Origin of the sequence: Marinobacter alexandrii (genome assembly GCA_039984955.1) — a bacterium.
In the GTDB taxonomy this organism is placed as follows: domain Bacteria; phylum Bacteroidota; class Bacteroidia; order Cytophagales; family Cyclobacteriaceae; genus Ekhidna.
This window is the reverse complement of record JBDWTN010000005.1, coordinates 288358-346028: the sequence shown is the minus strand read 5'-3', so window position 1 is coordinate 346028 and position 57671 is coordinate 288358. Positions and strand designations below refer to the sequence as shown.

Sequence of the window (57671 nt, the reverse complement as noted above, 5' to 3'; positions counted from 1 at the left end):
CCACTGTTTTTGTGATGATCTTATTGCTAGTAGTCATCCCTGGTTTAAGTAAGGGGTCAGTGCCATAAACTTCAATTTCTACCTCAAATACTTTTGCATCCGAATTGGGTCGTTGTTCACCAACATTAGCTACACGCGAAACTTTACCTTTTAAGTTCTTATCAGGGAAAGCATCAAAACCTATTTCTACAGCTTGTCCTGGCTTAACCTTTCGAATGTCTACTTCATTTACATACGTTTTAGAAACCATCTTTGATAGATCTGGAAGAGTAGCTACAATTGGATCCCAGCCACTGATTTGAGAACCTTCTTTTACAGGTTTCCCATCCCAACTCCGCTTGTAGATAAGCATTCCATCTTCAGGGGCAGTGACTATAAATTCTCTTGAGAGTCCTGTTAGTCCGTCTAATTCGTTTCTCACTTTAGATAATTCGGCACCTGCTTGCCTCATTTTGGCAACATTCTGCTGCTCTCTGATTTCATAATTTTCCGTTGCTTGAGAGAAAGATCTCTTTGCTTTCTCTAATTCAATTTCTGCTTTTTGAATAGTTGCTGGAGGCTCGAATTGTGATTGGTCAAGTGTCAATTGCTTCTCACGCACAGCATATTCGAGGTTGATAAGTTCATCTCTTGCCTGACGCATGGTTAAGGCAGTATCAAGCTTTGTTTGAGTATACTGAGATTGTTGCTGATCTAATTCGATTTGAGCATCTTTTAATTTACCAGTTAGTTCCGATGGGTCGAGTCTTGCCACATATTGTCCTTTTTGCACTACTGTACCTTCATCAATAATATCTTGAATGGTCACATTCCAGATACGATAATTCCGAAGACCACCTGGACCTTTTATAGGGACAGAATTCTTAGCCTCTAAACCTCCTGAAGTCATGATATCTACCACAAAATCACCTTGTTCCACTTCAACAACAACATCGGCAGCTGAGTCAGTTGAGTTTCCAGAAAACACTAGGATTAATATTGCGACAATAGCAACACCTCCGATAATAAATAGTTTGTTGTTTCTCTTCATGGTTAGAAATGTAAGTTTCCTATATTTTACTATAATCAGACCGAATGGTTACTCACTCAGCCATAATGATTTAATTTTTTGTTGGTCAACGGATGGATTATCTATTACTACTAACGAATGTTTTTGAGAAGATTCTACTTTCTGTGCTTTTGCTTTCAGTTTCACTTCTTTTGTTTTGCCTTTTACTTCTCTTTTAACGATGACAGTGACTTTATCGCCTTCTTCTGCCTCACTATAGTATGATTGTATTACATCCGAGAAAGTTTCAATAGTAACCGCTGATCCATTCCATTCTACAAAAACGTCTCCTTGTTGCAAGTCTAAATCTTTCCCGAAATCATTCATTCCATCAATGGAGGCCACATAAATTTCTTGATTTTCGTTGAGAGCTGGAGAGAATTTCCCAGCTGTGATAACCATTTCGTTACTCTCAGGGGAGTAGTCTATTCCAGCCCAACCAAGAATTTCTTGATAGGGTAGGGATTCTGTACCTCCAATATATTTTCTTAAAAACATTCCAACTGCGGGAGTGGTGATTTTTTCAATTTCGGCAAACAATTGTTCATCTTTAAAAGCTTTCTTGGGCCCATATTGTTTTGAAAGTTCCCGCAAAACAAATTGAAGATCTTTTTGTCCATTTGTAGACTTAATGATTGTTAGATCTAAACACCATGCAATGAGTGCTCCACCCGCATATACATCTCCATATCGTCGCTCATTCGCAGGATCTAATATGTTTTCACTGAACTCTGTGTATGGAATGTCTACAGCGTATTGATCTTGTTGATTCATTTTATTTCGCATTTCAGAAAGGAAGTCTTCTAGATCGAATAGTCCATACTTTGCTTGAACATGTTGAGATGCATATTCGGTCACTCCTTCATATAACCATAGATGCTGACTCATCTTGGGTTCTATGTAATTGAAATCGTGAATCTCTTCTGAATGAATATTTAGAGGTGTGACAATATGGAAAAATTCATGAGCTGCTACATCTTTTACCGTTTGGCTTATTCTTTCAGGATCCATTTCAGGAAGTGTGTACAAGGAGGAATAAGAATGCTCCAAAGCCCCCATGGCCCCAGAAATGGTAGGGCCATCGAATAAATAAATTAAATAGGCATATCTATCTACCGGAAGCTGACCACCTAGGTATTTTGATTGAGCCTCCATCAACTCAGAGATGTTGTCCATGACATCCGTCGCTGAGAGAACATTATTTGGTGAATAAACTGATACTAAAATTTCAGCACCTGCAATCTGTCTACTTACGATATCAGGCTTACTGTACATAATGGGCGCATCTGCCAGAAAGTTGAAGTTATCAGCTACATATGTATCAGAGGTATCAGTGAAAGTGCTTTTCTTTAGAGAAGTAGCTCCTGCAATTTCGGAATCATGGATAATTGTGAGCTCAAAAGGATTGAATTTGTAACCATCTACATAGCCAACAAATCCAAAAGTGTTTATTACAAATACGCCTTTGTCGGCTTCAATGCTCATTCCTCCTGGTTCAAAAATGGGATTTCCACCATACCCATCAAATTCGTCGAAGGAGTCTTCTACCCAGTAGGAAATCTTGCTAAGCCTCTTAGCTTCTGAGATAACCCACCTGTTTGTACTTAATTTTTCAAAAGCGATCTCATTTCCATCTATATCCATTGCTTTGAAATCATCTACAAAGCGTCCAAAGTCTGAAATACTATAAGTTCCAGGCACAATCTTCGCCATGTGATACTCTATAGTGTCATGAGTAATTGTTGGTAACGTGATTTCAACTGGGATACGATCGTTTTCTGCTTTGGTTAGATCTATGCTAATCTGGTATTTTTCTTGAGCTACGATGTGTAGGCTGATTACAGCAAGCAGAATAAAGAGAATTTTTTTCATGGGTTCTATTTCTAATATTTTGGATGATCTTAATGGTTATGATAACGTCATATCTCAAAAATCATGCGAGTTTAAGCACAAAAAAACCGCTATTGTTTGTTAATAGCGGTTAATTTATATGAATGGTTAGCTAGGTATTTGAATAGATAATTACCCGGCTTTGCATTATCGACTATTTCTTCATTTCAATTTTATTGTCATTGATGATATCGCCTTTTTCATTCACATCCACTATCTCGTATCCAAGCTTTTCTAGTTTAGACCTATTGGTGGCTCCATCACCTACCACGAGAATGTAAAGATTTTCGTCTTGTAAATATTTTTTCGCTAGCCCGTTGATTTCCTCTTTACTGATTGTAGCTATGATCTTATTTTGTTTTTCTACAAAGTTCTTGTCAAGATTGTAATGATTGATTCTTCTCAAAAAGTTTGCCTTCTGGCCTGGAGTTTCATAACTCCTCGCATCTCTTTGACCAATAGCACTTCTCATGAAAGATAATTCTGCATCGGTAATTCCACCCGTTCTGAATCCTTCTATCTCTTTCATAAATTCCACTACTGAACTATCTGTAGCAGCAGCCTTTACGCCAGCAGAAGCGGTATACGGACCAGGATCGTCACCACCTCTGAAGAAAGATCGAGCTCCATAGGTCCAGCCTTTATCTTCTCTAAGGTTTAGATTAATTCGACTATTAAAGGCTCCTCCCAATGGGAAGTTCATCAATGTAGATTTGTAATAATCTCCAGTGGCATCATATTCCATATCTGTGATGTATCCAATTCTAATCTGAGATTGAGGTGCATCTACTTTATCAACCAGGTAGATCTTTGTGTTTTCTGCCGGCTTTGCAGTTGGAAGTTCTGGGATTTGAGTGTTTTTATTCTTCCAACTTTTCAAAAAGTCTAGATATGCATCTATTTCTTTTTTTGAAATGTCACCTACGACAACAAGTTCTGAGACATTAGGTGAATAATATTTATCATAGAAATTGGTAACATCGGCCAGCGAGATATTCTCAACCGTTTCTTCTATCCCTTGAGAAGACACAGAGTAGATATGCTCATCTCCATACATCAACCTATTGAATACTTGGGTTGCGATACTTCCAGGATTCTTCTGAGAGGCTTTTATGCCTTCCATTTGTTGATTCTTTAAGCGATCAAAATCTTCTTGATTGAATGCTGGATTTTTAAGTATTTCATCAGCTATCTCAAGTGTTTTAGCGAGATTTTTCTTCAGTGAAGAAATGGTCATCGTTGTTGATGAATTACCGCCAAAAATGTTGATGCTACTTCCAATTTTTCTAAGCTCTTCTTGAATCTCTTCTGAGGAGTAATTTTTGGTAGCTTCATTCATCATACTAGCAGTCAATGATGCTAACCCAGACTTTTTGGGAGCATAGGCATCCATTTTATGCCCCCCATTGATGGTGAGCTGAAGAGCAACAACAGGAATTTCGTTTGATTCTGTACCAATTACTTTAATACCGTTGGCATATGTTTCTTTCCAAAAATCAGGAACCTTTATGGATGGGTTCGCACCCAATGGAGGTGTGCCACTTCTGTCAAATGAATCACCAGTTGGCCTGGTGTAGCTTAGTCCTTCGTAATCTGTTGAGGGAAATGGATTATTTCCTTCTCTCGGAATTTCGAAATTATCTGGTCTAGCTGTTGCTGTTTCTTCATTTGGAACTACACTTTGAACAACTCCAGGCTTGCCTTTTATGTATTGATTAAATACTCTCATTACATCCTCCTTTGTGATGCTCATGTAACGATCCAGGTCGAATTTGATACCGTTAGGGTTTTCATAAAATGTCTGATAGGAAGCAAGCTGACTAACTTTTCCAGCGACACTTGCTAAACCATTGATCATGCTTTGCTCTTGGTTGGCTTTGAACTTGATGATATCATCATCAGTCACGCCATTTTTTTCAAACTCTACAAGAATTTCTCTGATTTGCGTTTCAAAGTCAGCCAGTGTCCCACCAGGGAAAGGAAGGGCAAATAATGTGAATTCTCCAGCATGCTCACTGGTCGGGTGAAAAGTAGAAGCTTGAATAGCTTTTTTAGGCAATACAAACTTTTTATAGAAGTAAGAACTTTTTCCTGTACCTAAGATTTCTGCAAGACAATCAAGTGCAGCTTCATCTTTATGAAATCTTGGAACAGTAGGGAAGGTAAGAAGCAATGCTGGGAAGCGAATATTGGAATCCACATAGGAAACATAACGATCACTTTCAATCTCCGGAAGTGCTAGCTTGAGAGGCTGTACTTTAGGTCCACTTGGAATAACTCCGAAGTACTTTTCAACTTTTTTGATTACATCTTTTGGATCGATATCTCCTCCAATAGTTAATGTGGCATTGTTTGGACCATACCAGCGGAGGAAAAACTTCTTGAGATCATTTACACCTACACGATCTAAGTCTTCCAGACGTCCGATTGTCAACCAAGAGTAGGGATGCCCAAATGGGTACAATGTGCCAGCATTTACTTCTCTCCATCTTCCATATGGAGAGTTATCATAATTTTGACCTTTTTCATTTTTTACAGTAGCTCGCTGAACTTCAAATTTTTCTTGCGTAACTGCATCTAAGAAAAACCCCATTCGGTCAGCTTCTAACCATAACATCGTTTCGAGTTGGTTGCTGGGGACTGTTTCGAAATAGTTTGTTCGATCTCTGTTAGTTGTTCCGTTCAGTGTTCCACCTGCTTCGGTTACAATTTTGAAATGTTCTTCATCTGCTACATTCTCAGATCCTTGAAACATCATGTGTTCAAAAAAGTGAGCAAATCCAGATTTGTTTAATTCCTCACGTGCGGATCCTACATGATAGGTGACATCTACGTGAACCAATGGGTCTGAATGATCTTCATGGATGATCAATGTTAGTCCATTATCCAATACATGTTTTTCGTATGGAATAACAATTTCGTCTCCTTTTTTGGTGACTTTTTCAATAAGTTTTGTTTGTGCAAACGACACAGAACTTATGACAAATGCTAATAAAAGCGATATGTGTTTCATAATTGTGAGTTTTGAGTTGATTGAATTCTTTACGGAAAAGATAGGTAAAATGTGCCATGATTTGAGATACATCTTACAAGAAATGTAAAGACAAAAAAAAGCCTGCGTTATAGCAGGCTTTTAATAGTAAGTCTTTTTAGAGCTTATGCACTCTCTGCATTTGCCATTCTTTTTCGTTGATTTTCATCCAGATAGATCTTCCTCATCCGTATCGATTTAGGTGTTACTTCAACATACTCATCCTTCTGAATGTATTCTAAGGCTTCTTCCAGACTAAACTTTTTAGCTGGAATAATTTTAGCATTGTTATCTGTACCAGAGGTTCTCATGTTTGTCAACTTCTTTCCTTTCTGAATGTTGATTACAAGGTCATTTCCTCTAGAATGCTCGCCAATTACCTGCCCTACGTATAAATCTACTCCTGGATCAACGAAGAATGATCCTCTGTCCTGCAGCTTATCGATCGAATATGCAGTACCAGGGCCATTTTCAATTGAGATCAGTGAACCATTGATTCTTCCGGCAATCTCTCCTTTAAATGGCTGATATTCTTTTAATCTATGTGTCATTACTGCTTCACCAGCTGTTGAAGTAAGCATGTTATTCCTTAGACCAATCAATCCACGAGAGGGAATCTCAAATTCCAGATGTTGAATGTTGCCCTTAGGTTCCATTACTTTCAATTCACCTTTTCGTTGAGTGACCAATTCAATCGCCTTTCCAGAGTATTCTTCGGGAACATCAATGACCATGTGCTCAATAGGCTCAAGTTTTTGACCATTTTCGTCTTCTTTGAAAAGTACTTGAGGCTGACCTACTTGCAATTCATATCCTTCACGGCGCATCGTTTCAATCAATACTGACAAGTGAAGTACCCCCCGTCCAAACACTAGGAATTTATCCTCTTTATCGGTTTCCTGTACTTTCAGTGCCAGGTTTTTCTCCAACTCTTTCATCAAACGATCACGCAAGTGACGTGATGTGACGAATTTCCCTTCTTTGCCAAAGAATGGTGAATCGTTGATGGTGAAAAGCATACTCATAGTAGGCTCATCAATGGCAATTCGAGGCAGTACCATTGGATTCTCAAAATCGGTGATTGTATCACCAATTTCGAAATCTTCAATTCCTGTAATTGCGCAAATATCTCCAGCTCGTGCGGATTCTACCTTTCTCTTACCAAGCCCTTCAAATATGTGTACTTCCTTAACCTTCACTTTTTTGAGTGAACCGTCTCTTTTGCTGATGCCTAGATTCGCTCCTTCTTTGATGTCGCCTTGAACGATACGCCCAATGGCTATTCTTCCTGTGAATGAAGAAAAATCTAGTGAAGTAATCTGCATAGCAGGAACACCCTCTTTATATGGAGCAGGAGGGATTACCTCAACAATTTTATCCAAGAGAGGAAGAATGTTGTCAGTTGGTTTCTGCCAATCATCATTAAACCACCCCTGCTTACTAGATCCATAAAGTGTATGAAAATCAAGTTGTTCTTCAGTTGCATCTAAAGAGAACATCAAATCAAATACTTGCTCGTGCACTTCGTCTGGACGACAATTCTCCTTATCTACTTTATTTACAACTACGATTGGTGAAAGACCAAGTCCAAGAGCTTTCCCTAATACGAATCGTGTTTGAGGCATAGGCCCTTCGAAAGCATCCACTAAAAGGATAACGCCATCGGCCATTTTTAGCACTCGCTCAACTTCACCACCAAAATCTGCGTGACCTGGAGTATCAATGATGTTGATTTTTACACCTTTATATTCAGCTGAAACATTTTTGGAAAGAATGGTAATTCCTCTTTCTCTTTCAAGGTCATTGTTGTCAAGGATTAATTCACCTTTCTCTTGGTTCTCTCTGAACTCTTGAGTAGCGTAGATGATTTTATCAACGAGTGTGGTTTTGCCATGGTCAACGTGTGCGATGATGGCAATATTTCTAATTTCTTGCATACAGCTTAAAGCGCAATTTTTGTATTCGGGCGCAAAATTAGAAAGAATGATTGGTGAATGCACTATATCAGCTAATTACAAAACCTATATTTGCGGTTTCTTATCGAATTTATGGCAAAACAATACAAAAGACACACCATCACAGCAGCATTGCCTTATGCAAATGGACCTGTTCATATTGGTCATTTAGCAGGAGTGTATGTGCCTTCTGACATTTATGTACGATACCTTAGAAGTAAAGGAGAAGATGTAGCTTTCGTTTGTGGATCTGACGAGCATGGAGTAGCCATTGAACTGAGAGCACGAAAAGAAGGAAAATCGCCTCAAGAAGTGGTAGATTTTTATCACAACCAGATCAAAAATTCATTCGAGCAGTTTGGGATCAGTTTTGATATCTATCACCGTACTTCTTCTGAATTGCATCATGAGACAGCTTCCGCATTTTTCAAGAAGATGGAATCGGATGAGAAGTTTACAGTGGAGACTTCTGAACAATTTTTTGATGAGAAGGAGCAGCAATTTCTTGCAGATCGATATATCAAAGGCACATGTCCTACATGTAGTTTTTTTGAAGCATACGGTGATCAGTGCGAAAACTGTGGATCTACTCTAAGCCCAGCGGAGCTAAAGAATCCTAAATCAATGCTGAGTGGGGAATCTCCAATAATGAAAGAAACGAAGCATTGGTATCTACCCTTGGATCAATATGAATCATGGCTCAAAGAATGGCTGATTGAAGGGCATAAGGAATGGAAACCTAATGTCTATGGACAATGCAAAAGTTGGATAGACAATGGCCTGCGTCCACGTCCAATGACTCGAGATTTGAAGTGGGGAATACCTGTGCCTGTAGAAGGTGGAGAAGGAAAGGTATTGTATGTTTGGTTTGATGCACCGATTGGATACATATCTGCTACGAAGCAATGGGCACAAGACAATGGAAAGAACTGGGAGGACTATTGGAAATCGGACGATACCCGGCTATTGCACTTTATAGGAAAAGATAATATTGTGTTTCATTGTATTATTTTCCCAACGCTTCTAAAAGCTGAAGGCTCGTATATCCTGCCAGAGAATGTGCCAGCAAATGAGTTTTTAAATCTGGAGAATAATAAAATATCTACTTCCCGGAATTGGGCAGTTTGGTTACACGAGTATTTGGAGGAATTTCCGGAAAAGCAGGATGTACTTCGATACACACTTACAGCAAATGCTCCAGAAACCAAAGACAATGACTTTACATGGAAAGATTTTCAAACTCGGAATAACAGTGAGTTAGTGGCCATCTTTGGTAACTTTGTGAATCGAGCGGTTGTGCTAACACACAAATATTTTGATGGAAAAATTCCTGGTAGAAATGAATTACAATCAATTGATGAAGAGGTAATCAAAGCAGTAGGAGAAGTGCCTGCAAAAATTGAAGAAGCGCTTGATCAGTTTAAATTCAGAGAAGCATTGATTCAAATGATGGATCTGGCAAGAATTGGCAATAAATACCTGGCAGATACTGAGCCATGGAAATTGATCAAGGAGAATAAGGAAAGAGTAGAAACAATTCTGAATCTGGCATTACAGATCAGTGCCAATCTTGCAATAGTCTGTGAGCCATTCTTACCTTTTACTGCAAAGAAACTGACACAAATTCTCAATACAGAGAAAAGAATATGGGTAGAAGCAGGAGAGGTTAACTTCCTATCAGACAATCATCAATTGAATAAGGCCACACTGCTGTTTGAAAAGATTGAAGATACGGATGTGGAGAAACAAGTGAACAAACTTCTCGAAACAAAAAAAATGAACGAACAAGAAAATAAAACACCGGATGTATCGGCTCTAAAAGATGAGATCGTATTTGATGATTTCATGAAGATGGATTTACGAGTGGGGGAGATCAAGACAGCAGAGAAGGTAGAGAAGTCGAATAAGTTGCTGCAGTTCACTGTAGATATGGGGCTGGAAACTCGTACCATTCTGAGCGGTGTGGCAAAACACTTTACTCCAGAGGAAATGATAGGAAAGAAAGTAACAGTGATGGCAAACCTAGCACCTCGTAAAATTATGGGAGTTGAATCGCAAGGAATGTTGCTATTTGCAGAAAACTCAGATGGAAAATTGGTGGCCGTCAATCCTGGATCAGATGCTGAAAATGGGGCTACCATTGCATAACAATTCATATCTTTTCATGAATAGAACTCTCCTATTAATATTAATTCTAATAATTCCAATCCTGTTACATGGGCAGGATGTTCAAAACTTGAATGCGCCCGAGAGTCAGAATGTTGTTTCATGTGGTGCTGGTTTTCTCACACTTGCTGCTACGAGTAGTATAAACGATAATGATCTTCAGTTTGAGTGGTATGAGTCAACCGAAAGTAATGGACTTCAATTTCTTGGATCGCTTGATGGGTCAACAGGCAGGTCACAGTTTATTACTCCTTTTTTAATAGCTGATAAAAGATTTGCCGTTCGTGTTAGGGTAGGAAATTCAATTAGTCCATACACATTTGTTTTGGCAGAAATTCTAAATGAGGCCTCTATTCTTCAGCAACCGGAGATAGAAATTTGTGGAGAAGCCTACTTGGATATAGTGACTGAAATGGATTCGATTGAAAATTACCAATGGCAAATTCTTGTGCCCAATGAACTTGGTGAATCAACCTTCGAGAACCTCAACACTGTTTCAAGTGATTCGATCACATTAATAGCATTGGAAGCTGGTTTTTATCGCGTTATTGCGACAGATTCAACTGGATGTCGTGCTATTTCTAGTGAAGTAGAAGTTTCGAATACCAGCATCGTTGAGTTTATCGAATCTGTGGCCCATTGTTATGATCCTGGTATAGTTGGGGACGATCAAGTTACCCTTACAAGTACCTATGGTCGGTCTTTTACGACTTTTCGATGGGAAGAATCTTTGGATAGTGTAATCTTCACAGAAATCAGTACTGCACAAAGTATAACTGTAGACAAGCCTACTGTTCAGTCTTACGACACAGCCTACTACAGGTTGACAATTACTGAACAAAATTGTTCGAATGACACCACCATTGCGGTTTACTGGCGAGCTATACCGAACGGCACTATAAGTCACATCGATCCTTTAATCAATCAGAATGATTTCTTTTATTGTGGTGATGATCTTGTATCTGAGAGGACGCTTCAGTTTTCAACTAGTTCTTTAGGAATAGAAGTGGTTTGGGCTAGTATCAATCACTCTAGTTTTCTTTCACAAGACAGTCTAAAATCATATGCTGGAGTTGGGGGACCAGAACGATTGATTATTGACTTCCCGCAAATATTGCTTACATCTATTGGCGGTGGAGATGAAACTATCCTAACGCAAGATGAAGGAAATTTGCTTCCTCAAAACGGCGGAATTCCTGACGAGGGCGGGCTTATTTTTGCAATAGTAACTGATACAATTGCGGGTGAAGCCTGTCAAAGTCTAACTAATGGAATATTTGCAGATACTGCCTTTCCACTTCCTCTGCTTGGAAATGCCTTAGCATATAGTGATCCATTTATACCTGCATGTCTAGGAGAGGAACTGGAATTCACTTCTTATGACAAGACTGCAGATGCCTATTCTTGGAAGCAACTGGATGAAGCAACTGATTTACTCATTGAAGTCAGTACAGACGATACCTTGAACATCAATGTTGACGAGGGTTACAATGGTGGCACATATTTCTTAGAAGTAACCAAAAATGGATGTACGGATTTATCTCAACCCTTCAATGTAATTGCTTTCGACCTTCCTACAGTGGAGATTACCAACATAGAAGATGGAGAAGCAATTGCTTGTGATGATATTCCAAGTATTTTACTGTTTGGAGAGGGAAGTGAATCAGTATCTAGTTATCAATGGTTGTATAGTATTGACGATGAGAATTTTGTGAATGCGCCAGGAGATAGTGCTAATCATTTTTATATAGCAACGCTAAATGGTTACTACAAACTTGTTGCTTCCTCGCTATTTTGTTCTGCAGAAACATCCTCTGTATATGTTGAAATACCCGATCCAGTAGATCCTGAATTTGTTTTGGTGGCAATAGAAGGGGAAGAACAATATTGCGAAGGAGATGAGGTTTTGTTGCAATGTAATTATGAGAGCAACACAGCTTCATATTTTTGGTTTTACTCTTTCTTTCAAATTGATGGAGATGAAGTATCCATCGAACTCGTTGAATTGGGGGAAACAACCAATCCAGAAATCACTTTGGACACCCGCTCTTTTGGCTCTGAACTGGCAGAAACATTGACCTTATACTTTTATATTCTGGTTATTGATGGTGAATGCATCGTTGGTAGTACAGAAATCCCACATGTTGTTGAGATAAACCCAAGCCCTAATATTGAAATAGTGTTTTCGGAATCACCTATGGTCAGCGAACTATTGTTTTGTAGCAATGAAGTTGTCAGTCAAGAGGTAAGTGTTAATAATCTATCTACGGTATTCTTACCAGATATTACCTACCTATGGAGAAAGTATAACCCTGTTTTGGATGATTATGATACTTTAATTGATGCATCAGGTACTACATACACCATTTCAGAACCTGGTAGATATCAATGCTTAGCGGTGGACTCAGACGGATTCTGTTTTTCTGCTAGCAACGATCTTGATGTGCTTATTCTACCTTCAAAAGTCAATGGAGATACACTTTTTTGTCAGGGAAATGATATAAACATAAGAGCCGTTCAAGGGAGTTTACCTGATCTAAACTCCTTCGGATATGAATGGTTTTACAGTGCTGATGGGGTGGAATTCAGCACAGTTGAAGGTGAGAGTGATCCTAATCTGATGATTGGGGCGAATGATGTGTTGTATGGGAATGGCTTCTTTTACTATGAAGTGCAATATGATGGCTGCTTAGGTATTTCAGATACACTCGAGGTTCGACAGAATATCAATTCGTTTAATTCTAACTTGACAGTTCTTGCAAATCAAGAGAAGGGAGTGCCATTCGAAGCGGTTGTAGACATAGATTCAGAATCTGATTTTGTTTACAATTGGGAACCATTTGATTTTCTGAGTTTTACGAATGGAAGGATGGCAGTGTTTAATTTTCCTGAATCATATCCACTCGATAGTGTAAGCATCCGGCTTGTGGTGTCTAACCCAGAAGGATGTGAGGTGAGTTATGAAGAGTTGATCAGGTTCGAAGAGACAACTGATATTTCCTTTTCTAAATTTGTATCCCCGAATGGGGATGGCCTGAACGATCGATTCCAGATTAATGGTTTGGACAATCAAGTACCAAATGAATTACGTATAGTAGATTCATGGGGCACCACGATATTCTCATATTCAAATTATTACAACAATACCCAAGAATCTGATCGGTTGATTAATAGCCTAAAAAGTGAAGGAGTATATTATTATCTCTTTTCTATTGATGGTAATGCAATGAAAGGAAGCTTTTATTTTAGGAAATAGTGAAAAAACGACTATATATTCTTGCTGTAGTTACGAGTATGCTATCTCTTAGATCTGCAGACGCACAGCAAACGACTTTACTTGGACATCAGGAGTTGATTGGTTATTTCAATCCTTCACTTATCGGAGGTTCCAATGGGCAGGTTAGCTACCTATATCGTTATCAATGGGAAGGTTTTGGCCCATCTTCAAATACCTTATTTTTCAAATACCCTTTAAAAAGTAGTGGGAAGTTTTACTCCCCACACGCTATTGGTTCCTTTTTTCAATATGAAGATTTTGACCTAGTTGATAGAACCAAGCTTGAATTCTTCATGGCGAATACACTTTTTGAGTCAGATAAGTTGAGGATTGGATTTGGTATCAATGCTGGACTTAGTTACAGTGGAATCAATACAGATGATTTTAACTTGGAAGAATTGGTAGATCCAGAACTTGCCAATGTAGATAGAAGACTTTCCGTGACCAACAAAGTTGGGTTTTCTGTATATCACAAGTTTGTAGACGTAGGATTAGCCGCAAGAACTTTTAATGTTCAATCTATTTCTGATTATCATTCATCATTGTCGTTTAAGGTGCCTCTTAAGAATCCAAAATTTAGATTGAATCCAATCGTAATTTTCAGGATGACAGAGGACTTTCAGCATCAATTGGAAGGGCAATTAAAGACAACATATGATCAAAAGATAAGTTTGACTGCTGGATACAGAGAGAATTTTGGAGCAATATTTCAATTGGGCATACGCATCAACAATTCAGCTAAAGTTTCTTATGGTGTAGAGACACCACAGAATAACGGATCATCTCTGGGACTAACTCATGAGCTGTTTGGTTCTTATTATTTTGAATCTCCTGCTTTGGTTCAACATAGAAAGGATAGCGTAATTAAGGCTAGGAGGGATTCTTTAAATAGAGCAAGAATAGAAAAATATAGAACTCAGAAAGCAGAGGAGGCAGCTAATGATGATTCTCTTTCAATTTTAGGCACTCCTGAAAAAGAACAGCCTGAAGAACAAGATTCAGATTCTTTGAATATAGAATCTGAGGCTATGAAAAAAGAAGATTCTGAGAATAATGAAGGCGAAATCTATACATCTCTGGATGATGTAGTTGGAAATATTTCCGATAATACCCACGTTATTCTGGATCATATAGGATTTGAGCCAGGCCTTTATTTATTGACTCCTGACTCATATCAAGAGCTGGACAAACTCTTCAATTACATCAGGCATCATAAGTCCCTGCATATTGAAATTCAAGGTCATACAGACAATTCTGGGTCTCCTGACACTAATCTTTCACTGTCCAGGTATCGTGCATTAGCCGTATACAATTACCTGGTAAGTAGAGGTATTGATCCTGCTAAAATGAACGTCATTGGTTATGGAGAAAATCAACCTTTGTATCCAAACGATACCAAAGAGAACAGAGAGCTAAATAGAAGGATAGAAATTGTGTTTATCAGAAAATAGTGTTTGTATTTAACGTCTTAGCTAAAGTGCGTACGTCCCGAAACCTAGGTCTACGCGACTCGCTGTGAAAAACTAAGCTAGGAGCACTTAGCTTTACTGTGGCTTTTTCATTGGATCTTGTCTGCTATCAAAGAATGTAAGTAAGCTTATATGATCTTTGTTGATGCGATAGAAGATTCGTGTTTACTTTGAAATATGAAAGCCCCTAATGTTCTTTTCTGCAACTTCTAGAGTTCCTAGTTCAGGAAACCGTTGCAATAGTTCAAGAAAGTCAAAAACTTTATTTCTGAATTTTGAAGATGATTTCTCTCCAAATTCAGTTGAAATGTATGTGTTGATTTCTTGGAATCTGAATTGGAACTTCTTAGTCCAGAATATTCTCATTTGAATTTTCGAAGAACTTCAGAGTGAGGAGTTAGGTTATTTGGATCTTCAGATTCTTTATAAGCCTCTAAAACCTCTTGTTTTTGGGAGTCAGTTAAAGAGTTCCAAAGATGTCCTTCTTTGGAGTTCTTTCGTTCGGAAAGAATATCATGAAGAGATTCAAGGAGATTTGAGTTCTGGATTCCATCAATAAGTTGATGAAGATTCGCTTTAAGTTCAACTGCTCTCATAATGTAAATTTACGAAGAATATTGCTGGAAAGTTGATCTGGTGAAAATGCTCATCGCTCAGATATGGTGCTGTGGCCTCCGAGCTTTATTAATACCGATAAAAGTAGCTTATCTGCCGGTGCATTCAAAGTATCAGACGCGCACTGCGGCATACAGATAATCCCGATAGCTATCGGGACTCCCACAAGCAGGAGCAAGTAGAAAGCACATCAGGTTCTTGGCGGTAGATAAGCGGGATGTTGAGCAGACTTTTGGCTTAGTGCTAAGTAAGACCAAGCGCCATCATCGTTTGTTAGCAGTTTTCACAAATTGTCATTGGTAAGTTTTAAAAACTCATAAAGCGAGTCTTTCTTGAAGTTCAATTTCTTTCTTTCAAATTCTATAAAATCAACTTGCTCAAGATCAAAAAAATCACATTTAAGAATCTTTTGAAATTCTTGTTCAATTAAGAATTGGTCTAACGATCCATTGGTATAGTTGTAGTTGTTCTCAAGTTTAAGACGGTTGTATTTGTTATCTCTTGTCATTAAATAGGCCTTCTTCTTCTCAGATTCGTTGTATTGAGAGTAAAGGTTTTCAAGATGTTCAAAGACACTTGTATTACTTCTTAAAGATTTCATGTATTCATCATAGAGTTCAATCTCCTTTGAAAATATTTCCCCATAGTCCAAGAACCTCTCCCCCCTTACAACTGCCTTAGTTCTAATTTTTTTACCATCTTCGATTAGACTAAATCCACTGAAATCAGCAGTGTCGTTAATGACTATGATGAGTATTCTTGAATTTGGAAATAACGAGTTTAGATCTTTCTCTAAATCGGTGAGTTCTTCCTCTTCGCTGATGTTCTTATAGAATATCATGTCAAGCAAGATGATAGAACAATTGTTTTTGAAACTAATTGACAGTTTAGAAGGACTAAGACTATCAAGTTTCCTCTTGAGAAATTTCGTTTTGAGCCTTTTGGGATCAGCGTCCTTGGTGCCGTCAAAATCAGGTAGTTTGTCAACTACAATACCACAAAAAGTTAATCCCATGTAATGATTTTTGAAATGCGAAAATTACTGCTAACGCCCCTAAAATCCGTAGGCTGACCGCTTGTTAGTTTCTCTAAAATTATCTGATTCAAATGCTCTTTGCAAGTAGCTCATAAGCCTATGGATTTTTAGCGATTGTGTGTACTCAGCATGGGCAACTGGTATCGAAGATACCAAATTATTCCAGAGGGTGAAAGTCCCTTACAGGCAAGTTGGTGAAGCCTGTTAGCAAGTGGCAAGCTGGTTCATCGTGAGGTTATCAGTGAAGGAAGCCAGACTGCAAAATCCGGTACCGACGAACAGGAAGGGTAGCTGATCTGCGCCACGCCTACAAAAGTCTCAGAAAACTGCTGCGTTCTGAAAGTGAAGTCCAGAACCACTTTGGCATATGCATCTTTAGCGACTGTTGGAGAGCGTAGTTACCCTATTTTTAAAATATTAAAGTTGAATAAATGATTACTGATAGCAGTAGAAGGACGAGTTGGAGTTTATGACTTGTCCATGCAAGTTCTCCAAGCAATTTGCTTTGCATTCTTAAGCTTTCGAATTTAGTATTGACCGTTTGGATATTTGAAATATCGTTTCCAGTCACAAAATCTATTTTGTTCAACGATCTGAAGAAATTACCAATTTTACTTTGGTTAGAAATATCAGTATGCTTATCCGTTAAGTACATTGCATGCTTTTTCATCACCCTCTTTCTTGTTAGCACAAGATGTCTAGTTATCCTAATATCATAAAGTCGTGAGGTTATGGATATTAAGCCAAATACCACCGTTAAAAGAGTTAAGCAGACAGAAATTACAAACAGTAATAGGCTCCAATTCACCGATTGTTCGAAATCGATTGTGATAGCCGGAAATTTTTTTCTTTCATTTATCAAGTAGGCTAAAAATCCAATACCGATTGTGGTGAATAGGTTTGTGGAATAGCCAAATTGAGTGAGAGCTTGGTTAGACCATTGCTGATGTCTTTCGGAATACTCTTTTACCTTATCCTTTTGCTCTTGTTCAGTCATGGCATGCTCTCCAACGCCCCAGATATGGCGCTGTGGCCTCCGAGCTTAATTAATTACGATAAAAGTAGCTTATCTGCCGGTGCATTCAAAGTATCAGATACGCACTGCGCCATACAGATAATCCCGATAGCTATCGGGACTCCCACGAGCTGAAGATTGTAGAAAGCACTTCAGTTTCTTGGCGGCAGATAAGTGGGGTGTTTTGCAGGCACTGTGCAGATGGCTAAGTAAGGCCATGCGCTATATCGCATGTTTACTCGTATACGTTAGAAAATACGGCAGTTAAAGCTATAGTTAAGCTAAATCCCACTTCTAACCATGTCATGTTGCGATTTTCTTCTTCCTCCCACATTGTCATACGGAACAGTCTAATTGAGATTATCAGTTCTTGGTTATGAGTTCGAATAAAAACTATTCGAAGAAGTTGAAATACCAACAGCGTTGGTAGTAGGGATCTCAAACCATCAAATGCTGAACCTCTGTAAAATTGAAACCCAGTTAGGTCATGTAACTCTGGATATGTTAGCAGTTGAATCAACCCAATGGTTAGCCAGATAATGAAGAAGTTGAAGTTCCTTAGGTTCTTAAAGAATAGTCCGATAAGTAGGAGAGGTAGTATAAAAAAGTAGACATCAATAAAATCTCTTAAAGTGTCGGTCTGGAGAAAGCGTTGTTCGTGCGAAATCCACATGGTTAGCACAACCAGAAGATGTATCACAAGAATTAGTTTGTCAGTTCTGTTAAACGGTTCTCTTGAAATTATCTTGATTTTCTCCATGTAGCAGGTATGGCTCACAACCAGATATGGCACGTGCCTCTGAACTTAATTAATATCTACAATCTAGCGGATTTGCAGATCAGTTTCAAGCAGCTCAGTAGAGGCATATGCTATATAGTTTGTGCTTGTTGCACAACCCAATATACTCGTGTAAATGGCAAAACCCATCTGACAGAACCTTCTCCTACATGCTTTATTCAATGTTACGATGTATGGATTTATGTGCTTTATCAACAAAATTGGGTTGCGCAACATCAACATTTGTTGTGGAGCGTTTATTCAATTGTTATTGCAAATTCTTGATACTTCACAACAAAATCTCTTGCCTCATTAAGATCTTTGGGGTAGTTAGCATATTGTAAACCTCCTTCATCACCTTGGTCGTAAACTCTCTGAAAATAGAATCCATGATCTCTTAGAAATTCTACTTTCTTCCATTGAGCATCATCTGTCCGTTTCGGAACCCTGAATTTATGGTCATATCTTACTGTCGTTTCACCACATTCTGGACACTTTTTGAAGTTAGTGTTGAAATCCCAATTCCGCTCGAATTGTTTCCTGCAGGAGAAGCAAACATACGGAGCAGTTCTACTTGATTCTTTCATTAGTTTATCAACGATTTAATGTATTCTGTCACGGATCCGTCCCAGTGGCATTTGCTACACCGATCATTCTGAAATTGATGTTCACAATTCTCATAACTGTAGAGGAAGTGGGAACAGTTCGGACAGAGTTTTACCATTTTTGATGAATCAGTGTAGTATTCACTGTTACACTCGCTGCAAACTGTAATCTCTTTTTTCATAGCGCAATGCTCCACAACATCCGAATATGTGACAATGTCACATATCCTTTTTATATATAGATCACTAATCTAGTAGGTTTTTGATTTCGTTCAAACCTCTATAGCTCTCGAGTTGGAGTTCAAGCTAAAGTCTATTGACTTTTTTCATGATTGTATGGAAAATAGTTCTGCCAATACCACGGAAGCCAAGAATCACCAATCGCTATTTCGAGTATCTCCTTAAACACACTCTCACCGTTTGAGCTGTTGGTCATTAAAATAATTGCGATGTTGTTTTCAGGATAGAATGCAGTATAATGTTCCCAACCGCTGATATGACCCTCTTTGAATACTGCCTTCCCGTATGGAGTTGTATAGATACCCCAGCCTAACCCATAGCTCAGTTCAATATCTTTATTAGCTTCTGTGTTTTTAAATCTATTAGTTCCAAACTGCTGAGTTGAGGTTATTTCAATTTGTGAGGATGTCATTTCTTCAAATGACTCCTTACTTAAGTTTCCATTATTAAGCATAGCCTGAATGAACCTAGCATAATCCTGTGGTGTAGTTTCCATACTACCCGCTGCGTATTCACGATTCCTTTTCTTTCTTCCAAGAACTTTTTTCTTCTTAAAATGGCCTACTGCGTAATTGCCTTCAAATTTTTCTTGCCACACAAAACTTGACATATTCATTCCAAAAGGCTCAAAAACATATTTTTTGGCTAGTTCCTCTAAAGGTTTACCGGAGACCTGTTCTATTACAAACTGAAGGAGTTGGATGCCTTCTCCTGAATAGCTATAGTATGAGCCTGGGCTAAATTCTATTTCCAATTCTTTTTCCATGTTTATCCCATACTTGCCTATATACCTCCAGTTCGGGAGACCAGAAGAATGTGATAAACACATACGTGCTGTAATAAGTGTTCTTCGTGAATCATTAGCTAAATCTTGGTAGCCTTCATAACTTTCTTGAAATTTGTATTCACTTAGAGGTTTATCTAGATACTCAACAAGCGGTTTATCAAGATCTATAATTCTTTCTTCTGCTAGATTCATCACGATATAGGCAAACAAAGGTTTGCTAAGTGAAGCACCATAAAAATTGTCTGAGATTTTCAAAGGAATATCCTCTTTTATGTTTCGTGCTCCGTAGGCCTTCTGGAAAAGAATTTCATCCCTTGTAATAATTGATATTGTTAATCCATGAACATTAGCCTCTTTTTGAAGTGATTGAATTTTTTTATCCAATGCTTCTATTGCAATGTCCGTATCATCAATCTTCTTTATGACACTTTGAGCTTTGCTTGATGAAGCAAAAATCAATATCAATGAGAGGAATAGAATTGGTGTTTTATCTAAGTTGCTTTTCATTTTGATCTACTAAATTCTGGTGTTTAGAAAATGTGAGAACTCAAAAGAATCTTACAAGAAAGATTAAAACTTATCAAATCTAGATATGAATACTCTTTTAGGTTAAAATCAGCACATACGTTACTTATTTAATATGATTGTGTCGTTTTCGTGGAATTGACTAAAACAAGCGTAGAATGAATCATAGTGTATAACAAAATGAAGTATTGAATCTATTCTTTGCCTGCAGGTGTATTCTTGGAAAGAAACGATTTAGCCTTTAAAACAAACTCTCCTTTATTCTCACCTTCATGTGCTCCATGAGAGACATTCGGGAGAATCCAAAAATCTGATTTAGGAAGATGTTTTTTCACTCTAGCAACTTCATCAAAATCCATTCCTTCATCATCATCTCCCATCATAATGAGAACCTCCGATTGGATGTTTCTGAGTTCTTCATCACTTAAAAAGATCGTGTAATTCTTGAATTGATCCATGATTCCCTTGATGTGAGTATCACTTTTATGTGAGGTTTTTAACCACGGGAAATTATCTCGATTTTCAAAAGTGAATTGTTCCTGATATTGTGAGAAGTTATTGATGTCCCATGTTCCGACAGCACCAATCGTGATCATTGATTCTATCAGGTTTGCGTTATTCAATGCAAGTTGATAAAGGACATCACCACCAAAACTGAATCCGATAGCTTTAATTTTTTGCAATTCTAAGTATTGGATTAAGGAATTAAGATCGTTAGCAACACTTTGTATGGATAGATCCTCTTTGAAAGGATCTGAGTTTCCGTGACCTGTTAAATCAATAAGGTATACTTCGTATTCCTTTTCAAAATCGGAGACATATGGCTTCCATGAAGTAGAGGATAAACTATATCCGTGAAGAAACACTAGAGGTGAACCTTGTCCATATACTTCATAGTATAGACTTTTTCCATTAATTGAAATTGACTCTGATTTCTTTGGGACTTGGCACAAAATATTAGTCGTTATTAATAATAGAATTGATAAGAAGGTATACTTCTTATGTATTGTAAATATTTTCATTTTAGAATTTTTTAGGAAAGACCCTTAAAGTCATTTGTTTAATGGTCCTTGTTTTTGTTAAAATTTTTAGCTGTTCTATACTATATCCTATAGCAGGAGGGGAGGCTGCTATTTATAGTCTTGCGGTATAATCAGCTTGATTGTTGGCTGTCAATGTTTAGCAATGCTAATGAAATTTAAAGTTAAACTCTTCAAGAGTAGTCAAAACCAGCTACTTACTAAATAGTGTTGGCGAATAAGAAAGTTGTAAATAGGCAAAATGGGCGATTTCGTTTTCATCACCTCGTTGCTTGAGTATGCGCATGCTTTCCGTAGCTAGGAAATGGCTGTAGCCAAACCCCAATTTTAGACTTTTGTAGGGTTGATAATTAATGAATGTATCTATCTCGTACCCAAGATGTTTATTGTCTGTGATAACGTTGTTTTCCACATCAAAAAGGCTTTCTTGAGTAGAAAAAGAATGAACGTGCACAGCAGTATTCCACTTATTAGATACTTTATATGAAAACTTGGCAAAGTAGTCAGCTAACCCGCCAGGTACATTAAAGCCTCCAGCATAAAACATGTCTTGTATTCCAAAATACCTGTGCCTTCTGGCATACAGTGGGATAAAGGTATTTGTTTCATTGTATGTTGGGTCTTGCAAGTTTTCTGCGCTCGTGCCCGAAAGCAAGTCAAACCCTGGTGTGACACTAATTTTTGCATTAACAGGAATCTTCAACTGTAATGCAGCCATACTGGATGTGACCTTTTGGTCCCCTTGATTTCTTCCTCTTTGTAAATAAAAGCTTCCCGTAAGCTTCATATTGCCTATCTCTTGCACACCATATAGACCAATAGTTCTGAAGTGATTGATTGAAGTATCTGCTAGCTGCTGACCTAAATCAAGGAAAAGAACAGAAATTTCGGTGGTAGCTAGTTTCTTATTGAGCCATATCATGCCCATGTTTTTGTAGTAATTACCTACATCGTATACATCTTGAAACAATACTTGTTCCTCATTATTGACACCACCGGCTAAGTGCACCTTGAATGTGGAGTCAGAGCTTTGCCACTCCAAAAGAGCTGCGTCATGAGAACGGGCTTGCAATCTCCATGTGCTATTGCTTAGAATTTTCAGATCATCATATTCAAATTCCTGGCGACCTATTTTAAGACTTAATTTATCTACGATACTGAATTTGACCCAAGCTTGATAGAGATTGATTGTTGAAGATGTGGTATTCAAATCAAACTGTCCCCACGTTCGAATGTCTTGAAAAGAAATAAACGATTCAATTTTATTTTTATCGATGTAGGAAGCATTCAACCTTGTTCTCTGAGTAGTGAGGAACACACCCTTTTCATCAGGCTCACTTAACGTCCTGTATCCGTCACGGTATTCAGATCTTGGTCTGAACTCTAAGCTCAGATTGAATTTATCTTGTGAATTGGCAGTAAAGACAAAAACTTGAAACAAAAAAACGGGGGTTAGCTTTTTTGTTATAAGCTTCGATATTGAATAAGACATATAATCTTTAGTGATTTGGGCTTGTTTTCCGAGAGCAATGTTGGCAAAAATAGCATTTTGATTCACATAGCCTTTTGCTGACGTCTATGATATTGGGGTGTTAGTCTATAAAATAGGCCCTTCGGAATATATCACGGACTGAATTTTTTATTTATCTATTATATTGAGACAAAAATCATGACTAATGTCGTCGAAGTGACGAAATTCAAATAGATGAACTTAAGACTTAGAATAGCAATTTTTATTGGCGGAATACTATTGATAACAACGCTTGTCATTAGTTCGATAGCTATTTACAGTATTCAGACGAAGAGTGATGCCGACATTGAAAGTTTTAGACAAGAGGAGGTTAGCAAAGCAGAATCTCGCTTGCAAAATGTAGTGGATTTGGCTTACGGAATAATTGAAAGGGCTCATGCTAATTCAATTACAAATCCGGAAGCAATAGATGAAGCCTTGGATGTATTGTCCACTATTCGATTTGATGGAAAAGAAGGTTATTTCTGGATTACTGATACGCAACTTCCTTATCCGACCATGATTATGCATGCTGCAAAACCTCAGAACAAAGGGAAAGTGATGAGTGATGAAAAGTATAATGTGGTTGAAGGAAAAGAAGGCAAAAACCTTTACCAAGAGCGCGTGGAACAATCATTGGCTAATAGTGATGCTTTTGTAGATTATTATATGGTCAAGCCTGATGAGGATAAAGTCTATTCCAAGCTGTCTTACTCCAAGTTGTTTAAGCCTATGAATTGGGTGATTTCATCAGGTATATACACTGATTCCATTGATGAGGCTGTCATATTAAAAAGAAAACAATTGGATGATCAACTATCCAGTATTGGACTTAAAATAGTAATGATTTCACTGGGCCTTTTGATTTTAGGTCTTTACATCGGATGGCATTTTAGCAATCGAGTAGTTTCTGTCTTGGATACCGTCAAGGAACGATTGAATTCATTATCTATTGGCAGAGTAGTGAAGCCTATTGAAGAAAAAAGGGAAGATGAGTTGGGGGAAATGATATTTGCTTTGAATCACTTAATTGATTCAACTTCTCGCTACATAGGTTTTGCGAAGGAAATTCAAAAGGGTAATCTGGCAGGAGTGTATGATCATTTTGATGAGGAAAATGTTTTAGGTACTAGTCTTGTCCATATGAGAACCAACCTCTTAACTGTATTGGAGGAAACTCAAAAAGTGCTTTATGAGGCTGGAGATCTTGGTAAATTGGATTCAAGAATTAATACATCAAGGAAAGAAGGAATCTGGAAGGAGTTAGGTGAATCTATCAACTATTTGCTTGACTCAATTTCAAAACCAATTCTGAACATTAATTCAATGGTAAATAAGCTTGCTGATGGAGACTTGACAGTTCGGTATGCGGAAGAGAGTAAAGGAGATGTTAGACTACTTACAGGAGATTTGAATAAGGCGATACATCAACTTAATGAACTCTTGACAGGTATAAAGTCTACAACTGATGTAGTAGAGGAATCTGCCAATGAAATGCTGGTTTCAGGTGAGGAGATGAGTAGAAGTACTTCTGAAATAGCTTCAGCCACAGGTGAGATGAGTAGCGGTACTCAGACTCAGGTAAGTAAGGTGGATGAAGCATCTCAACTGATTGAACGTATACTCAACTCATCAGATAACATGAAAGAAAGAGCTATTTCAATTAATGATGCGGCTGCTCTCGGTTTTGATAATAGTGTTAAGGGTAAAAAGATGTTGGAAGAAATAGTTGGAAGCATTGATACAATTTTTCAATGCTCTAACAAAACGAACGATTCTATTGAGATTCTGAAAGGACGATCGAGTGAGATTAGTCAAGTATTGAATGTAATCACAGAAATTGCTTCGCAAACAAACCTCCTAGCATTGAACGCTGCTATTGAGGCTGCTCAGGCTGGAGATGCGGGAAGAGGCTTTGCGGTAGTCGCTGAGGAGATAAGAAAACTAGCAGAAGATTCTAGAAAGTCTGCAATCAAAATTGAGCAACTAGTATCAGATGTACAAAACGATACTGAAGAGGCTGCTAAGACTATTGATCAAATGAGTACAAGTGTGAAATCAGGAGCGGATATTTCAAAAGAAGCATCTGGTTTATTTAAAGACATAACTGATTCAACGCAAAAAACACTTCAATTGTCAGAAGAAATAGCTAGTGTTACCAAAGGGCAATTAGAGGATATCCATAACGTGGTGGGTATCACTGAAAATATTGTAGTCGTGGCTGAAGAGACTGCTGCAGGCACAGAGGAGGTAGCTAGTTCTGCTGTGGAATTAGCTAGTGGTATGGATAATTATCAAGAAAAATCGAAACAGCTAACAAGTATTGCTGCTAAGCTCAAAGAAAATTTAGAAAAATTTAAGCTAAGCTAGAACAGAAAAAAAGCTACTTCTCTTCCTATAAAAGAAAGGAAGCAACTCAATTTTCATCATTTTTTGTCGACTATTTCTTTAGCCCAATCTATGATTTGTAGACTGATATAATCTTCCCATTTTCCAGGCTTAAAATTGAAACTCTCCGAATAGGATGGGTGTATCGTAGACCAATGGTCTAAGTTAGGATACTTATATAATTCATGATCTTTGTGCCCTTTTCTTTCCAAGACATCCATGATCATTTCATTGTCAAACTCGGACATAATCCAATCATTGGTACCCCATCTAATTCTAACTGGCACTTTGATTTCTTCCCACTCCTGTGCAAAATTGAAATCTTGAACTTGATGATAGTATTCCATTGATCGACCGTACATGTGATTAAGTCCTTGTCGATGGTGTTCTTTTAAAGCAGGCTGCTCATCCAGAATATCTTCAAAACTTTTTTTCTTGATTAACATTTCATGATATAAAGGGATATAATATTTATTCATTTTCTCAACAATCGTCGTTTCCGAGTCTCCTTCAATAGCGAGAATTCTGCGTTCGATCTCAAGCATATGTTCGTACCAGGTTTTGTAAAAAGTGCCATCAGAGATAGATCCTGCCAGATTGAAGGTATTTGCAAAATAGGGGGCTAAAGCGCTTCCCATGCTGTTTCCATAGACGACAATTCGTGTTGTGTCTACATATGTTTTAGACTTTAGGCTTTTAATGGCAGCTTCATATCCGCTCAGTTCTGTTTTGAAATCTGTGCACCCGCAATCGCCCTCACTATCACCAACGCCGGGTTTATCAACACGCATGACTACCATACCAGATTTTTCTACTAAATCGTTGATTAGCTTAACCCAGTTATTGGACCTACCTGAGTACTGTTCTATTGTAGAACAGCTTAGTCCCTGAATGAGGAATATAGCTGGCAGCTTTCGGTCGGAATTCGGTGTAGTAATGATTGTGCGCTGACGTATTCCGTAATCACTGACCACACTTTCATAAAAAGTATTGATCCCTTCATGTTTTTCCTGCTCAAGTGGTTTTAAGATTATTTCCTTTTTGATCCAACCATTTCCACGTTTAAGGTGTATGATCGTTTTATCATGGGCTCTGATACTGTACGTTACATGACTCCAGTCTTCCTGATTAAGAATTTTCCTGTCATTTACCTGTATGATTAGGTCGCCAGCTTTTACTCCTGTCTTTTCAAATACAGAACCTTTTTGTATGCTGTTGATCATCGCCCCTGGGTTTATGCCGTTAGGCCATCCGATATTAGCTTCCCAAGAGGCTCTTCTGCCTAGACTCTGCCCGGGAAGAGATTGGAAAGAAATGATGATTAACGTGATTGAAAAAATAAATTTCATGTGTTTTTGAGTTTTGAGTTTCTCAATGCTATGCTCTTTATTTTTTTTGGTTTGATTTGTTATACCATCACTGCACTTTTTTATTTAAACTGCGGTGTTTTCAGGACTTAACAATGACCTATCTCTTCAATTCGCGCATACTGACACACATTTCCTTTTGGCTAGGATATTTTTTATTATTCGGCTTTATATGGACGAGAGATGGAAATTATTCATCTTCTTACTTTCTGGAATTTGTCTTGCTACCCATTCGGATAGGAGTGGTGTATGCCTCACTTTACTACTTGCTGCCAAGATATTTGCTAAAGAAAAAATTTGCTTTATTTCTGGTTAGTTATTCAGGGTTGTTATTGTTTGGTAGTATACTCCAGCGATTCTTTATTCACTTCTTTTATGAACAACAAACAAATTTCGATCTAATTAATATACTTGATCCGGCCGCTGTTCTTCGTGCTTTTATATTGATCAATTCTACCGCTTTATTTTTATTAGCATTGAAAATTCTCTTTCTCTATTTAGAGGAGAGATCGATCAATCAACCCATTCATGATGAAAAAATAGAAGTAAAATCGGATAAGCGTTTCTATCGAATCCATCCATCCGATATTTTATATTTAGAAGGACTAGGTAATTATGTCACCTATTACTTAAGAAATGGAACCAAGATTATTGGATACAATAGTTTGAAAAATGCCAACAATGAATTACCTGATTATTTCGTGCGAATCCACAAATCATTTATCGTAAATACAAATCAGGTGATCTCTTATGATAAGCACAATGTGGAAATAGCCAAAGAGAAATTTCTACCTATAGGAAATTCGTATGAGTTTGAGATTTAGAAGGTCACCTTCAAAAAGAAATTCATAGCTGGAACCGTGTTTTCAAATGACCTTCCATATCCTGGAATCGCATAGACATCTACTGGATCTTGTTCATCATAATCTGCTAAAACCTTTAATCGAAGGTTTAATCCAATGCTAAAAAGATCTGTGAGTCTGCGATCTGAATAGACCACCATCTCATACCATGTAGCACTCAGGTTTTCTCTTCGAATGTTCTGAACGAATGTCTCTTGAGCACCACTTGGGCTTTCAATGAAAATTCGGCCATTCTCGTTAAATGTAGAGGAAGCATATCTAAATGAAAATCCAATTTTGTTCTTGGGAAGAAATTGGTTTATATATCCAAATCCAACACGATAATAGATGCCCTCACTTTCATATGTACCATTTGAGTAAGCTCCTTCCGGTGTTAATGTGGCTTGACCAATCTCTATGATTAATGGGAATTTATCATAGAAATTTAGTTCTAATCCACCTTCATACTTTGTTTCAAAAGCGCTTGGAATGGTGAGTAGTTTACCATAATCAATATAAATTGATGGCTGCACAAACCGCGGGGGCGCCTGAACGGTATCAGCTGCCTCTTGCGAATAGACCTGTATCCCAAGGATCAGACTAAAAATAAAAAGTAAACGTTGCTTCGCCATCTACACAGTTTTCAGTACAATTTGATTTGACTGAGTCAATTTCTAAATATGTTTTATTAATAACTTCAATGTTTTCTGCACGAATTAAAACATTTCGCTGCTCGTCTACCGTTTGCACATTGTCATAGAGCAATTCTATCGTTTCAGTAAAACCATCTATAGTCACATTATATTCTGCAAACGCGTTATCAAAAGATAGTGGGATGCTCCAAACGAGAGCACTATCTTCATATACCTCAGAATAACCCGTCCCCGGAATAGCTATTTCACTGACCAAAATCAGCCCTGAATTAATGGATGCTACAGTGCTATTTAATATTGGAATAATGGTGTCCGTTCCAGCATTCTTCATCGCAAATAGGAGGGAGTCAGCTTGTCGTGACCCAATGAGGGTTTCTATATCTATTTTTTGTTGGTCAAGCATTCCTCCATTGGCAATGGAGTCTTCTAGTATTTGCAGGCTATCTTTTAGTAGAATCAAAGAATCAATATTGGTAGAAAGGCTAGAATCTATTTCAGCAATAACAGAAAGACTATCATTTATCGCTTCGATACTGTCCTGATTGATAAAGATGAATGAAACAGTTGGCTCAAAAGTTACCGAATCACAATCATCACATGGGTCACATGAAATAATGAGAATAAAGAGAACAAAAATGCTTAAGATGTTTTTCACTCGCTGTGTTACTATATCGGATCCACGTCAAATACCAAGCCAATACTTTTAAATGCAGGCATCTGTTTCATCATTTGTTCAACAGACTTAAGGTATTCTTTAACCGCCGGCAAGTTAATGCCTTGTTTTTCAATTTTCAATGTGATTTCATGTAAGTACATGTTTCTAATTTTTCCAATGATAGGTTCTACGGGACCAATCATTCGTTGATTTCCTAAGTTCTTCCTAATATCAGCGGCAAAATAATTAGCAGCTTGAAAAGAAATGCCTTTTTCTCTATGCTTGAAAGTGATGTTAATTAATCGCGTAAAGGGGGGGTAGTAGAAGTGTTCACGCTCCATAATTTCCCACTGGAAAAAGGATTTGTAGTTATCATTTCTTGCTTTTTGCAGTAGATCTTGATCTGGGTCGTTGGTTTGAACAATTACTTTTCCGTTTTTAGACTTGCGCCCGGCACGTCCGCTAACTTGAGTAATTAAGTGGTACGCTCGTTCATGTGATCTGAAATCAGGAAAATGAATCATTCGATCCGTATCAAATATGCCAACCAAATTGACTCGATCAAAATCCAAGCCCTTGCTCACCATTTGTGTACCAACGAGGATATCAATATTTCCTTCTTCAAACTCTTTAATGATTCTCTGATAACCATATTTGCTCCTCGTGGTATCCAGATCCATTCGCTGTACAATGGCTTGAGGAAACAAGATCTTGATTTCTTCTTCAAGCTCTTCTGTTCCGAAACCCACATTTCTAAGCTCTTTGCTACCACAATGTAGACAATCACTATACATGCTCTGATTGTAGCCGCAGTAGTGACACACCAGCTTGTTGTTGAACTGATGATAGGTGAGGCTTACAGCACAATTGGGACATTTGGGTATAGTACTACAATTATCACAGGTGATATACGAAGCATAACCTCTTCTATTTTGAAAGAGGATCACTTGTTCCTTTTTCTCCAATGCTTGTTCAATCTCATCAACGAGAATGGATGTGAAGTTACCTTTTAACTTTCGTTGCTTTCGCTCCCTGTTCACATTGGCAAACTCCATCGTAGGGTGATAGGCTTCTCCATATCTGGAGTTCAATTCAACCAATCCATATTTGTTGTCTAAGGCATTTTGATAGGTTTCGAGAGCGGGAGTAGCTGTACCTAGGAGTACATGTGAATCATGTATGGTGGAAAGGTAAATAGCTGAATCACGTGCGTGATATCGTGGAGCGGGTTCAAATTGCTTATATGAAGGTTCATGTTCCTCATCTACGATAATCAAACCAAGATTAGAAAATGGAAGGAAAACGGCACTTCGTACCCCAACAACAAACTGGTAATCATTGCTCAAAACTTTTTGCCATACTTCTACTCGTTCATTATCAGAGTATCGGGAGTGATAAACACCAAATGAATCACCGAAGATTCGGTGCAATCGAGCAATGATTTGTGTGGTAAGTGCGATCTCCGGTAGAAGATAGAGCACTTGATTTCCAGCAGCAATTTGCTCTTTGATTAGCTCAATGTAGATTTCAGTTTTCCCGCTACCAGTAACTCCATGAAGTAGAACCGTACTATGATCTTTAAAGGACTCAATGATCTCTCGTCTACAAGATTCTTGAATCTGACTTAGTTTAATTTCAACATGAGTCGTTAGTTGTTCAGATGGCAGCCTAGAGACAATCTCTTCCCATTCTTTCAGAACCTCATTTTTAATAAGTGTTTTGAGTGAAGACGGGCTTACATCCTCCGCCAGCAATTTTGATTTGAGAACACCTCTCTCATTTGCAGCAGAATTGTCTAATACCGGAACATCCCGAAGGTAGGAGAGAAGTACTTCCTGCTGTTTGCTTTTAGCTTCAAGTTCATTCAAGAGCTCTTCCAACATCCCTTCTTCTAAGTAGGCATCTGCTATCCTAACACGCTTGACTTTTTTAGGTTGATATTTGTCTTTAACCTTCTCAAATAGGTCGATATATCCTTTTTCTGAAAGTTGTTTGAGAATTCGTTGAGGTTGTTTTAACCCTAAAAAATCACCAACATCTTTCATCGTTAAGTCATTGGTCCTTAATGTGCGTAGTAGCTCCCATTCTCGATCATTAACATCAATATCATCAGGATTGATTTCTGGATTCAGTCCAACAAAAGATTCACTAGATAATTTTAGTGCTGCAGGGAGTGCTGCGTTAGAAACTTCGCCCAAATAACACATGTAATAACGAGCCATCCATTGAAAAAATTTAAGCTGATGTTCATTAGCAATGGCATGATCGTCGAGTACATCAAGCAATTCTTTTGGTTGGTAGTCCGTTGAGGTATTGGAGTGGGTGGATAAAACGATCCCGGTGTAGATTTTCTTCTTGCCGAACGAAATGACCACTCTGGATCCAGGGAAAATTATGTTCTGAAATTTTTTAGGAATCCGATAAGTAAAAGTCCCATCAAGGGGCAGAGGTAGGATAATTTCGCAATATGGATTTACTTCACTCAAAGTGATTCGAAGCTATAGTTTTCTATAAATGCAGAGTCAATTATTCAACATTTGCTTAATAGCTGCATCAACAGTTGTTACGGGTCGCTTGCATGATTTGTTGAAGCAAACATATATGGTAGTTTCACCATTTAGTGCAGTCTTAAATTTGAATGGGGGCTTATCGGACTCTTCTATTGTAGCAGAAATGATCTTATTGGGAATGAATTGTTGATTCAGCGCATTAGTGAATTCTTTTGCTTTTGGGCCAATGATAATCACCTCAGCAAAGGTGTCTGCCAATTCCAATGCAAGCATTCCCCAGTTACTCATATACTCTGGTTCTTGGATTATTAGTTCTCTAACTTGTGCTAAAATAGATTGACCTTTTTGAGCCATTTCATCATCGTAAAGATGCGTTCCTAAATGTGTAAGGTTCCATGCCATCAATGAGTTGGATGATGGTATTACATTGTCAAAGAATTCTTTTTTGCGAGCAATTAGACTGGCACTTTCATCGCTACTGAAATAATAAAGATTTTCATCTGGATCATAAAAGACTTCTTCTACTCGTATGGTCAATGTTTGTGCTAATTCAAGGTATGAACGATCCAATGTCGTTTCATAGTATTTAATAAAACTCTGAATGACTGCAGCATAGTCCTCCATAAACCCTTCTAAATCTTTATTTGGGAATCGGAATAGTTGCCCATCACGAATAAGGCTTTTAAGGAATACAGCATTCTGATTTGCCAGCTCAAGAATAGAAGAATCTTGTAAAGCTTGGTATGATTCGGAGAGACCTGACAAAACCAAACCATTCCATCCAGCAATTATTTTATTATCTAAACCAGGTCTAACTCTTGTTTCTCTTTCTGTTAGCGCTATTTGCTTAAACGTTTTGATTTTCGCATTAAACTCCTCTCGAGATAGCCCCAACTTTTGTGATAATGTTTCTTCATTAGCAACAACTCTTAGAGCATTCTTGCCTTCCCAGTTTCCATTGGGCTTAACATCATAATAGGCTCTGATCAAGTTCGTATCTGCCCCAGCGAGCTTTTGGATTTCATCATCCGACCAAACATAGAATTTACCTTCTTCCCCTTCACTATCTGCATCTAGGGCTGAATAAAACCCTCCTGATTCATCTAGCATTTCTCGTCTCAACCATTCAACAGTTTCTAGTATAGTTGTTTTGAATTTTGAGTTTTGTGATATCTTGAAACCATTAGCATACAAACTAAGCAATTGTCCATTGTCATAAAGCATCTTCTCAAAATGAGGTATATGCCACTCTTCATCTGTACTGTAGCGAGCGAAACCACCTCCAACGTGATCATAAATGCCTCCATCAGCTATTTTTTCTAACGTAAATTCGAGATGTGCCAATGCTTTTTCATTTTTGGTTTGATGAGCATAGGTTGCTAGAAACTGCCAAACAGAAGGCATAGGAAACTTTGGTGATTTTTTAATGCCTCCATCTACTGTGTCAAACTTCTTTTCCAGATTTTGATAAGTAATGTTGATTTCATCTTGAGACAGTCTATAGTCAGTTCCTTCTAGTTTATACTTTTCAGACTCTTTGGCTTGAAGATTCTGAGTAAAAGCTTCAGCCGATTCATTGATCTTCTCCCTATTATTTTTAAATGCTTCGTTGATGCTATTCAAGAGATTAACCCATCCTTCTTTTGGAAAATACGTGCCGCCATAAAATGGTTTTTGATCTGGAGTTAGAAATACATTCAGTGGCCAGCCACCTTGGAGGCCCATCGCTTGTACGGCATCCATGTATACCTGATCTACATCTGGACGTTCTTCTCTATCAACTTTAATATTGATAAAATATTCATTCATTATTTTCGATACAGCAGTATCTTCAAAAGATTCTTTTTCCATCACATGACACCAATGACAGCTGGAGTAGCCAATACTCACAAGAATAGGCTTGTCCTCTTTTTTTGCTTTCTCCAGTACTTCGGAGCTCCATTCTTGCCAATTTACTGGGTTGTGCGCATGCTGAAGTAAATAGGGACTTGTTGAGTTGATGAGGTCATTGGTGTATTCGTGCATCTCAGTTTGATTTTTGGACTGACAGGAAAAGGTGATTATCATGATTAAAAAGAATAGCCTCATTGTAGTTGATTTCTCAATTGCTCAATTTCAACACTTACATCAATTTTTTCATTCATTTGCTCCAGTTTTTCTAAAGTATTTTTGAGGAATTTTTGATGCGAAGCGGACGCCAGATGAAAAGGTTTATGATTGATAGCTGTTCTTAGTTTATCCCAATCTTTGAGTATAGTCTCCGTTTCAGAATCAAAGTAGCTTGCTCTAAACCTCTCCCAAACATAATCAATAGCCTCACTTGATGGGTGAATCCTATCAGTAGCATAGTACCGATAATCTCTCAGCTCATCCAATACGATTTCAAATGATGGGAAATAACACGTGTTTTCATACTCTTCGGAAATTGTATGAATGGCATCAATCAAGATAGCTTTACTTCGATTATTATCGATAAGTCCATCTCTAATATGGCGGACAGGGCTAACAGTAAAAATGATATTAAGCTCTGAGTTAAGTTCGGATAAATAGGAGTGGAGGAGAGAAAATTGCTTTATAATTTCCTCCTGGCTTAGAAATCTTTTTTTGAAGTGGGAAGAAGCGACTTTATGACAGTTGGCTACTATTTCTCCATTCGTCAATTCATACACCATAGAAGTTCCTAAAGTGACAATAAGCCATTTTGCTTTGGCCAGAAAAGTTTGAGTATGATTCTTCTTTTCGTTGAAAAGATTGATAGTTTTTTGTTGATCTAAGCAGGATATCACTCCATGAGCATCCCAGTGATAATGTACTCCTTGATTTTCAATAATGTTGTCGGAAGCAGCCCCATTTGATAGAAGCTTGAAAATTGAAAATGGGTTATAGATTGTACCAAATGGATTGGAAAGACTATCAAACTTACAGGAACTTAGTTTATGCCCAATATCATCCGAAAAGCAAGAGCCTATTAATAAAATAGGTTGCTTTAAGTTGATCTTATTGGAAGACTCAGGAATATTAAAATCCAGTTTAAACACAGGTAATTACTTTCTATCAAAGTTAGATGAATATCCATCTGATCACATAAAAAAACCCTGTTTCCATCAATCGATGGAAACAGGGTTTTATATATCTAAGAATTGAATTCGTTTATTCAGCTATCACCTTTATTTGAACAGGGTGGTGTACCTCTTTGTGCAGGTCAAGAAATGCAGTGTATTCACCAACCTCTTTGATTTTCTGCTCAAAAGAAATTCTTTTTCTATCAACATCGTGACCTTGAGCAGCTAATGCTTCAGCTACCTGAATAGGAGTGATAGCTCCGAAGATCTTACCACTTTCACCAGCTTTAGTCTTGATTTCTATTGTCAATTCGCCAATTTTCTTTGCAGTCTCTTCAGCATCTTTCTTAGCTTTTTCAGCTTTGTGAGATGCCTGACGAATGTTCTCGCCTATCATTTTCTTATTAGAGTCACTAGCAATTATAGCCATGCCTCTAGGGATTAGAAAATTTCTGCCATAACCTGGCTTTACAGCAACGGTATCGTTTTTGTATCCAAGTCCTTGTATGTCTTCTCTTAGTATTACTTCCATATTAGTACTTATTTAAGGGAATCTCCAACATATGGCATCAATGCAAGGTGTCTCGATCTTTTGACCGCCTGAGACACTTTTCTTTGATACTTTAAACTGGTACCTGTAAGTCTTCGAGGAAGGAGCTTTCCTTGCTCGTTTACAAACTTTAGCAAGAAATCAGGATCTTTATAATCAATGTACTTGATGCCGTTCTTTTTGAATCGGCAGTACTTATCCTTTTTCTGCTCTCTGTTTATTGGTTCGTTCTGTAATGTCATTTTGCTGCTGCCTCCTTCTTAGTTTCTTTCTTCTTATTGAATTCGCCTTTTTTTCTACGCTCGTTGTATACAACTGCGTGCTTGTCTAATACGGTGGTGAGAAATCTCATCACTGCTTCTTCTCTCCTGTATTCTGTCTCTAGCTTAGCAATTAATTCAGGTTCTGATCGGAATTCAAATAAGTGATAAAACCCTGTGGTTTTATGCTGTATAGGGTAGGCAAGTTTGCGCAATCCCCAGTTCTCTTCATTAACGATTTCTGCACCGTTATCAGTTAGAACTTTTTTGAATTTTCCGACAGTATCCTTCATCTGAGCTTCAGACAAAACGGGAGTCAAAATGAATACCGTCTCGTAATTCTTTGTCATGTGTAAATAAATTAACAACTATTGTTTTAAAAAATTGAGCTGCAAAAGTAAGTAATAATGGATAATAGACAATGGATGTCAGAAACTTATCTTTGAAGTATTTCGGCATCTCGGACGATCGTATCCGCTCTTCCGCCGGGCTATTCGCTATATCTCCTTCGCTATGCTCCGGAGGATGTCGCTGCTATCCCTGATGCAATAGTTGCGAGTCACTCGCTTAGAGTTTCCTCACAATTAAACTGCTCGCAACTAGTCAACAAGTGAATCGTAACTATTTCACCATAAATGATCCCTTACCCATAAGGTAATCGTCAGTATAAACTTCAACTTTGTGCTGACCTACTGAATAGTCATTCCCTTTATCGTAAAGAAAAGTTACTTTTTGGCTGTTTTTGTCGTATAGAATTTCCTGTTTTGCAGTATAGAACAATTCCCTGTTTTCAAATGTAAATGAGCCAGAGCCTCTTGTAACATCAAAAAGAACATTACCATCTGGAGCAATAACTCTAAGTAATAACTCCTTGCCTTCAATTGGAGCTATTTCATTCTCGACTACCGTAAACTGAATCTTTAATTGAGCAATATGCCTATTTCTGTATGCACCACCATCCCGCTCTTTTCCACTGTCATTAATCGCATTGATTTGCATTCCTTCAATCTGTAGTCTTGAGGCATATGCAACTTTAGTAGCCAATTCTTTTTTATTTTCTTCTAGTTCTTGAACAGTCTGGTTGAGTTGATTTTTTTCTACTTTAAGAGTGGTATTCTCTTCTGAAAGCTGTTCATTGAGGACTCTTAGTTGTTCAATCTCCTCATCTTTTATGATCAGAAGCTCTTTGTACCCATCTACCTTGTTATTGAGCTTTTCGATTCTTCCTCTTTGATATTGCGCATCTACAAGAAGTTGTTTTTTGTCAGCTTCAAGCTGAACTTTCAAAGCTTCTAACGTATCTACTTCACCTCCAAGTTCTTTGATTGTTTGAATTCGTATATCAAGTTCATCACCTATAGAATCAAGTTTTGCCTGAGTGAGTAGAATTTCTTGAAATTGCTGTTTTTTTTCTTCTTCTAATTGCTGATTTTGATAGTAGAAAAATACCACTGCAGCCAGAAGTAAAAATGAGATCACGATGAAAACAGGAGTTCTGTTTTTTTTCGGTTTCATGTAAGAAGGTTGATCTTCGGGTATTTTTTTTTCGTCCATTTGTTTTTGAATTATCCTCGCAAAAGTAGAAAAATGACTCCTCTTTAAAAACGCAATACAAAATGTTGCTTAGGCATCTCCATATTAGGGAATAGTAATCCTGCTTGAAAGATGTCTATGGTAAGATTAAATCGACCATCACTGATGAGTTTCTTCCAGATCAATAGCATATCAGGAGACCAATAAATGTCGTGTATAACAATGCATTTTACTGTAGGGTTCTGAGTTAAAGTGGTATTAATACAGAATTCTATAGCATTTGATCTATGATCAGCATCTATAAAGCAAAGCTGAGGTTGCTCTTTTACAATGATCGATTCAAATGTATCTTGTACAGTTCCTTCCTTGATTTCAATCTTATATTGAAGAAGCTTTGAAAATTGCTCTTTCGCTATAGCAGAAATAATGGGAGATGCTTCAATGGTGATCACACGCTTCACTGTTTCAGGGCCTGCCATGTAAAGTGAATTTATTCCGAATGAAGTTCCAGATTCAACGACCGTCTCTATTTTCAAATAGTTTATGAGCAGATGAAGAAATGCTGAAAATTTTGGAGTGCTTAATGAGGTCTTAGCGACTGAGCTAATTGTTTTCCTGTAATTACTTTGACTCTTTAGATCGTATAGGTCAATAATTCGATGATCGGACTTTAGTAAGCTTCGTAATTCTTCAACATTTTGTATACGAAATCCTTTAGATGGTTTAATCACTTTATTAAATAGATCAAACAAAAAAGGGGAGTGCAAAGAATGAGGTCCTACTGCATAGAATAAATACTTCAGGTAATGTTTCAACCTGAATAAAAATAACCCCAACAAATCTTAATTTAATTTGAAAGGAACGACCATGATGAATTCAGGAATCTCCACATTGAAAAGCCTTCCGTCAACAATTCGTTCCATGATATAATAGCCTTTCATTTTCCCCAATCCTGACCGCAAATTGCAACCAGATACATATTGATGTATTTCTCCAGGCTCAAGTACGGGCTGTTTTCCAACAACGCCATCCCCATCTACTTCATGTTTAGGATGCGCGGCATCAATAATATCCCAGTGTCTTGCTTTTAATTGCACTGTACTACTGGAATTATTTTCAATGGTTATTCGATAAGTAAAGACAAAGTGGTCGTTGGCCGGTTGCGAATGCTCCGGTTGATAATTCGTTTCTACTGAAACTTTAATGCCTTTGGTAACTCCTGTAGTCATATTCTGAGCGGACAATTTAATAGAATTTCAATTTAATTTACCAACATCTAGTTCAAGTAATTTATTATGAGTGTCAAAATTGAAGAAAGCTGGAAAGAATGTCTGGCGAAAGAATTCGAAAAGCCTTATTTCGTAGAGTTAACAGACTTTGTTAAAAAAGAGTATGCTTCAAAGCGGATTTACCCCCCTGGAGCTCTCATTTTTAGTGCTTTTGATCATTGTTCATTCAATGATGTAAAAGTGGTCATCGTTGGACAAGATCCTTATCATGGAGCAGGGCAAGCAAATGGCCTTTGCTTTTCTGTTGCTGATGGGGTCAGACATCCTCCTTCGTTGCAAAATATATTTAAGGAAATTCAAGCCGATTTGGGCTTATCAATTCCACAATCCGGAAATTTGGAAAGGTGGGCTGATCAAGGCGTGCTTTTACTGAATGCGACATTAACAGTAGAGGCTAGCAAGGCAGGCTCACACCAAAATAAGGGATGGGAAGAATTTACAGATGCAGTTTTGCGAGAAATATCGCAGCAAAAGGAAAAAATCGTATTTATTTTATGGGGTGCTTATGCTCAAAAGAAAGGTTCATTCATTGATTTTAAAAAGCATTTAGTGCTAAAATCACCGCATCCATCTCCCTTTTCTGCGCATAATGGTTTTTTTGGCTCAAAACATTTTTCTCAGACCAACCAATACCTTACTTCTGAGGGTCTTACACCCATTAATTGGTAATTTTACGTTTAGTAAGGGAAAGAAGACATTTTATATGTCAGTAAATAGGTGAGAATGAGTAAGGATTTCTTTAGAAAAGGCCTCTTTTTATTGGTGTTGATTGCTATAGAAGTTTCAAGTTGCAATGAAGATAGCGTAACTGTTCCTAGAACAAGTAGTGATGTAGATGAATTTATATGGGCAGCTATGAACCAATTTTATTATTGGCAATCAAATGTTCCAGAACTTTCGGATGATAAGAAATCATCAAGGACAGTCCTTGATGAATTTCTAAACTCATACTCTTCTCCAGAGGAACTGTTTGATGATTTGCTCTTTGAAGACGATAGGTTTTCTTCGATTGTGGATGACTATGAGCTTTTAGAGGCTTCCTTTCAGGGTGTTTCTAAGTCTTTTGGATACGATTTAAGGCTTCTGAGAATAACAAGCGATAGCGATGACCTTCTGGCTTATATAAAGTATGTTGTTCCAGGTGGCCCGGCTGATGTACAGGGATTGAAAAGAGGAGATTTATTTACAGAAGTTGACGGAGAAAAGCTTAAAGTAGACAATTTTGTTTCGCTACTATTTGACAGTGATATGTATACAATCACATTATCAGAAATGCGAGATAACGCTATCAACTCGACTTTAGAAGAAGTGTCCTTAGTGTCCGTGCAACTCACTGAGAATCCTATTCTTTTATCTGAAGTACTCGAAGTAGATGGTTTAAATGTTGGTTATTTAGTGTACAATCAATTCATTAATAATAATTCATACCATGAAGAGCTTAATGACGCTTTTGGAGAATTTGTCAGATCTGGAATTACGGATTTAGTATTAGATCTTAGATACAATGGAGGAGGATCTCTAACAACCTCTCGTATTCTCGCTTCAATGCTCTATTCAAATGCCGATTCCAATGATGTTTTAGGTTCTATTATTTACAATGAGAAACTGGCTGATTTTAATACAGATATCTCTTTTCTTTCTCAAATCCCAGTCTTTGATAGTCAGGGAGAGCAAACTTCTTCAATAAACATGAATAGACTTAGCCTTAATAGAATATTTATCTTAACAACCGGTAGTACTGCTTCTGCTTCTGAGTTCATCATAGCCGGATTGCTTCCTTTTATGGATGTAACAATTATCGGTACAACTAGTGTAGGAAAGAATGTAGGTTCTGTTACACTTTATGACTCGGAAGATTTCCTTAGATCGGAGACATTAAACCCAAATCATAAGTATGCTATTCAACCGATAATTAGTCAATTGGCAAATTCAGAAGGGTTTACCGATTATATAGATGGATTCACACCGAACATTTTGATAGAAGAAGCAAATTTTCTTGGAGAGCTCAAGCAACTCGGAGATCCGTCAGAAGCACTTCTTTCTGAAGCACTATCCATTATAAGTGGAGTGGCTCGTACGGAAAGATTGCCTGACAATGGCATGGTTGGAATAGATAATGATGTAGCAAACAATAAAGTTTCGAATACTATTCTTGTTGAGGGTAACTACATTCCAAAAAACTTGAGAAGAATTTTATTTAATGCTCAATGAGTCACCACTTAGAACACCTTTATAAAACAGAGGGCGAAAAAAAGGCACTCATTCCCGGGTGCCTTGCTATGTTTTTTTTCCTTATTCTAGGAGCGGGCGTTTTTATTGGGTTGTTTTATCTCGTCCGCTGGCTATCTTGATTATTCAATTCCGTCAAATAGTCTACTCCATCGTATTTTATTGAAAAACTTGGCATTGGTATCAAAAGACATCCATATGAAAGATGCTTCGCCTACAATATTATCTTCTGGTACAAATCCCCAATACCTGGAGTCATCTGAGGCATGACGATTATCTCCCATCATAAAAAAGTAGTCTTTTATGAAAGTATATTCCGAAATAACTTCGCCATTTACTTTAAGAATGTCAACGTCTATCTCAACAGATTCATGGCCTTCATAGTTAGCAATAGTGGAACCATACATAGCTAAATTTTCTTCTGTCACTTGAATTGTCATTCCTCTTGCAGGCACTGTTAATGGACCAAAGAAGTCGCGATTCCATGGGAAGTAGCGAGCATCCGGAAATATGTTTTGCTCCGACCTATCTTGCGGAATCAATTGTTTAGTCACACTTTCTACAAAAGGTAGTTTTTCAAACCCTTCGACTCCAGTAGGAGGCATAAGAACAGAGTATCCTTCAGCATAGCGTGTCACACTATTATGCGGATCGACATTTAGGTTTTCGAATATTCGCTCTCTGATGGATTCATCAGTTCTGACAAAGTACTCATGTTGCATCAATGGTGGATTTTCTGATTTTTCACCATTTACATACACTTGAGTTTCTTTGATTTCAATTGTTTCACCTGAAATAGCAACACACCTTTTGATATAATGTGTCTTTAAATCCATTGGATGATATTCACCGTCTCTACGTTGATTATAGTGATCATCAACAGGGTAATTAAAAACAACCACATCGTTTCTTTCAACTTTTCCTAATGAAGGAAGTCTCAAACTAGGCAATGATATTCCCGGAATGTATGAAGGTACTTCAGTGCCCCAAATAGTTTGATGAGTCAACGGGATCTGTATAGGAGTTTGCGGTGTTCTCGGTCCATATTCTGCTTTGCTTACAAATAGGAAGTCACCAACAAGAAGCGATCGCTCCATTGATCCAGTAGGGATCACATAAGCTTCCATAAATATCCATCGAACGAATGTTGCGCAAAAAACAGCAAATACGATGGCTTCAAACCATTCCTTGCCAAATGATTTTTTAGGCTTTGGAATTTCTGTTGCTTTAGCAATATAAGTAGTGTCAGACCATGCTATATAATTCATATATATCGGGGCAAAAACAACACCAAGGACTTGATCAAGGTAGGTATACTTACCAAACGATTTCATCAGGTCGAGATGCATTGTGAGCCCTACAAAGAAATTAATTACCGGTACAAATAGGAGCAATACCCACCATTTAGGCCTACCTACAATTTCGAGGTGTACGTAATAGTTTAAGACTGGGACAAACCCTTTCCAACCTTCTTTTCCAGCTTTCTCGAAAAATTTGTAGTAGGCAGTGCCTTGAAGAACATACCATAAAATCAGAAATGTGATTACAAAAATTGGGTTGAAATCGTGAAAGTACATATGGTTAGTTATCGTTTATAAAATCAGACATGGTAAAAACTCCTTTCTTTAAGTGAATCCATTCACCAACTTGCACAACTCCTTGCGCAAAAACACTTCTGTCATGAGCTGTGTGTGTTATTTCAATAGACTCTAAAGAAGACGAATAGCTTACGGTATGAGTGCCAGGTACGTTGGGCATACGTTCAGAAACTATTCCTAATTTTTTATGATCGGCAGATTCAGCGTTTATCCATCCTTTAATAGAGGGCTTAGAGGAGATAATTCCTTCTGCTAATGTTATAGCTGTTCCGCTAGGGCTGTCTTTTTTTTCTGTATGATGAATTTCCTTCATAGAGGGCTTGAAACTCAACTGACTCATTTTACTAGCCAACCATTTATTGAGTTCAAAAAAAAGATTCACACCAATACTGAAATTGGATGCATATAAAAATGTGCCATTTAAATCCTTACAGAGATGTTCTATTTCTGATAATTTGTCAATCCAACCGGTTGTTCCTGATATAACGGGAATGCCATTCTCAAGGCAATGACTGATGTTTTGGAATGCAGATTCTGGTTGTGTGAATTCAATAGCGATATCTACGTTATCCTTAACCAGCTCATCAAGTTGACTTACTGATTGAATGATATAGCTGATTGAATGACCGGATTCCACAGCTATTTTTTCAATGGCTTTACCCATCTTCCCGTAACCAATTAAAGCAATTCTCATTTTAAAACTTCAATACGAATGAAACGCCTAACGCTTGCGAAAATAATGGAGTTGATTGAATAGATGGTTCTATTCCTAAGGCCAGTTTGTCATTTACTTTAAACTCATCAAGGTGAGCGGATACATGAGCGTCTACTATTTGTAGAATATAGAAAGCAGAACCTAGGATGATAAGGAAATCCCTGTTTCTTCTAAATAGGTCTCTATTACGAACAAGTGCAGATTCACTACTAATAATTGACTGATATGGATTGGTTTGGCCTTTCGATGTTAGCAGTGTAGCATTTCTCAAACCATGATAAACTTTATTGTTGTAATTGATGAAATGCCCAAATGTAATTACACCAGCCAAGACAATAGGAACTTTCCAGTATTGTTTATTGTAAACCTGACCCATGCCAGGAAAAATGGCGGAGAGCAGTGCTGCTCTTTGCGGATTGAGTTCTGAAACTTCTTCAAACAGTTCAGCATCCTCTTCAACCTTCACAAATGTTGAATCATCTAATAGTATGGGTTCATCCTGAGCAGTACAGATGAGAGTAAAGCAAATCAGTGTAGAGAGTAATAGAAGTTTTTTCATCATTTCGCTAATGCATCGCAAAGTTCGCGCCTAAACTTGAATAATTAGAGGTTATTCAAGAAAGTTTTAACAACTCGAAATACAATACAGAAGTATAGATGCTGATTGTGTAGTTAGTTATATGTCCAATATTTCCAGAATTCGATTCAAGTCATCAGTGGACGTAAATGGAATTTTAATTTCTCCCTTATTTTGATCGCTAGATTTGATTGCGATTTTTGACCCGAAATGTGTAGATAACTTCCCTTGAAGCTTCTTTATTTCAGGATCAACGTCTGTTGGAGAAGAAGAGGTTTCTTCTTTTTTGCTTTTGGACCTTACTAGTTCTTCTACTTTTCTAACCGATAAATCTTGATTAATTATTTGGTTAAAAATATCCAATTGACGAGCTACGTCATCAATGGAAATGAGTGCTCGTGCATGTCCCATACTTAATTTCCCATCTCTTAATGCTATTTGAATAGCTGGAGGTAGTTTTAAAAGTCGCAGGTAATTGGTGACCGTACTTCTGTTTTTTCCTACACGGTCACCAAGCTGCTCCTGCTTTAAATCACACTCTGCCAAGAGTCTTTGATAGCTTAACGCAATTTCTATTGCATTAAGGTTTTCGCGTTGAATATTTTCTATAAGTGCCATTTCCAGCATTTGCTGGTCGTCAGCAACACGGATATAGGCAGGTATGGTTTTAAGACCGGCTTTTTTGCTAGCCTGTAGTCTTCTTTCCCCCGAGATTAATTGAAATTCTTTTTCGCTTAGAGCTCGAACGGTAATTGGTTGAATGATTCCTTGAACTTTTATAGATTCGGCTAGGTCATTTAAAGCCTCTTCATCAAAATCAGTTCTAGGTTGCCAAGGATTTGTTTCTATCTTAGAAAGTTCGATTTCGTTAATAGCTCCTTTTGGAGTGGCACCTGATCCACTAATTTTTCCTTTTTCCCCTGAATCTTCTAGAAGCGCTCCAAGACCTCTTCCAAGGCCTGATTTTTTCTTGAATTTACTCTCTGCCATGTCTGATTAGGCTGCTTTAACTTCGTTTCGTTCTAATACTTCTTTCGCAAGATTCAAGTAACTAATTGAACCTTTGCTGTCTGCATCGTGAGTGATGGCAGGCATGCCGAATCCAGGAGATTCACTAAGCTTAATATTTCTTGGAATCATGGTGCTAAACACCAATGATTCAAAATGCATCTTCACTTCTTCAACTACTTGGTTAGCTAGATTCAGACGTACATCATACATCGTCAGTAATATGCCTTCAACTTCTAAATCTTGATTCAATCGAGTTTGAATGATCTTTATGGTATTCAGAAGTTTACCTAAACCTTCTAGAGCGAAGTACTCACACTGTACAGGTACAACTACTGAGTCTGAAGCTGTCAATGCATTGATTGTAATAAGCCCCAACGAAGGAGAACAATCAATAATTATGAAATCATAATCGTCTCTTATATCAACGAGAGCTTGTTTCATCTTTTCTTCTCGTTCTTCAATATTAACCATCTCCACTTCTGCACCTACCAAGTCGATATGGGAGGGGAGAAGATCTAAAAACTTAATTTGAGTCTCTACTATGCTATCTTTTGCACTAGCTCCATCCACCATGCATTCATAGATACTCACCTCAACATTTTTAGGATCAACACCTACACCAGAAGTAGCATTTGCTTGTGGGTCAGCATCCACTATTAGGGTTTTAAATTCTAAAGCAGCAAGACTTGCAGCTAAATTGATTGCTGTGGTTGTCTTACCAACTCCACCTTTTTGATTTGCGATAGAAATAATCTTACCCATAGTATTGGATGTAGTTTTTAGTTAGAGAAATGGACACAAATATATCCAAGATGATCCCAAGATAATCATGTTGTGAATAACTTGTGTAAAAAAGAAAAACCTTGATTCAAATGATTAGAACCAAGGTTTTTCGCGTAGATATCAACAATCTATTTTTTCTTTTTATTCTTCTTTTGTGCTTCCTGACTTGCCTTCATCGCATCTTCAAGCCGTGTCTGGAATTTAGACTTCTTCTTGTTGACATTCTTCTTCTTGTTTTCCTGGAGCAATTGATGAATCTTATCTTCATCTATGATCTTCCTGAATAAAACAGTTTGACCGAATGTTGTCATGTTAGAAACAAAATAATAAAAGGTAAGACCTGAAGCATAACTATTCAAAACGAATAGAAACATGATAGGCATCATATACTGAAGAGTCTTCATCGGTCCTTGAACCGTTGTAATTTGACTGTTACTCCAAGTATAAAGTATGGTCGATAGAGTCATCAATAGCGTAAATAAACTCACATGATCGCCATAAAAAGGAATTTCAAATGGCAATCTTATAATACTGTCATATGTTGACAAATCATGTGCCCATAAAAATGACTGTTGTCTCAACTCTACTGCATTGGGGAAGAAGAAGAAAAGAGAGAAAAGAATAGGCATTTGGAGTAGCATGGGAATACAGCCACTAACTGGGTTGATACCTACTTGCTGGTAAAGTTTCATCTGCGCTTGCTGGGCTTTCTGCATATCACCATCATGCTTTGCTTTGATCTCATCAAGCTCAGGTTTCATTGCTCGCATCTTTGCCATAGACATATGAGACTTCCATGTTAGTGGAGCAAGGATCAACCGAATAACAATTACTACGATTAAGATAATTATACCATAATTGGAAAAGAATCTTTCCAAAAAGTGAAATATTGGGATAATAAGGTACTTATTAACCAAGGGGAGCGGGCCCCATCCCATGTCTAGGTTTTCTTCAAAATCAGGAGCAACTCCTTTTAGAATATCATACTTATTGGAACCGAAGTAATACCTAGCTCCAAATCCAGTAGCAAACTCAGAGTAGGGGATAAGCATCTGCATAGACATGTTCTTAACAGAAGTGGTATCACTGAAATCGACTGTTTGATTTACGTAACCAGATTTAAATCCAGTATTTGCAATGATCGCAGCTGTGAAAAACTTCTGTTTAAACGAAACCCACTTGATTTGAGTCCCTAAAGTCTCATCTTCAAATTCAGTAGATCTTTCTGAAAGTTCATCAGATTCACCTTCTGCTAGGTAGTATCTCACATTACTATTTATTCTTCCGTCATCAAGATTGCTCTCTGCTCTATTGATTGCATGATTCCAGTTGAAGCTAACATCTGTTGGATTAAGAATATTATTTAGCCCTTTACTTTCAATACTATAAGCAACTTCGAATCCTGAAGGAGGGATTAAATACTTTTGAGTAATCGAGAAATTACCATCTCCAAGTATGTAGGAAATTTGAGTAGTGTCTCCAAATGTTTTAACTGTAGACGTGAATAATAACTCCGATAAGTTAATTTTTCTTCCATTATGATCAACAATCAAGTCTATCTTGGATTTTGATCCATCTACTAAGACAAGCTTATTACCTAGGTAATTCTTATGGTTTTTTAATACAACCTCTTGGATTTGCCCACCTTTATTGGAAAAGCTTATAAGCAATTCCTTGTTTTCTATGGTTTTCACACTGACTTCTCCATTAGCGGCAAATGCGAAAGCTCCATATGTCTGCACGTCTAAAGAAGACTGTACAGAATCAGGCATAGATAAATTGGTCGTTGAAACTGTATCTGTAGAAGAAGTTTGAGGTATTACTTCAGATACTGGCTCTTCTTGAGTAGTTAAATCTTCAGTCACAGGCGGTTCAGGAGCGAACCATGTGAAGTAAACCGCCAATAAGGCAAACATTAGGATTAGTCCTATAAATTGATTTCTGTCCATTTATTATGAGTTATATCTCCTGACTCTTCTTCTGGTCAAGCGATGCTTTGATAAATTTTACAAAAAGTGGATGAGGATCCATCACTGTAGATTTTAATTCCGGATGGTATTGGGTCCCCACAAACCATGGGTGGTCCTTTATTTCCATAATTTCCACCAGGTTGGTTTTAGGGTTGATTCCCGAAGCTATCATGCCAGCATTTTCATACTCTTCAAGGAACTTGTTGTTAAACTCGTATCTATGACGGTGACGTTCCATTATTTTCTTTGATCCGTAAGCAGCATAAGCTCTACTGCCTTTTTTCAGTTCGCAAACATAAGCTCCGAGTCTCATCGTGCCACCCATATCTTTCACATTCTTCTGACTTTCCATCAAGTCTATAACAGGGTAGGAGGTCTTAGCCATCTCATTACTGTTAGCTTTTTTCTTGCCAAGAACATTTCTTGCAAACTCAATAACGGCGCATTGCATCCCTAAACAGATTCCAAAAAATGGAATTTTATTTTCTCGTGCGTATTGTACTGCGTAGATTTTTCCTTCAATCCCTCGTTCTCCAAACCCTGGTGCAACTAAAATACCATCAAGTCCACCAAGTTCCTTTTGTACGTTATCACCATCGAGTTCTTCCGCATGAATCCATCGAACATTCACTTTGCATTCATTAGATGCACCAGCATGAATAAAAGACTCAGCAATAGACTTGTAAGCATCTTGTAGCTCAACGTATTTTCCAACTAGTCCTATGTTTACGGAAGCGGTAGGATTTTTAAGCCTCCCTAAGAATTCTTTCCATTTGACAAGTTTAGGATCTTTTTTATAAGGCATCTTAAACTTGGTGAGAACACGCTCATCAAGTTTTTCCTTGCGCATTAAAATGGGTACATCATAGATAGTCGATGCATCTAATGCTTCAATTACTGAGTTGATAGGAACGTTGCAGAATAACGCCAATTTTTTTCGAATGTCTTGATTGATAGGATATTCAGACCTGCAGACTAAAATGTCCGGCTGGATACCTGCCTCTAAAAGCTCTTTTACTGAATGCTGAGTTGGTTTTGTTTTTAACTCCCCTGATGCCTTTAAATAAGGAATCAATGTCAAGTGAATAGAGATGCTATTTGTTGGCCCCAACTCGAACTTGGCTTGCCTTACAGCCTCTACAAATGGAAGCGATTCGATATCACCAACACATCCACCAATTTCTGTGATTACCACATCGTATTTACCTGTCTCACCTAATTTATAGATGTTATTTTTTATTTCATCTGTGATGTGAGGAATGACTTGTACCGTTTTACCTAGGAATTCACCTTGACGTTCTTTCTGAATTACATTATAATAAATCCTTCCGGTAGTGACGTTATTAGCTTGTGATGTTTCAATACTTAAGAAACGTTCGTAATGACCCAAATCCAAATCTGTTTCAGCACCATCATTTGTTACATAACATTCTCCATGTTCATATGGATTCAATGTTCCCGGATCTATGTTGATGTAAGGGTCAAATTTTTGAATGGTTACGGATAAGCCTCTGGCCTGTAGTAATTTACCAAGCGAAGCTGCGATGATTCCCTTTCCGAGAGAGGATGTTACACCGCCCGTAACAAAAATGTATTTCGTTTTAGACATGAAGAGCGTTTTCCTATTTCCTTGTTACGGGACGCAAAGGTAGACTTTATTTCTGTTTTGTAAGCTTTTATTTGAAAGGTATTCTGTAAGAAATTGAAGCTCCAAAGTATCCGACCGGATCTACTTCGATAAATTCTCCGGGTAGTTTGACGGGAATAGTATAAGTGTAGCTTATTAGAAAGTAAAATCGGTTAGTAGCTAAGGATAATGGCAATGTAAATGCGTAATTGAGTACGCCGAATTCATTACTTCCTACATACTCAGTAATCTCATACCCTCCTTCAGTAATCTCATTGAGGCCGCTGATGCTTTCATCAGAGAGAATGGAAGACCTGGAAAGATCGACTAGCAGGTTATTTCTGGTTACCTCACTTATTGTACCATTGCGAAAAGCTCTGATTACAATGAGCCCAATGAACTTCTTTTGTTGTTGTGTGAGACCTTCAAAAGAAGTTAGTTTGGAGATACGTTCAGTATTTCGATCGCTTATTTGCCTGTTTGATATTCTTAACTGAGTTATATCACTATTCCCAACTATTGTACTTACTGATGGGAAAAGGCTGATACTTTTAAATACCCACCATTTACCTAAATCAATAGAGCCACTTAAATTGGTGATTATTCTATTGGCAGTCGTTTCACCAAAAAGAAAAGAATAATCAATAGAAGCAAAACCTATTTTAAAATCATAGCTTATAGAAGTTCCGAATGAATGTTTCAATGGATTTTCAGAAGAATCTGTAGGATTATAGAACCACCTCTCACCATCTACAGAATAACTCCATTTGGGGTTCTTGAATGTTCCAAGATACCCGACAGACAGGACCGTTGGATTATAATTAGGATCTGCACCACTATTCCAGTAGCCAGCTACATCAGAATAAATGCCAGATTTGTGATAGTAAGAAATTCCAGGTGAGATTCCTGTTTGATTCAGGTTGTAATCTCTGCCGCTACTTGTTACGTTGCTAGTAAATCCAATACGTACGTTTAACTCACTCGTTGGATTATATTCCATCGAAAAGAGACTATCTATTAGATTAAAAATGGTGAGGGAATCCATTTCATCCTCTAGAATTTTTAGCTGTTCGGCGTAACTCAATGAATCTTGAGAGAAAGAAACAAAAGGCATACTGACCAGCATCAATATTGTGATCGCTCGAAACATCAGGTAGGTAGGTTGATTAGTTTCGACGATCGTTTAATCTGTCATTATTTTTTCTTTGTTTTTGTCTTTTCATTTGCTCTGCTCTAATTCTTCGAAGAAGCATTTCTTTAAAATCATTTTCAGCTTTTCGCAAGTTGTTTAACTGACGCGAAGTAATCACTTTAAGGATTCTATCAGAATATTCTCGATCAAGTTTTAACTGACGTTCTTTTACTTGATTAGCCATATCAAGCATCTTTTTATTCTCATCTTCGGAGGCTTTATTAGGATCAAAGTTTTTTCTGGCTTGATCAAAGTTTTTTCTAATCTCCTTTCTTTGAATACCAAATTCTCTATAAATCGGCCAAAATTTCTCGGCTTGTTTGGGAGTAAGTTCCAGACGCTCTGTGATCAGCGCAATCTTGGCAGCTTCAATTTTTTTAAGAGCTTCGGGACTTTGAGCATGTGCTCCAAAGTAAAAACTAAGCGTGATAATTATTAAAATTTTTTTCATCTCTATAAAAATTCGTCTTCTAAATCATATTCTAATAACACATCGTCAATGGTTTGGTCACCCATATCAATGCCATCCAACATATCAGTTTCTTCTATCTCAAGTGTAGATATATCATCTCCTAAGACACTGACAATGTCATAGACATCAAATTCAACTTGCTCTAGATAAGCAAGTAATTCATCCTGCGGAATTTCAGCGAGCAATATTTCTGCTGAATTTTTGTCACGAGGAAAGAGGAAAATAAGGCTGATGATTACCAACATTGAAGCTGCCATAGCAAGACTCCATGAGGGAATTTTGAACCTCTCTGGTTTTGTTTCCTCTGAAATTCGCTGTTGAATTTTCAGAGGTAAGTCTTCAAAGTAGCCTTCAGGTACTTTAAACGCTTTCTTTTTGTCTATATCATCGAGAGAATGTTTCATTCTTGTATTGTTTAGATTCTTTTATCGTCAAAAGGTTTAATCTGAATTAATAAACAATTCAATTTTTTTAACCGCATGATGATAGTTTGCTTTTAGAGCCCCAACGCTTGTCCCAGTTATATCAGCTATATCAGTAAATTTCATATCATCAAAATACTTCATATTGAAGACCATTCGCTGCTTATCAGGAAGTTTTAATAACGCTTTTTGTAGTTTCATTTGAACTTCATCCCCCGATGGCTCAACACTACTCTTAAGTTTTTCAACCAGTTCACCTTCTAAATCATGAATCGGAATAAAGAAGCGTCTTTTTTTCTTTTTTAGAAAATTCAAACATTCATTTGTTGCTATTCTGTAAATCCATGTATAAAGCTTTGAGTCTTCTCTGAATTTTCCCAGGTTTTTCCAAACCTTTACAAAAATCTCCTGAACTAAGTCATCCGTGTCATCATGATCAATGACCATTTTCCGCACATGCCAATAGATTCGTTCTTGATACTCTCGTACCAATAAATTAAACCCATAATTACGGGTTTCGCTTTCACGAATCTTTTCAATGATTAGTTCTTCCAATTTTTTCAGGTAGGTTCTGAACTTAGATTATAAAGATAGACGAAGGTTTAACTCATTTGAAAAATAAAACCAAACGCAACCTTTTTTTTCAAATGTTGTTACATTAAATGTAATTGTATTTATCTATTGAAAATGGGAATAGCAGAAGAGATTAAGCAGGAAAAATTTAAAAGTGAATATTCAAAAGCTATTGTAAATATTATTTATACGAATGCATGGTTGCATCAGAAACATTTACAATTGTTCAAATCCTATGGCTTAACAACACCACAATTCAATATTCTTAGAATTCTTAGAGGGCAGCACCCAGAACCAGCAACAGTCAATCTGTTAATTGAACGAATGCTGGATAAAAGTTCAAACGCTTCTAGAATAGTAGATAAATTGGAGCAAAAAGGATTTGTGGAAAGAAAGCAATGCCCCAATGATAGGAGAGCAGTTGATGTGTGTATTTCCGATGAAGGACTTGGCTTGCTCAAAAAGATGGACAATCAAATGGAACAGTGGGAAAATCAAAATAACAAACTCACTGATCAAGAAGCAAAAAATCTCAATGAAATCTTAGATAAGTTGAGAGAATAATTAAAGATCTTTTAGCGTCTCTAAGATGCCAGCTACGGCTCCTTTCTTTCGTATAATCATGAGAGGTATACTGTCATTTATTCGAATCATTCGTTCTGCCTTACTTCCAATGAATAATGCAGATGTTGCAGATCTTCCTTTTGCCCCCATGACGATCATGTCTACATTTTTCTTTTTAGCTTCTTTATATATCAGATCGATAACATTTTCATTTTTATCTAAAGTGAAAACAGGAACCAATTCTTGAGAATTTACTTCAACTTTTTTGATGAGTATATCCAAATCGTTACTTGCATGACCTTTCATGATCTCTGCAAATTCAGAATAGCTTTTTCCAGAGTATCTGTAGCTTGAAGGAACGTTATACACGTTTTGAAGATAGACTTTAGATTTTAACCTCTCCGTCAATAGCAATGTTCTCCCAAGTGAAAGTCGTGAGTAATCGGAAAAATCTACAGGAATGAAAATTTTTCCAAATTTTAGCTTTTCTTTTTCAGGAATCACCAATAGGTTACAGGGAGATCTTCGTGCAATTCGGGTACTTAATACAGAATCGCTAACCTTCTTTCTACCTATGATAAGTAAATCTGACTTACTTTCATTTGCAACTTTTAATATTTCCTTGGTCTCACTTCCTTGTTTTACCAATATTTTGGTTGGAGTATCGCATTTGAAATATTTACTAATTAGCTCTTTTATTTCAAGCTTTCTTTCTTCTAAAGCTTTTTCCAAGAGGTTAGGAAATTCTTTCAATACCGAATCCGGAAGATTGAAGTCCTTAATTACATTTAGAAATGTAATTTCAGTTGTGCCAGCAACCAAGCTCAAGACACATGCGTTTTCTATCAAGCCTTGATCCATATCCGTGTGATCAAGGCAAACAACGATTTTTTTAAGAGGGGCGATCAATGTAATGGGTATTTATTTCCGCAAAGGTATCATTGATTTTGTACCAATCAATATGATTTTTATCCAATTCGAAATTATTTTTCTTATTTTTCTATTTAAGTGGAATTAAACCTTATAAATACTTAAAATGTTTCGGTGAAACAGAATATTATTTTATCTGTAAGAATAAATCACAGATCATTTCGATTGATTCTTTAGAGTGCGTAGGGAAATTGGCTATTCGAATATGATCCCCTTTATGATTACCATATCCTTTTCCAAGTATTAATCCTTTCTTATTAAAGAATTCAATCAACTCATTGGATTTACCAGACTTAGCAACAATTGTGGTTTTTGATCGATGCTGCTTTGAATTCACAAAGTGAGAAAGTAAGGGATGATCTTCTATAGATTGATTCAATATGGCCGCCTTATAAGCTGTATCGTTTCTTAATTTTGAAATCCCTACACCTAGCATGTCTTGAGCTATCTTCCCTAAAAGGTAAATGAATAGCATATTTGGTGTCTCGGGAGTTTGATTCTTATCACCAAATTTTTTAAGATTCGGTAATGACCTATATGAACCAATAGAAGTTGTCAACTTTTTACGCTGAGCAAGCTCATGACACTTAGTATTAACAATCCAGACTCCTAGTCCAGAAGGAAGACCAAAGGCTTTTTGAACAGAGAAATAAGCTGTATCTATATTGCTGAAGTTTACTGGTACAGAAGGGGAGGCGCTCACAATATCCAGTGCGATTAAAGAATTTGGATTTTGCAATCTCAACTCAGCGATCTCGGTTTCTTGCAAGCTATAACCTACGCTGGTTTCATTTTTAGTAATCCCAATCAATTCAGTGTCAGCTGGCACTTCCCAGCTTGTATAAGAATCTCCATCTGAAGCTTCAGTTATGCTGCTTTTTTTTCCATGTTGGATGGCAAAGTCATAGAACTTCCTACTAAAAGATCCATTTGTGAAGTGATGAGACCGTTCAGAGACCAGGTTTTGGATGATACGATCCCATGCTTCATTAGCGGAGTTTAAAAAGTAAATATCATATCCATCAGGAAGCTGAAGAAGTTCTTTCAATGCTTCATTAGTCTCTTCTACAATTTTTATAAAAGTGGAACTTCTATGTGATAAAGAAGGAATGTCTAGTGATAAGGCTTTCTTCAAATGTTCTTCGAACGTATAGAAAAGCTGAGAAGGTCCAGGAGTAAAGTAGATATTGTTTGACATAAAAAAAGCTCTTTAGGTTAAAGAGCATATAATTTTATTCCGATAAATAAGGTTCCTTTCAAACACGAGTTTCCATCCATTTGAAAGTTCTATTGATGATCTTTAATGCCAGTTTGATTTTTTTCACACTAATCATTTCACGTGACTCATCATACATAGTTACTCCATCTGCAAAAAGTAGAACCTGTGGATACTCATTGATCACACCAGCTATATCCGTTACAGCTTCAGCAATATCTTTATCTTTCATCACATCAATGATGTACAAATCAAGACTTTCAGGTGAAATTGACCAATCTCTTTCTAACAACTCTTTAGCATGCGCACTCTCAGGAGAAGACGGTCGATGCTTAAATACGAGCGCAGGCTTTTCTCTCGAGTCTTCAACCAAACGATCGAATTCTGATAGTGTATTTAGCGATTTCCAATTAAGCGGATAACTCATTCTTTACTTATTTAGCCCCATAATATGATTATACAAGCTCTTAAAGTTGGATGGTAGTAACTAAAATTTGCTTTAAACTTAATATAAAACTCTGAATCTAATGGTACCTCTGACCATTTTCAAGTCTTTTATTACTTCTTCTTTGTAGTTCTTATCTATATCCGTAATAACATAGCCAATAATATCATTGGTTTTTAGGTATTGTCCACCAATATTTATGCCATGATTGGCGAGCACATTGTTGATCTCAGCTAAAACTCCCGGTTCATTTTTGTGGATATGAATAAACCTATGTGCTTGATTCAAATTTGGGAGGGTAATGTTCGGAAAATTCACACTATTAGTGGTGGATCCTGTATTGATATATTCGATGATTTTTGAAGGTACAAAATCAGCTATGTTCTCTTGGGCCTCTAACGTGCTACCCCCTATATGAGGAGTTAAAATTGTATTTCTAAGACCTTTTAAAGGAGACTTAAAAGGATGATCATTGCTAAGTGGTTCTTCTGGGAATACATCTACACTGGAGCCATGAATTTTTCCATTTTTGATATTTTCTGTTAAAGCTTCAATATCCACAATATGACCTCTGCTTAAGTTAATGAAGACAACTCCATCCTTCATTTGATTGAATTCTCTAGATCCTATAATTGCTTCATTTTCCGGTCTACCATCCACATGAACACTAATCACATCTGAAGTAGCTAATAATTCTTCTAAACTGGAACATGAATAAGCATTCCCTAAAGCAAGCTTCTCCTCTAAATCAAAGTATTGAACATTCATGCCAATGGATTCAGCAAGAATAGATAATTGAGAACCTATTTTGCCATATCCTATTATACCAAGCTTCTTACCTCTTATTTCAAAACTCCCAGTAGCGGATTTACTCCACTTGCCTAGGTGCATTTGACTCATTTTATCAGGCAAGTTTCTCATCAAAATAATTATCTCTGCAAGAGCTAGCTCTACAACTGAACGTGTGTTTGAAAAAGGAGCATTAAATACAGCAATTCCTTTTCTTAAAGCGGAGCTAAGATCTATTTGATTTGTGCCAATACAAAAGGCACCAATAGCCAAAAGCCTTTTAGCATTGCTTAAGACTTTTTCCGTTACAAGTGTTTTTGATCGAATACCAAGAAGGCTAACATCTTTTATTGCTTCTGATAATTCTTCCTCTGTCATTCCAGCAGGATATACCTCAACTTGATACCCTTCTACTTTAAGCCTATTAATAGCTCCTTCATGAATGTTTTCAAGAAGAAGTGCTTTTATTCGATTTTTAGGGTAAGAATGAGCACGTTCTAGTTTTTGAGTGAATAGAAACTCATCAAGAGAAGGTGCTTCATGATCAGCTTCATTCAATATTTTCTCACGTCTTACATTCTCTGTGAAAGCATAAAATTTGTGAGCTAAGCCTGCTTTCTTAATTTCAAAATCTGTAAATCCATCACCTAAAACATAGACCTCACCTTTGAGTTGCATGCTTTCAATTTGATTGGGCTTACCGTTATTTTCCGAGAGGAGATTGGTTTCATCAAAACCAATGATGTTTTCTTCAGCATCATACTCAAATTCATTGGCGAATACATTCTCTTTCCTGATACCAAAAGTACGGACAATTGGGACTATGAAATCTTTAAATCCATTGGAAACGATGAATATTTGATCCCTATAATTATTTATAAATTCTTTGTTTCTAATAAATGAAGGAGAAACAAGCGTACTCAACTGCTCAATAAGTTTTGGGAGGTGGCTTTTGTTTGCTTCTAGAATATCAACACGTTTTTTAAGCGATTCTCGAAATGACATACCACCTTCCATGCCTTGATCAGTAATTGATTTTATCTCAGCGATAGCCTTATCCTTATTTTGATTATCCTTGAGTGAAATTTCCGCAAGCACATCCAAAGCTTCCACTTGCATGAAAGTGCTGTCGAAATCAATAATGAAATACTTAGTTTGCTCCATTGATACTGTTAGGTAAGCATCAAAAATAGAACATGCACAAACTACGACATACCTTATTTATTCTTTTCTTTTCCGCAACCGTTTTAGTAAAAGGCCAAGCTTACGAATTACTACATCATAAAGTAGATAGTGTTGTGTCAAGTGCTATTCAGTCAGAGGCCTTTCCTGGTTGTGTTATTTACGCTGCTAAAGGAGATAGTGTTTTTTTTCTTAGTTCATATGGCCATCATACGTATGACTCTTTGAGACGAGTAGCTGTGAATGATATTTATGATTTAGCTTCTGTTACGAAGGTAGCAGGAGGAACACTCGCTATGATGAAATTGTATGAAGAAGGATTTTATAATTTGGATGATCCCATTGGGGCGTTTGTAGATGGTTTAAGGAATAACATAGGTGAACTTACGTTCAGAGAGATACTTTCACATCAGGCAGGGCTTTATCCATGGATTCCTTATTATGATGAATCAAAGAAGAAAAATGGAAAGTATAGAAGTAAATCCATTTCTGATATCAATGGCTCAGATTATAACTTCCCACTTTCTGATAGTCTTTTTCTTCACAAAGATTTCTATTTGAAAATCAAAAAAATGATTCGAAAAAGTGAAGTGTCTAAGCAGAAATCATACAGATACTCAGGCTTATTTTTTTATCTTATTCCTGAGTTGGTCAAATCGCTTACAGACACATCTTATCAAGATTATCTTGACTATCATTTTTATAATCCAATCAGAGCGGAGACACTTACCTTCAATCCTCTTGATAAATTCGGGAAGAATAGAATTGCACCTACAGAAATAGATACCTTTTTCAGAATGAAGTCGATTCATGGACGAGTCCACGATGAAGGGGCAATAATGATGAAAGGAATCTCGGGAAATGCAGGACTTTTTAGTAACGCTGAAGATTTGGGGAAATTGTTCAAGGTTTTTCTTCAAGACGGTAGATATGATTCCGCCCATTTGCTAAATCCATCTACTATCCAACTCTTTACCTCTAGTCAATATCCGAATAACGGAAATAGGAGGGGGCTTGGTTTTGACAAGCCACTGTTGAAGTATGACTCTATTAGAAGTAGTGTTGCTAAAAGTGCCAGTTTTAAAAGCTACGGTCATACCGGATACACAGGTACCATAGCTTGGGCGGATCCTGAATCTGATCTTATATTTATTTTTCTGACCAATCGAGTGTATCCTTCAAGAACCAATCGAGCACTATATGATCTTAACGTTCGGCCCTCTATTCATCAGTTGATTTATAATTATTTGGATGGGCAATATTCTCAAAAAACCTACCCT

General features: G+C 37.3%; 47 protein-coding genes and 2 pseudogenes (2 of these 49 only partly in view). 9 read left to right on the top strand and 40 right to left on the bottom strand.

Annotated features, from left to right (window positions below; genetic code table 11):
• From ABJQ32_02240 to typA, 4 genes are all read right to left on the bottom strand, one after another.
• Window positions 1-1030, bottom strand: partial view of an efflux RND transporter periplasmic adaptor subunit gene (locus ABJQ32_02240; protein MEP5288437.1) — the 5' portion only. 320 nt of this gene lie to the left of the window's left edge; 1030 of the gene's 1350 nt are visible here — the first part of the coding sequence; its start codon is at window positions 1028-1030; its stop codon lies off the left edge, out of view.
• 48 nt (window positions 1031-1078) lie between these two features.
• Window positions 1079-2920 carry a hypothetical protein gene (locus ABJQ32_02235; GenBank protein ID MEP5288436.1) on the bottom strand — a complete coding sequence of 614 codons (1842 nt, stop codon included), beginning with the start codon at window positions 2918-2920 and terminating at the stop codon, window positions 1079-1081.
• 172 nt (window positions 2921-3092) lie between these two features.
• Window positions 3093-5951: a pitrilysin family protein gene (locus ABJQ32_02230; GenBank protein MEP5288435.1), complete on the bottom strand. Its 2859-nt coding sequence runs from the start codon at window positions 5949-5951 to the stop codon at window positions 3093-3095.
• A gap of 143 nt (window positions 5952-6094) precedes the next feature.
• Window positions 6095-7906: a translational GTPase TypA gene (gene typA / locus ABJQ32_02225; protein ID MEP5288434.1), complete on the bottom strand. Its 1812-nt coding sequence runs from the start codon at window positions 7904-7906 to the stop codon at window positions 6095-6097.
• A 111-nt stretch (window positions 7907-8017) separates the two neighbouring features.
• On the opposite strand from typA, the gene metG reads away from it, so the two are divergent.
• Genes metG through ABJQ32_02210 form a run of 3 tightly spaced genes read left to right on the top strand, consistent with a single transcriptional unit; the run spans window position 8018 to window position 14818 of the window.
• Window positions 8018-10072 carry a methionine--tRNA ligase gene (gene metG, locus ABJQ32_02220; protein MEP5288433.1) on the top strand — a complete coding sequence of 685 codons (2055 nt, stop codon included), beginning with the start codon at window positions 8018-8020 and terminating at the stop codon, window positions 10070-10072.
• 16 nt (window positions 10073-10088) lie between these two features.
• The gene (locus ABJQ32_02215; GenBank protein MEP5288432.1) at window positions 10089-13346 is read left to right on the top strand and encodes a gliding motility-associated C-terminal domain-containing protein; all 3258 of its coding nucleotides are present in this window, start codon (window positions 10089-10091) and stop codon (window positions 13344-13346) included.
• Window positions 13346-14818, top strand: coding sequence for a type IX secretion system membrane protein PorP/SprF (locus tag ABJQ32_02210; protein MEP5288431.1), 1473 nt, complete (start codon window positions 13346-13348; stop codon window positions 14816-14818). The genes ABJQ32_02215 and ABJQ32_02210 overlap by 1 nt, the downstream gene beginning before the upstream one ends.
• A 380-nt stretch (window positions 14819-15198) precedes the next feature.
• Here the strand turns inward: ABJQ32_02210 and ABJQ32_02205 are convergent, their stop codons facing one another.
• The 8 genes from ABJQ32_02205 to ABJQ32_02170 form a co-directional block, all read right to left on the bottom strand.
• Window positions 15199-15432, bottom strand: coding sequence for a hypothetical protein (locus ABJQ32_02205; GenBank protein MEP5288430.1), 234 nt, complete (start codon window positions 15430-15432; stop codon window positions 15199-15201).
• 302 nt (window positions 15433-15734) lie between these two features.
• Window positions 15735-16466, bottom strand: coding sequence for a hypothetical protein (locus ABJQ32_02200; protein MEP5288429.1), 732 nt, complete (start codon window positions 16464-16466; stop codon window positions 15735-15737).
• Window positions 16467-16896: 430 nt separating this feature from the next.
• Window positions 16897-17484, bottom strand: a complete 588-nt coding sequence (locus tag ABJQ32_02195; protein ID MEP5288428.1) for a hypothetical protein — start codon at window positions 17482-17484, stop codon at window positions 16897-16899.
• Window positions 17485-17737: 253 nt separating this feature from the next.
• Window positions 17738-18262: a hypothetical protein gene (locus ABJQ32_02190; protein ID MEP5288427.1), complete on the bottom strand. Its 525-nt coding sequence runs from the start codon at window positions 18260-18262 to the stop codon at window positions 17738-17740.
• 275 nt (window positions 18263-18537) lie between these two features.
• Window positions 18538-18867, bottom strand: coding sequence for a hypothetical protein (locus ABJQ32_02185; protein ID MEP5288426.1), 330 nt, complete (start codon window positions 18865-18867; stop codon window positions 18538-18540).
• Window positions 18868-19198: 331 nt separating this feature from the next.
• The gene (locus ABJQ32_02180) at window positions 19199-20419 is read right to left on the bottom strand and encodes a serine hydrolase (GenBank protein ID MEP5288425.1); all 1221 of its coding nucleotides are present in this window, start codon (window positions 20417-20419) and stop codon (window positions 19199-19201) included.
• A 212-nt stretch (window positions 20420-20631) separates the two neighbouring features.
• Window positions 20632-21459, bottom strand: coding sequence for an alpha/beta hydrolase (locus ABJQ32_02175; GenBank protein ID MEP5288424.1), 828 nt, complete (start codon window positions 21457-21459; stop codon window positions 20632-20634).
• Window positions 21460-21670: 211 nt separating this feature from the next.
• Complete coding sequence (locus tag ABJQ32_02170) at window positions 21671-22918, bottom strand: alginate export family protein (protein MEP5288423.1); 1248 nt, start codon at window positions 22916-22918, stop codon at window positions 21671-21673.
• A gap of 264 nt (window positions 22919-23182) precedes the next feature.
• Between ABJQ32_02170 and ABJQ32_02165 the strand changes: the two genes are divergently transcribed.
• A complete protein-coding gene (locus ABJQ32_02165; GenBank protein MEP5288422.1) occupies window positions 23183-25357 on the top strand; it encodes a methyl-accepting chemotaxis protein in 2175 nt (724 codons plus the stop codon).
• A gap of 56 nt (window positions 25358-25413) precedes the next feature.
• On the opposite strand, the gene ABJQ32_02160 is transcribed toward ABJQ32_02165, so the two are convergent.
• Window positions 25414-26724: an alpha/beta hydrolase gene (locus tag ABJQ32_02160; GenBank protein MEP5288421.1), complete on the bottom strand. Its 1311-nt coding sequence runs from the start codon at window positions 26722-26724 to the stop codon at window positions 25414-25416.
• Window positions 26725-26837: 113 nt separating this feature from the next.
• Between ABJQ32_02160 and ABJQ32_02155 the strand changes: the two genes are divergently transcribed.
• Entirely contained in the window at window positions 26838-27566 is a 729-nt protein-coding gene (locus tag ABJQ32_02155) for a LytTR family DNA-binding domain-containing protein (protein ID MEP5288420.1), read from the top strand.
• Here the strand turns inward: ABJQ32_02155 and ABJQ32_02150 are convergent.
• From ABJQ32_02150 to apaG, 11 genes are all read right to left on the bottom strand, one after another.
• Entirely contained in the window at window positions 27563-28216 is a 654-nt protein-coding gene (locus ABJQ32_02150) for a DUF6048 family protein (protein MEP5288419.1), read from the bottom strand. The genes ABJQ32_02155 and ABJQ32_02150 overlap by 4 nt on opposite strands.
• Window positions 28185-28892 carry a hypothetical protein gene (locus ABJQ32_02145; protein MEP5288418.1) on the bottom strand — a complete coding sequence of 236 codons (708 nt, stop codon included), beginning with the start codon at window positions 28890-28892 and terminating at the stop codon, window positions 28185-28187. The genes ABJQ32_02150 and ABJQ32_02145 overlap by 32 nt, the downstream gene beginning before the upstream one ends.
• Window positions 28893-28903: 11 nt before the next feature.
• Window positions 28904-31378, bottom strand: coding sequence for a primosomal protein N' (gene priA, locus ABJQ32_02140; GenBank protein ID MEP5288417.1), 2475 nt, complete (start codon window positions 31376-31378; stop codon window positions 28904-28906).
• A 36-nt stretch (window positions 31379-31414) separates the two neighbouring features.
• Window positions 31415-33427, bottom strand: a complete 2013-nt coding sequence (locus tag ABJQ32_02135) for a thioredoxin domain-containing protein (protein MEP5288416.1) — start codon at window positions 33425-33427, stop codon at window positions 31415-31417.
• Window positions 33428-33486: 59 nt separating this feature from the next.
• Entirely contained in the window at window positions 33487-34440 is a 954-nt protein-coding gene (locus tag ABJQ32_02130) for a GSCFA domain-containing protein (GenBank protein MEP5288415.1), read from the bottom strand.
• Between the two features lie 112 nt (window positions 34441-34552).
• Window positions 34553-34996: a 50S ribosomal protein L9 gene (gene rplI, locus ABJQ32_02125; protein ID MEP5288414.1), complete on the bottom strand. Its 444-nt coding sequence runs from the start codon at window positions 34994-34996 to the stop codon at window positions 34553-34555.
• Window positions 34997-35004: 8 nt separating this feature from the next.
• Window positions 35005-35256: a 30S ribosomal protein S18 gene (rpsR, locus tag ABJQ32_02120; GenBank protein MEP5288413.1), complete on the bottom strand. Its 252-nt coding sequence runs from the start codon at window positions 35254-35256 to the stop codon at window positions 35005-35007.
• The gene (rpsF, locus tag ABJQ32_02115) at window positions 35253-35624 is read right to left on the bottom strand and encodes a 30S ribosomal protein S6 (protein MEP5288412.1); all 372 of its coding nucleotides are present in this window, start codon (window positions 35622-35624) and stop codon (window positions 35253-35255) included. Before rpsF ends, rpsR begins: the two co-directional genes overlap by 4 nt.
• Window positions 35625-35895: 271 nt before the next feature.
• Window positions 35896-36828: a hypothetical protein gene (locus ABJQ32_02110; protein ID MEP5288411.1), complete on the bottom strand. Its 933-nt coding sequence runs from the start codon at window positions 36826-36828 to the stop codon at window positions 35896-35898.
• 44 nt (window positions 36829-36872) lie between these two features.
• Entirely contained in the window at window positions 36873-37538 is a 666-nt protein-coding gene (locus ABJQ32_02105; protein MEP5288410.1) for a hypothetical protein, read from the bottom strand.
• A 111-nt stretch (window positions 37539-37649) separates the two neighbouring features.
• Window positions 37650-38036 (bottom strand): Co2+/Mg2+ efflux protein ApaG, encoded by a 387-nt coding sequence (apaG, locus tag ABJQ32_02100; GenBank protein MEP5288409.1) that lies wholly within the window; start codon window positions 38034-38036, stop codon window positions 37650-37652.
• Between the two features lie 66 nt (window positions 38037-38102).
• On the opposite strand from apaG, the gene ung reads away from it, so the two are divergent.
• Complete coding sequence (ung, locus tag ABJQ32_02095) at window positions 38103-38765, top strand: uracil-DNA glycosylase (GenBank protein MEP5288408.1); 663 nt, start codon at window positions 38103-38105, stop codon at window positions 38763-38765.
• A 54-nt stretch (window positions 38766-38819) separates the two neighbouring features.
• Window positions 38820-40307 (top strand): S41 family peptidase, encoded by a 1488-nt coding sequence (locus tag ABJQ32_02090; protein ID MEP5288407.1) that lies wholly within the window; start codon window positions 38820-38822, stop codon window positions 40305-40307.
• A 140-nt stretch (window positions 40308-40447) separates the two neighbouring features.
• On the opposite strand, the pseudogene lepB (ABJQ32_02085) reads toward ABJQ32_02090, so the two are convergent.
• The 12 genes and pseudogenes from lepB (ABJQ32_02085) to ABJQ32_02030 all read right to left on the bottom strand — a co-directional run bounded on the left by lepB (ABJQ32_02085) (window position 40448) and on the right by ABJQ32_02030 (window position 51247).
• Window positions 40448-40753, bottom strand: a pseudogene (gene lepB, locus ABJQ32_02085) (signal peptidase I).
• Between the two features lie 294 nt (window positions 40754-41047).
• Window positions 41048-41902: pseudogene (gene lepB, locus ABJQ32_02080) on the bottom strand (signal peptidase I).
• A 4-nt stretch (window positions 41903-41906) separates the two neighbouring features.
• Window positions 41907-42617 (bottom strand): 4-hydroxy-tetrahydrodipicolinate reductase, encoded by a 711-nt coding sequence (dapB, locus tag ABJQ32_02075; GenBank protein ID MEP5288406.1) that lies wholly within the window; start codon window positions 42615-42617, stop codon window positions 41907-41909.
• A gap of 1 nt (window position 42618) precedes the next feature.
• Window positions 42619-43197, bottom strand: a complete 579-nt coding sequence (locus tag ABJQ32_02070; GenBank protein MEP5288405.1) for a DUF5683 domain-containing protein — start codon at window positions 43195-43197, stop codon at window positions 42619-42621.
• 117 nt (window positions 43198-43314) lie between these two features.
• Window positions 43315-44205 (bottom strand): ParB/RepB/Spo0J family partition protein, encoded by an 891-nt coding sequence (locus ABJQ32_02065; GenBank protein ID MEP5288404.1) that lies wholly within the window; start codon window positions 44203-44205, stop codon window positions 43315-43317.
• Window positions 44206-44211: 6 nt separating this feature from the next.
• Window positions 44212-44988: an AAA family ATPase gene (locus ABJQ32_02060; GenBank protein MEP5288403.1), complete on the bottom strand. Its 777-nt coding sequence runs from the start codon at window positions 44986-44988 to the stop codon at window positions 44212-44214.
• A gap of 149 nt (window positions 44989-45137) precedes the next feature.
• Window positions 45138-46958, bottom strand: coding sequence for a membrane protein insertase YidC (yidC, locus tag ABJQ32_02055; GenBank protein MEP5288402.1), 1821 nt, complete (start codon window positions 46956-46958; stop codon window positions 45138-45140).
• A gap of 10 nt (window positions 46959-46968) precedes the next feature.
• Window positions 46969-48588: a CTP synthase gene (locus tag ABJQ32_02050; protein MEP5288401.1), complete on the bottom strand. Its 1620-nt coding sequence runs from the start codon at window positions 48586-48588 to the stop codon at window positions 46969-46971.
• Between the two features lie 67 nt (window positions 48589-48655).
• Window positions 48656-49756: a hypothetical protein gene (locus ABJQ32_02045; GenBank protein ID MEP5288400.1), complete on the bottom strand. Its 1101-nt coding sequence runs from the start codon at window positions 49754-49756 to the stop codon at window positions 48656-48658.
• A 16-nt stretch (window positions 49757-49772) separates the two neighbouring features.
• Window positions 49773-50249 carry a hypothetical protein gene (locus ABJQ32_02040; GenBank protein MEP5288399.1) on the bottom strand — a complete coding sequence of 159 codons (477 nt, stop codon included), beginning with the start codon at window positions 50247-50249 and terminating at the stop codon, window positions 49773-49775.
• Between the two features lie 2 nt (window positions 50250-50251).
• Window positions 50252-50674, bottom strand: coding sequence for a hypothetical protein (locus ABJQ32_02035; GenBank protein MEP5288398.1), 423 nt, complete (start codon window positions 50672-50674; stop codon window positions 50252-50254).
• Window positions 50675-50710: 36 nt separating this feature from the next.
• The gene (locus tag ABJQ32_02030) at window positions 50711-51247 is read right to left on the bottom strand and encodes an RNA polymerase sigma factor (GenBank protein ID MEP5288397.1); all 537 of its coding nucleotides are present in this window, start codon (window positions 51245-51247) and stop codon (window positions 50711-50713) included.
• A 132-nt stretch (window positions 51248-51379) separates the two neighbouring features.
• On the opposite strand from ABJQ32_02030, the gene ABJQ32_02025 reads away from it, so the two are divergent.
• Window positions 51380-51829 carry a MarR family transcriptional regulator gene (locus ABJQ32_02025; protein MEP5288396.1) on the top strand — a complete coding sequence of 150 codons (450 nt, stop codon included), beginning with the start codon at window positions 51380-51382 and terminating at the stop codon, window positions 51827-51829.
• On the opposite strand, the gene ABJQ32_02020 is transcribed toward ABJQ32_02025, so the two are convergent.
• From ABJQ32_02020 to serA, 4 genes are all read right to left on the bottom strand, one after another.
• The gene (locus tag ABJQ32_02020) at window positions 51830-52738 is read right to left on the bottom strand and encodes a universal stress protein (GenBank protein MEP5288395.1); all 909 of its coding nucleotides are present in this window, start codon (window positions 52736-52738) and stop codon (window positions 51830-51832) included.
• A gap of 148 nt (window positions 52739-52886) precedes the next feature.
• Window positions 52887-53957, bottom strand: a complete 1071-nt coding sequence (locus ABJQ32_02015; protein ID MEP5288394.1) for an aminotransferase class V-fold PLP-dependent enzyme — start codon at window positions 53955-53957, stop codon at window positions 52887-52889.
• A gap of 58 nt (window positions 53958-54015) precedes the next feature.
• Complete coding sequence (locus ABJQ32_02010; protein MEP5288393.1) at window positions 54016-54402, bottom strand: monothiol bacilliredoxin BrxC family protein; 387 nt, start codon at window positions 54400-54402, stop codon at window positions 54016-54018.
• A gap of 78 nt (window positions 54403-54480) precedes the next feature.
• Window positions 54481-55767 (bottom strand): phosphoglycerate dehydrogenase, encoded by a 1287-nt coding sequence (gene serA / locus ABJQ32_02005; GenBank protein MEP5288392.1) that lies wholly within the window; start codon window positions 55765-55767, stop codon window positions 54481-54483.
• Between the two features lie 638 nt (window positions 55768-56405).
• On the opposite strand from serA, the gene ABJQ32_02000 reads away from it, so the two are divergent.
• On the top strand, window positions 56406-57671 hold the 5' portion of the coding sequence (locus ABJQ32_02000; protein ID MEP5288391.1) for a serine hydrolase. It continues 18 nt past the right edge of the window; 1266 of the gene's 1284 nt are visible here — the first part of the coding sequence; its start codon is at window positions 56406-56408; its stop codon lies beyond the right edge, outside the window.

Coding starts and splice junctions, on each gene's coding strand:
- ABJQ32_02235 (MEP5288436.1), bottom strand. CDS start 2,920: ATGAAAAAAATTCTCTTTATTCTGCTTGCTGTAATCAGCCTACACATC.
- ABJQ32_02230 (MEP5288435.1), bottom strand. CDS start 5,951: ATGAAACACATATCGCTTTTATTAGCATTTGTCATAAGTTCTGTGTCG.
- typA (MEP5288434.1), bottom strand. CDS start 7,906: ATGCAAGAAATTAGAAATATTGCCATCATCGCACACGTTGACCATGGC.
- metG (MEP5288433.1), top strand. CDS start 8,018: ATGGCAAAACAATACAAAAGACACACCATCACAGCAGCATTGCCTTAT.
- ABJQ32_02215 (MEP5288432.1), top strand. CDS start 10,089: ATGAATAGAACTCTCCTATTAATATTAATTCTAATAATTCCAATCCTG.
- ABJQ32_02205 (MEP5288430.1), bottom strand. CDS start 15,432: ATGAGAGCAGTTGAACTTAAAGCGAATCTTCATCAACTTATTGATGGA.
- ABJQ32_02200 (MEP5288429.1), bottom strand. CDS start 16,466: ATGGGATTAACTTTTTGTGGTATTGTAGTTGACAAACTACCTGATTTT.
- ABJQ32_02195 (MEP5288428.1), bottom strand. CDS start 17,484: ATGACTGAACAAGAGCAAAAGGATAAGGTAAAAGAGTATTCCGAAAGA.
- ABJQ32_02190 (MEP5288427.1), bottom strand. CDS start 18,262: ATGGAGAAAATCAAGATAATTTCAAGAGAACCGTTTAACAGAACTGAC.
- ABJQ32_02185 (MEP5288426.1), bottom strand. CDS start 18,867: ATGAAAGAATCAAGTAGAACTGCTCCGTATGTTTGCTTCTCCTGCAGG.
- ABJQ32_02180 (MEP5288425.1), bottom strand. CDS start 20,419: ATGAAAAGCAACTTAGATAAAACACCAATTCTATTCCTCTCATTGATA.
- ABJQ32_02175 (MEP5288424.1), bottom strand. CDS start 21,459: ATGAAAATATTTACAATACATAAGAAGTATACCTTCTTATCAATTCTA.
- ABJQ32_02165 (MEP5288422.1), top strand. CDS start 23,183: ATGAACTTAAGACTTAGAATAGCAATTTTTATTGGCGGAATACTATTG.
- ABJQ32_02160 (MEP5288421.1), bottom strand. CDS start 26,724: ATGAAATTTATTTTTTCAATCACGTTAATCATCATTTCTTTCCAATCT.
- ABJQ32_02155 (MEP5288420.1), top strand. CDS start 26,838: ATGACCTATCTCTTCAATTCGCGCATACTGACACACATTTCCTTTTGG.
- ABJQ32_02150 (MEP5288419.1), bottom strand. CDS start 28,216: ATGGCGAAGCAACGTTTACTTTTTATTTTTAGTCTGATCCTTGGGATA.
- ABJQ32_02135 (MEP5288416.1), bottom strand. CDS start 33,427: ATGCACGAATACACCAATGACCTCATCAACTCAACAAGTCCCTATTTA.
- rplI (MEP5288414.1), bottom strand. CDS start 34,996: ATGGAAGTAATACTAAGAGAAGACATACAAGGACTTGGATACAAAAAC.
- rpsR (MEP5288413.1), bottom strand. CDS start 35,256: ATGACATTACAGAACGAACCAATAAACAGAGAGCAGAAAAAGGATAAG.
- rpsF (MEP5288412.1), bottom strand. CDS start 35,624: ATGACAAAGAATTACGAGACGGTATTCATTTTGACTCCCGTTTTGTCT.
- ABJQ32_02110 (MEP5288411.1), bottom strand. CDS start 36,828: ATGGACGAAAAAAAAATACCCGAAGATCAACCTTCTTACATGAAACCG.
- apaG (MEP5288409.1), bottom strand. CDS start 38,036: ATGACTACAGGAGTTACCAAAGGCATTAAAGTTTCAGTAGAAACGAAT.
- ung (MEP5288408.1), top strand. CDS start 38,103: ATGAGTGTCAAAATTGAAGAAAGCTGGAAAGAATGTCTGGCGAAAGAA.
- ABJQ32_02090 (MEP5288407.1), top strand. CDS start 38,820: ATGAGTAAGGATTTCTTTAGAAAAGGCCTCTTTTTATTGGTGTTGATT.
- dapB (MEP5288406.1), bottom strand. CDS start 42,617: ATGAGAATTGCTTTAATTGGTTACGGGAAGATGGGTAAAGCCATTGAA.
- ABJQ32_02070 (MEP5288405.1), bottom strand. CDS start 43,197: ATGAAAAAACTTCTATTACTCTCTACACTGATTTGCTTTACTCTCATC.
- ABJQ32_02065 (MEP5288404.1), bottom strand. CDS start 44,205: ATGGCAGAGAGTAAATTCAAGAAAAAATCAGGCCTTGGAAGAGGTCTT.
- ABJQ32_02060 (MEP5288403.1), bottom strand. CDS start 44,988: ATGGGTAAGATTATTTCTATCGCAAATCAAAAAGGTGGAGTTGGTAAG.
- yidC (MEP5288402.1), bottom strand. CDS start 46,958: ATGGACAGAAATCAATTTATAGGACTAATCCTAATGTTTGCCTTATTG.
- ABJQ32_02050 (MEP5288401.1), bottom strand. CDS start 48,588: ATGTCTAAAACGAAATACATTTTTGTTACGGGCGGTGTAACATCCTCT.
- ABJQ32_02045 (MEP5288400.1), bottom strand. CDS start 49,756: ATGTTTCGAGCGATCACAATATTGATGCTGGTCAGTATGCCTTTTGTT.
- ABJQ32_02040 (MEP5288399.1), bottom strand. CDS start 50,249: ATGAAAAAAATTTTAATAATTATCACGCTTAGTTTTTACTTTGGAGCA.
- ABJQ32_02035 (MEP5288398.1), bottom strand. CDS start 50,674: ATGAAACATTCTCTCGATGATATAGACAAAAAGAAAGCGTTTAAAGTA.
- ABJQ32_02025 (MEP5288396.1), top strand. CDS start 51,380: ATGGGAATAGCAGAAGAGATTAAGCAGGAAAAATTTAAAAGTGAATAT.
- ABJQ32_02015 (MEP5288394.1), bottom strand. CDS start 53,957: ATGTCAAACAATATCTACTTTACTCCTGGACCTTCTCAGCTTTTCTAT.
- ABJQ32_02010 (MEP5288393.1), bottom strand. CDS start 54,402: ATGAGTTATCCGCTTAATTGGAAATCGCTAAATACACTATCAGAATTC.